Annotated in this window: 37 protein-coding genes and 1 tRNA gene; 13 read left to right on the forward strand and 25 right to left on the reverse strand. The window is 63.2% G+C overall.

Going from position 1 to position 43195, the window contains the following annotated elements; all coding sequences use genetic code 11:
* The coding region (locus O7A61_RS12930; RefSeq protein WP_337130117.1) for an NAD(P)(+) transhydrogenase (Re/Si-specific) subunit beta at window positions 1-1172 on the forward strand (1172 nt) is incomplete at its 5' end.
* A gap of 74 nt (window positions 1173-1246) precedes the next feature.
* On the opposite strand, the gene O7A61_RS12935 is transcribed toward O7A61_RS12930, so the two are convergent.
* The 4 genes from O7A61_RS12935 to O7A61_RS12950 form a co-directional block, all read right to left on the reverse strand.
* Window positions 1247-2167, reverse strand: coding sequence for a hypothetical protein (locus O7A61_RS12935; RefSeq protein ID WP_337130118.1), 921 nt, complete (start codon window positions 2165-2167; stop codon window positions 1247-1249).
* A gap of 215 nt (window positions 2168-2382) precedes the next feature.
* On the reverse strand, window positions 2383-4854 hold the full coding sequence (gene gyrB / locus O7A61_RS12940; RefSeq protein WP_027142821.1) for a DNA topoisomerase (ATP-hydrolyzing) subunit B: 2472 nt from the start codon (window positions 4852-4854) through the stop codon (window positions 2383-2385).
* Between the two features lie 145 nt (window positions 4855-4999).
* Window positions 5000-7630 carry a caspase family protein gene (locus O7A61_RS12945; protein ID WP_337130119.1) on the reverse strand — a complete coding sequence of 877 codons (2631 nt, stop codon included), beginning with the start codon at window positions 7628-7630 and terminating at the stop codon, window positions 5000-5002.
* 81 nt (window positions 7631-7711) lie between these two features.
* Window positions 7712-8281, reverse strand: coding sequence for an NADPH-dependent FMN reductase (locus tag O7A61_RS12950; RefSeq protein ID WP_337130120.1), 570 nt, complete (start codon window positions 8279-8281; stop codon window positions 7712-7714).
* A gap of 210 nt (window positions 8282-8491) precedes the next feature.
* Here O7A61_RS12950 and O7A61_RS12955 point away from each other — a divergent pair, with 210 nt between their 5' ends.
* Window positions 8492-9865: a cytochrome P450 gene (locus tag O7A61_RS12955; RefSeq protein WP_337130121.1), complete on the forward strand. Its 1374-nt coding sequence runs from the start codon at window positions 8492-8494 to the stop codon at window positions 9863-9865.
* Window positions 9866-9884: 19 nt separating this feature from the next.
* On the opposite strand, the gene O7A61_RS12960 is transcribed toward O7A61_RS12955, so the two are convergent.
* The 6 genes from O7A61_RS12960 to O7A61_RS12985 form a co-directional block, all read right to left on the reverse strand.
* A complete protein-coding gene (locus O7A61_RS12960) occupies window positions 9885-10862 on the reverse strand; it encodes a complex I NDUFA9 subunit family protein (protein ID WP_337130122.1) in 978 nt (325 codons plus the stop codon).
* 420 nt (window positions 10863-11282) lie between these two features.
* Window positions 11283-12284: an Ldh family oxidoreductase gene (locus tag O7A61_RS12965; protein ID WP_027142826.1), complete on the reverse strand. Its 1002-nt coding sequence runs from the start codon at window positions 12282-12284 to the stop codon at window positions 11283-11285.
* A gap of 88 nt (window positions 12285-12372) precedes the next feature.
* Complete coding sequence (locus O7A61_RS12970) at window positions 12373-13182, reverse strand: ABC transporter permease (RefSeq protein ID WP_140768575.1); 810 nt, start codon at window positions 13180-13182, stop codon at window positions 12373-12375.
* Window positions 13182-13847 (reverse strand): ABC transporter permease, encoded by a 666-nt coding sequence (locus tag O7A61_RS12975; RefSeq protein ID WP_140506889.1) that lies wholly within the window; start codon window positions 13845-13847, stop codon window positions 13182-13184. The genes O7A61_RS12970 and O7A61_RS12975 overlap by 1 nt, the downstream gene beginning before the upstream one ends.
* Window positions 13848-14053: 206 nt before the next feature.
* A complete protein-coding gene (locus O7A61_RS12980) occupies window positions 14054-14851 on the reverse strand; it encodes a transporter substrate-binding domain-containing protein (protein WP_140716408.1) in 798 nt (265 codons plus the stop codon).
* Between the two features lie 56 nt (window positions 14852-14907).
* Complete coding sequence (locus O7A61_RS12985; protein ID WP_051442619.1) at window positions 14908-15723, reverse strand: ABC transporter ATP-binding protein; 816 nt, start codon at window positions 15721-15723, stop codon at window positions 14908-14910.
* Window positions 15724-15936: 213 nt separating this feature from the next.
* Between O7A61_RS12985 and O7A61_RS12990 the strand changes: the two genes are divergently transcribed.
* The 4 genes from O7A61_RS12990 (at window position 15937) to O7A61_RS13005 (ending at window position 20071) form a co-directional block, all read left to right on the forward strand.
* Window positions 15937-16809 carry a dimethylarginine dimethylaminohydrolase family protein gene (locus O7A61_RS12990; protein ID WP_337104522.1) on the forward strand — a complete coding sequence of 291 codons (873 nt, stop codon included), beginning with the start codon at window positions 15937-15939 and terminating at the stop codon, window positions 16807-16809.
* Window positions 16779-17444, forward strand: coding sequence for a TetR family transcriptional regulator C-terminal domain-containing protein (locus O7A61_RS12995; protein WP_442921066.1), 666 nt, complete (start codon window positions 16779-16781; stop codon window positions 17442-17444). Before O7A61_RS12990 ends, O7A61_RS12995 begins: the two co-directional genes overlap by 31 nt.
* 102 nt (window positions 17445-17546) lie before the next feature.
* The gene (locus O7A61_RS13000) at window positions 17547-19127 is read left to right on the forward strand and encodes a 5-guanidino-2-oxopentanoate decarboxylase (protein WP_337130125.1); all 1581 of its coding nucleotides are present in this window, start codon (window positions 17547-17549) and stop codon (window positions 19125-19127) included.
* 236 nt (window positions 19128-19363) lie between these two features.
* Complete coding sequence (locus O7A61_RS13005; RefSeq protein WP_027142833.1) at window positions 19364-20071, forward strand: SDR family NAD(P)-dependent oxidoreductase; 708 nt, start codon at window positions 19364-19366, stop codon at window positions 20069-20071.
* A gap of 184 nt (window positions 20072-20255) precedes the next feature.
* Here O7A61_RS13005 and rpsA read toward each other — a convergent pair whose 3' ends face one another.
* The 3 genes from rpsA to aroA form a co-directional block, all read right to left on the reverse strand.
* The gene (gene rpsA / locus O7A61_RS13010) at window positions 20256-21953 is read right to left on the reverse strand and encodes a 30S ribosomal protein S1 (RefSeq protein ID WP_008872513.1); all 1698 of its coding nucleotides are present in this window, start codon (window positions 21951-21953) and stop codon (window positions 20256-20258) included.
* Between the two features lie 203 nt (window positions 21954-22156).
* Window positions 22157-22807: a (d)CMP kinase gene (cmk, locus tag O7A61_RS13015; RefSeq protein ID WP_337130126.1), complete on the reverse strand. Its 651-nt coding sequence runs from the start codon at window positions 22805-22807 to the stop codon at window positions 22157-22159.
* Window positions 22808-23051: 244 nt separating this feature from the next.
* Complete coding sequence (aroA, locus tag O7A61_RS13020) at window positions 23052-24410, reverse strand: 3-phosphoshikimate 1-carboxyvinyltransferase (protein ID WP_140746102.1); 1359 nt, start codon at window positions 24408-24410, stop codon at window positions 23052-23054.
* A 206-nt stretch (window positions 24411-24616) separates the two neighbouring features.
* Here aroA and O7A61_RS13025 point away from each other — a divergent pair, with 206 nt between their 5' ends.
* Window positions 24617-25006: a TIGR02300 family protein gene (locus tag O7A61_RS13025; protein ID WP_337130127.1), complete on the forward strand. Its 390-nt coding sequence runs from the start codon at window positions 24617-24619 to the stop codon at window positions 25004-25006.
* A 172-nt stretch (window positions 25007-25178) separates the two neighbouring features.
* Window positions 25179-25254 (forward strand) — tRNA-Ala (locus O7A61_RS13030).
* Window positions 25255-25412: 158 nt separating this feature from the next.
* Here O7A61_RS13030 and O7A61_RS13035 read toward each other — a convergent pair.
* Genes O7A61_RS13035 through O7A61_RS13050 form a run of 4 tightly spaced genes read right to left on the reverse strand, consistent with a single transcriptional unit; the run spans window position 25413 to window position 27710 of the window.
* Window positions 25413-25640, reverse strand: coding sequence for a hypothetical protein (locus O7A61_RS13035; RefSeq protein ID WP_337130128.1), 228 nt, complete (start codon window positions 25638-25640; stop codon window positions 25413-25415).
* Window positions 25641-25647: 7 nt separating this feature from the next.
* On the reverse strand, window positions 25648-25941 hold the full coding sequence (locus O7A61_RS13040; protein ID WP_337130130.1) for a hypothetical protein: 294 nt from the start codon (window positions 25939-25941) through the stop codon (window positions 25648-25650).
* Window positions 25942-25977: 36 nt separating this feature from the next.
* The gene (locus O7A61_RS13045; protein ID WP_337130132.1) at window positions 25978-26697 is read right to left on the reverse strand and encodes a Crp/Fnr family transcriptional regulator; all 720 of its coding nucleotides are present in this window, start codon (window positions 26695-26697) and stop codon (window positions 25978-25980) included.
* Window positions 26643-27710, reverse strand: coding sequence for a GntR family transcriptional regulator (locus tag O7A61_RS13050; RefSeq protein ID WP_337130134.1), 1068 nt, complete (start codon window positions 27708-27710; stop codon window positions 26643-26645). The genes O7A61_RS13045 and O7A61_RS13050 overlap by 55 nt, the downstream gene beginning before the upstream one ends.
* Before the next feature lie 356 nt (window positions 27711-28066).
* Between O7A61_RS13050 and O7A61_RS13055 the strand changes: the two genes are divergently transcribed.
* Window positions 28067-28552 carry a hypothetical protein gene (locus O7A61_RS13055; RefSeq protein WP_337130135.1) on the forward strand — a complete coding sequence of 162 codons (486 nt, stop codon included), beginning with the start codon at window positions 28067-28069 and terminating at the stop codon, window positions 28550-28552.
* 73 nt (window positions 28553-28625) lie between these two features.
* Here the strand turns inward: O7A61_RS13055 and O7A61_RS13060 are convergent, their stop codons facing one another.
* Window positions 28626-29285: a TetR/AcrR family transcriptional regulator gene (locus O7A61_RS13060; RefSeq protein ID WP_337130136.1), complete on the reverse strand. Its 660-nt coding sequence runs from the start codon at window positions 29283-29285 to the stop codon at window positions 28626-28628.
* Between the two features lie 274 nt (window positions 29286-29559).
* Here O7A61_RS13060 and O7A61_RS13065 point away from each other — a divergent pair, with 274 nt between their 5' ends.
* Window positions 29560-30999 (forward strand): aldehyde dehydrogenase family protein, encoded by a 1440-nt coding sequence (locus O7A61_RS13065; RefSeq protein ID WP_337104505.1) that lies wholly within the window; start codon window positions 29560-29562, stop codon window positions 30997-30999.
* 64 nt (window positions 31000-31063) lie between these two features.
* Complete coding sequence (locus O7A61_RS13070) at window positions 31064-31639, forward strand: DUF1349 domain-containing protein (RefSeq protein WP_337130138.1); 576 nt, start codon at window positions 31064-31066, stop codon at window positions 31637-31639.
* Window positions 31640-31981: 342 nt separating this feature from the next.
* On the opposite strand, the gene O7A61_RS13075 is transcribed toward O7A61_RS13070, so the two are convergent.
* From O7A61_RS13075 to O7A61_RS13085, 3 genes are all read right to left on the reverse strand, one after another.
* Complete coding sequence (locus O7A61_RS13075; RefSeq protein ID WP_337130139.1) at window positions 31982-33511, reverse strand: mercuric reductase; 1530 nt, start codon at window positions 33509-33511, stop codon at window positions 31982-31984.
* A complete protein-coding gene (locus O7A61_RS13080) occupies window positions 33501-34841 on the reverse strand; it encodes a glucoamylase family protein (RefSeq protein ID WP_337130141.1) in 1341 nt (446 codons plus the stop codon). The genes O7A61_RS13075 and O7A61_RS13080 overlap by 11 nt, the downstream gene beginning before the upstream one ends.
* Before the next feature lie 228 nt (window positions 34842-35069).
* A complete protein-coding gene (locus tag O7A61_RS13085; protein WP_027142850.1) occupies window positions 35070-35822 on the reverse strand; it encodes an SDR family NAD(P)-dependent oxidoreductase in 753 nt (250 codons plus the stop codon).
* Window positions 35823-36145: 323 nt separating this feature from the next.
* Here O7A61_RS13085 and O7A61_RS13090 point away from each other — a divergent pair, with 323 nt between their 5' ends.
* The gene (locus O7A61_RS13090) at window positions 36146-37444 is read left to right on the forward strand and encodes an O-antigen ligase family protein (protein WP_337130143.1); all 1299 of its coding nucleotides are present in this window, start codon (window positions 36146-36148) and stop codon (window positions 37442-37444) included.
* A gap of 323 nt (window positions 37445-37767) precedes the next feature.
* Here the strand turns inward: O7A61_RS13090 and O7A61_RS13095 are convergent, their stop codons facing one another.
* Both O7A61_RS13095 and O7A61_RS13100 read right to left on the reverse strand, forming a co-directional pair.
* The gene (locus O7A61_RS13095) at window positions 37768-39024 is read right to left on the reverse strand and encodes a polysaccharide biosynthesis/export family protein (protein ID WP_181165857.1); all 1257 of its coding nucleotides are present in this window, start codon (window positions 39022-39024) and stop codon (window positions 37768-37770) included.
* Between the two features lie 85 nt (window positions 39025-39109).
* Window positions 39110-39787, reverse strand: a complete 678-nt coding sequence (locus tag O7A61_RS13100; RefSeq protein ID WP_337130145.1) for a sugar transferase — start codon at window positions 39785-39787, stop codon at window positions 39110-39112.
* Between the two features lie 600 nt (window positions 39788-40387).
* Between O7A61_RS13100 and O7A61_RS13105 the strand changes: the two genes are divergently transcribed.
* Window positions 40388-40663: an exopolysaccharide production repressor exox gene (locus tag O7A61_RS13105; protein ID WP_337104499.1), complete on the forward strand. Its 276-nt coding sequence runs from the start codon at window positions 40388-40390 to the stop codon at window positions 40661-40663.
* A 23-nt stretch (window positions 40664-40686) separates the two neighbouring features.
* Here the strand turns inward: O7A61_RS13105 and O7A61_RS13110 are convergent, their stop codons facing one another.
* Window positions 40687-42531: an ABC transporter ATP-binding protein gene (locus O7A61_RS13110; protein ID WP_337130146.1), complete on the reverse strand. Its 1845-nt coding sequence runs from the start codon at window positions 42529-42531 to the stop codon at window positions 40687-40689.
* Window positions 42524-43195, reverse strand: a 672-nt coding sequence (locus O7A61_RS13115; RefSeq protein ID WP_337130148.1) for a serine kinase, incomplete at its 5' end; no start/stop codon positions are given. The genes O7A61_RS13110 and O7A61_RS13115, both read right to left, overlap by 8 nt.

Below are 43195 nucleotides of genomic sequence, written 5' to 3' on the forward strand. Positions count from 1 at the left end.
CCGCGCGCCGCATTGCCATGACCTCGATGCCGCAGCTGGTCGCCGCTTTCCACAGCCTCGTCGGTCTCGCCGCCGTCATGGTCGCGGCCGCGGCCATCTACGCGCCCGAAAGCTTCGGCATCGGCACTATGGGCGACATCCATGCCCAGGCCCTGATCGAGATGAGCCTGGGCGTCGCCATCGGCGCCGTCACCTTCACCGGCTCGGTCATCGCCTTCCTGAAGCTCGACGGCCGCATGTCGGGCAAGCCGATCATGATCGGCGGCCGTCATTTCATCAATGCCGCGCTTGGCATCGCCCTGATCGTGCTGATCGTGCTCCTGGTCGCCACCGAATCGAAGCTCGTCTTCTGGCTGATCGTCGCCGCATCGCTGGTGCTCGGCGTGCTCCTGATCATTCCGATCGGCGGCGCCGACATGCCGGTCGTCGTGTCGATGCTGAATTCCTACTCGGGCTGGGCGGCAGCCGCGCTTGGCTTCACGCTCGGCAATCTGGCGCTCATCATCACCGGCGCGCTGGTCGGCTCGTCGGGCGCGATCCTGTCCTACATCATGTGCAAGGGCATGAACCGAAGCTTCATTTCGGTCATCCTCGGTGGCTTCGGCGGCGAAACGGCGGCTGCCGCCGATGACGGCATCGAGCGCACCGTCAAGCAGGGTTCGGCCGACGACGCCGCCTATCTGATGATGAACGCGCAGAAGGTCATCATCGTGCCGGGTTACGGCATGGCGGTCGCCCAGGCGCAGCACGCGCTGCGCGAAATGGCCGACAAGCTCAAGGCCAATGGCGTCGACGTCAAATACGCCATTCATCCCGTGGCAGGTCGCATGCCCGGGCACATGAACGTGCTCCTCGCCGAAGCCAACGTGCCTTACGACGAAGTGTTCGAGCTCGAGGACATCAACTCGGAGTTTGCCCAGGCCGACGTCGCCTATGTCATCGGCGCCAACGACGTCACCAACCCGTCCGCGCGTGATGACAAGAGCAGTCCGATCTACGGCATGCCGATCCTCGACGTCGACAAGGCGCGCACCTGCCTGTTCGTCAAGCGCTCGCTCGGTTCCGGCTATGCCGGCATCGACAACACGCTGTTCTACAAGGACGGCACCATGATGCTACTCGGCGACGCCAAGAAGATGACTGAGGAAATCGTCAAGGCCATGGATCACTGACCGGGCGGCCTTGACCGTCGAATAGAAAGAGCCCGGTCGATGCCGGGCTCTGTGATTCTGGCGTGATGCTGCCTTCAACCGTTGGTCAGGAAGACCGCTTCCTCTTCATCGCGCTGCCGGCCGCCGAGCGCGGCGGCCGCACTGGCGATGAAGGCGCCGATGACCAGCGACAAGGCGCCGAGGAGCGCAAAGGTGGCGCTTGCCTTCCTTGCCGTGTCGGCCGCCTGTTTTGCCTTGACCTTCGCGTCCTGCGCCTTCGCCAGCACCGTGTCGACACGCGTCTTGGCGTCTGCCTCGGAAAGACCGGTTCGCGCGGCGACCAAATGGGCAAGATAGGTCTTGTCTTCCGCGGGGACCTCGCCGGCGACAGCACCGGCGATCAGGATGCGCGAGGCCTGCCCGGCCGCGGCCGCTTCGTCGCCTGGATTGGCGGTCGCGAGCTTGGCCGGATCGGCCGGGCGGAACAGCGAATCCACCAGATAGGATGTCGCATTATCGGCCGAGGTGGCGCTGGCATTGGCGGAGGCACCGGCCGACGCACCCATGGCGGCTCCCGAGGCCACGGTGGACACGGCCTGGACGCCTGAACCAATCGCGGCGGAAAGCGCCGAGCCGAGCACGCCGACGACCAGCAAGGTGGCCAATGCCCAGGCGAGGAAGCCGTGCGCGGTGTCGCGGAAATAGACCTCGTCGGTGTGGATGCCGACCCATTTGGTGCGCAACCGGCCCGCGAGGTAGCCGCCGACGCCGGACGACAGCCATTGCACGATGATAAGCCAGATGGCGGTCGATACCGCGAAAGTGGTGGCCGATGCACCGGAACCCGACCATGGCGAGACCATGCTCAATCCAAGGCCCGAGCCGAGCAGCATGAGGATGAACGTCAGCGTCGAGGCCGCGAAGGCGCCGGCAATGATCGGTCCCCAGCTGACGGCGGTGGAGGACGATTCCGTTGAAGCTGATACGTCTACAGCCGATAGGGTGGCGGACTGCATAGCGGCCCCCTATCGCATGAAAAGCATGAGAAGAATGATGATCGGAATCGGAACTCCGAGCAACCAGAGTAGAATGCCGCGTCCCATGAAAGCCTCCTGCAAGAAATTGTGATCGACACTGTCACAATGTCTCTGAAGGCCTTCTGTTCCGGCAGGTCCTCATTATTGGCGCGCGCCCGAGCTACGCCAATGTACCGAAAAGGCTGGGCGAAACCTCAAATGTCCAGATTGGCGACCGACAGTGCGTTGTCCTGGATGAATTCGCGTCGTGGCTCCACCTCGTCGCCCATCAGCCGCGAGAACAGGCTGTCGGCATCGGTCGCGTCGTTGACCTTGACCTGCAGCAGCGAGCGCACATTCGGGTCGAGCGTGGTCTCCCAGAGCTGCTCGGCATTCATCTCGCCGAGACCCTTGTAGCGCTGCATGGTCAGTCCCTTGCGGCCGGTCGCGAAGACCGCGTTGAGCAGCGCCAGCGGTCCCGACACGGTTTCGGACACCTCCTTGCGGCGCAGCACCGGCGGCGCCCCGTAGACCTCGCTGAGGCGCTGCGCGTAGCGGTCGAGCTGGCGTGCGTCGGCGGAATTGATCAGTGCCATGTCGAGATGGGCATATTCCTTGACGCTGCGCACGGTTCGTTCGAAGACATAGCCGCCGATGCCCTCGTTCGAGGTCGACATGCGGCCGGTCCAGCCGCGCTCGGTGTCTTCGGCAATGATGTCGAGGCGTTGCGCGATCCGCTCCGCCATCGCGTTGGCGCGACCGAGATCGGCGAAGACATCGGGATTGAGCCCGCCGGCGATCGCCGCCTGCTCGACGACATTGCGGTTGTAGCGGGTGTGCAAGCCGTTGATGAGCTGGCGCACAGCCAGCGCATCGGCAACGGCGCCGTGCAGATCCTGTCCGGTCCGCACTTCCCCTGAGCCAAGCGTAAGGGAAGCCTCCTCCAACCCTGAAACGATCAGGAATTCTTCGAAGGCGCTCTCATTCTTGATGTATTGCGAGCTCTTGCCGCGGGTCACCTTATAGAGCGGCGGCTGGGCGATGTAGAGATGGCCACGCTCGATCAGCTCCGGCATCTGCCGGAAGAAGAAGGTGAGCAGCAGGGTCCTGATATGGGCGCCGTCGACGTCAGCGTCGGTCATCAGGATGATCTTGTGATAACGCAGCTTGTCGGCGTTGAATTCGTCCTTGCCGATCGAGGTGCCGAGCGCGGTGATCAGTGTGCCGATCATGTCGGACGAGAGCATTCGGTCGAAGCGGGCCCGCTCGACATTGAGGATCTTGCCGCGCAGGGGAAGGATCGCCTGGTTCTGGCGCGAGCGGCCGCCCTTGGCGGAGCCGCCGGCCGAGTCGCCCTCGACGATGAAGATTTCGGACTTCGCCGGGTCGCGTTCCTGGCAGTCGGCCAGCTTGCCCGGCAGCGAGGTGACGCCGAGCGAGGTCTTGCGGGTGATGTCGCGCGCCTTGCGTGCGGCTTCGCGCGCCGCCGCGGCCTGGATCACCTTGTCGACGACAACCTTGCCCTCGCTCGGATGCTCCTCGAGCCACGTGCCGAGCGCTTCGTTGACCAGCCCCTCGACCACGGGACGGACTTCCGACGAGACCAGCTTGTCCTTGGTCTGCGACGAGAATTTCGGATCGGGAACCTTGACCGACAGCACCGCCGTCAGGCCTTCGCGGCAATCGTCGCCGATCAGCGAGACCTTTTCCTTCTTGGTGAGGCCCGAGGATTCGCCATAACCGGTGATCTGGCGGGTCAGCGCGCCGCGAAAACCGGCCAGATGTGTGCCGCCATCGCGCTGCGGGATGTTGTTGGTGAAGGCCAGCACATTCTCGTGGTAGCTGTCGTTCCACCACATCGCCACTTCGACGGTGATGCCGTCACGCTCGGCCCTGATGGAAATCGGCTTCTCGATCAGCGGTTTCTTGACCCGGTCGAGATATTTGACGAACTCTTCGAGGCCCCCGTCATAGTGCAGTTCATGCCTCACGACGTCGGCATGACGGGCGTCTGTCAGCACGATGCGCACGCCGGAGTTCAGGAAGGCGAGCTCGCGCAGCCGGTGCTCCAGCGTGCCGAAATCGAACTCGACCATGGTGAAGGTCTCGGCGGACGGAAAGAAGGTGATCTCACTACCGCTGCGGCCCTCATTGGTGCCCGGGCGCTTGTTCTGTTCGTAGCTGCCGGTCGCCTTCAGCGGCGCGTCGGCATCGCCATGGGTAAAGCTCATTTCGAAGATCTGGCCGTTGCGGCGGATCTTGAGCTTCAGCCAGGCCGATAGCGCGTTGACCACCGAGACGCCGACGCCATGCAGGCCGCCAGACACCTTATAGGAGTTCTGGTCGAATTTTCCGCCGGCATGCAGCTGCGTCATGATCACTTCGGCCGCCGAAATGCCCTCACTGGGGTGAATGTCGGTCGGAATGCCACGGCCATTGTCGATAACCGTCACCGAGCCATCGGGGTTGAGCGTCACCGAAACCAGGTCGGCATGGCCCGCCAGCGCCTCGTCGATGGCGTTGTCGACCACCTCGTAGACCATGTGATGCAGGCCCGAGCCGTCATCGGTGTCGCCGATATACATGCCCGGCCGCTTGCGGACAGCATCCAACCCCTTCAAAACCTTGATGGAATCGGCGCCGTATTCGGCTTCAGCGCCGTTGGTGTTCTCGGTCTGGTCGCTCATGAAAACCTATTGTCTAGATGCCGTTTTTGCAGCGCGAAAAATTGACCCCGAATCGCGCCTCTGAGATCGATTAGATATAGGCGCTAAAGGCGGTTTTTCCAAGGTTTGCAGGCATTTCCGGCGCAAATCCCGAGCCGGCAGCCGGCTATTCTTTTCGGGCGTTGATTTTGGCGAGAAGGCCGCGCAAATATTTGATCGTGGATTTGTCCCTGGGCGCCAGCCGGCCCGTGCGGTCGAGCTCCAGCGTCAGGTTCAGCGCCTTGGTCAGCACCGCCTTCGGATCCTTGGCCACATACGCATAGTTGATGTAAGCCTGCACCAGATCAAATTGCCAAACCGCATTGTTCGGATCGGACTGAGCCAGTTGCTGGCGGATGCCAAGGCTGGCTTCGAAGGCCCTCTTGGAGCCCTCGAAGTGGCGCTGCTTGGTCTCCAGCATGCCGATTTCAGACAGAGTGATCGACAGGTCGCGTTGCCAGTCGGAATTGCCTGGGTCGAGCTGGGCCAGCCGGTCGGCAATGGCAAGACTGTCCTGGTAGTTTTGCAGCGCCTCGCTGACATTGCCCTGCGCATCAAGCACACCGGCAACCTTTTCCAGACAGACCGACAGGTCGCGCTGCCAGCCGGTGTTGCCGGGGTCGCTCCGGGCAAGGTCACGCGCTACGGCCAGCGCTTTCTGATAGGAGACCAGTGCTGCCGGCCAGTTCTCCTGGTCGTTGAGCGCGTTGCCGATCTTGGCGTAACTGATCGACAGGTCGCGCTTCAAGTCGGTATCGTTAGGGTCGCGGCGCACCAGGCTCCCGGCGATCGCCTGGCTCTTGTTGTAGGCCACAAGCGCACCGGCGGCGTCGCCTCGCTCGCGCAGCACGTCGCCGATCCTCTCGTGGCTGACAGAGACAGCCCGCTGGCGCTCAAGGTCGTCGGGTTTGTTCTCGGCCAGCGCCAGCCGGAGTCTCAGGCTCTCTTCAAAGGCGGTCTGGGCGCTGTTCAACTGGCCGGCGGTACGGGCAAGGTCGCCGATTTCGTCATAGGTTATGGTCAGGTCGCGCAGCAGATAAGCGCTGTTCGGCTCGGCGTCGGCCAATTTCTGCTTGATCGACAGGCTTTGTTGATAGGCCTGGGCCGCCGCACCCACATCGCCTTGCGTCGCCAGCACGTTGCCGATCTTGTCATTGGCCATGGCAAGATCACCGAGCCAGTCTTTCTTGCCCGGCACGCTTGCGGTCAGCTCCTGCAGCATGCCCCTGGCCGCCTCATAGTTTTCGAGCGAGTTTGGCAGGTCGCCTTGCGCCATCTCTATGTTGGCGAGCTTGATGTGGCTGATGGCGAGATCGCGTTTGACGCTGGGATCGGTTTCCCGAAGCGACCGCTGCTCGAGGTTGGCCAACAGGGCGGTGAAGGCCCGGCCGGCCGCCTCGACATTGCCGACCGTCGTATAGAGCAGACCGAGCTCGTCCAGCGTGCTGCTCTGGCGGTCGGCTTGTTCCAGGCTGAGCGGGGTCTGCCCGGCCTCGCCATACAGCGACAGCACCGTTTCATAGCCCTTGATGGCCGCCGCATAATCGAGGTCGGCGCGCGCCGTGCCCGCCGACAGGAACAGCGTCGCGGCCTGCGACAGCGTTCGATCGACGAAATTCACCTTCAGCGCCTTGCGCGACACTTCGTCGATGCCGACCGCCTCGGCCAACTTCGCCTGCGCGGTGCCGAAGGCACCCAGGGCCAGCTGCTCCTCGGCCTGACGGCGCAGGTCCGTCACACGCGGATCGTCGGCAGCCAGCGTCTTCATCTCGGCGCGCACCTTGACGAAGGCGTCCGCCGCCTCGCGCAGCCGGGCATTCAGGCTCTCCGCCGATAGATGGCTGGTGTCGGCGCTGATCAACGCCCCATAGAGCGGCGCCAGCGGCATGTCGGCGTCGCTGGCGATCCGCTCGACCTCGCCCCGCATCTCCGGCGTCACGTCGGCCATGGCCAGCAGCAGCCTTTCGCGCTCCGGCAATTGCTCCTTGGCGGCAGCGGCGAAAAACAGCTTCGGCAGGCCGCTCTCGACATAGGGTAGTTGCTTGCCGCGCGACAGGTCGTAGACCTCCTGCTGCACCAGCGTCAGCACCGAGCGAATCTCGAGCCCGTCGGTGCCGAGATATTTGGTCAACGCCGTGGTGAAGGGTGAGTTCTGGCCGGCGCCATCGGCGGCCGTCTCGCCGGGTGCGGCCGAGAACGCGAACAGGATGTTTTCCGCCCGCCCGATGCGGCCAAGACCCGGTTTTACGCTGTCGGCGACATCCTTGGCCAGCGAGGTCGCGCCACGACCGGTGCCGCTGCTCCCCGAGAACGGATCGCTGCGGCAGGCATCGAGCACGATCAGCCCGACTTTCGCGGTGGCGGCGACCGCGTCGCGCACCTCTTCCAGCGGCAGGCTGGTCTTGTCCAGCGCATCGAGCGAAGACGCGTCGGCATCGACCGGCAGCAGCCGGTTGTCGCCCGATATTTCGACGCCATGGCCTGAGAAATACACCAGCGCCACGTCCGCGCCCTTGGCGTCTTCGCTGAAATCGTCGAGCGCGCGGCGCATGCGCCTGAGGTCGCGGTTGGTTTCGAGCACCACCTCGAAACCAAGTTTCTTCAGCGCCGCCTCCATCGCCTCGCCGTCATGGACGGCGTTGGCAAGCGGCCGGACCAGCCGGTAGTCGTCATCGGCCATGACCAATGCCACGCGCCGCTCCGCCACCGCCGCGGCGGTGGTCGCAAGCATCAGCAGCAAGGCAAACAGCAAACGCAAGTCGAACCGCCCCCGGCTCAGTCATTTGCCGACCATTCCACCTCTTTATGGCGCGAGCAAGCCGCGCTGAGAGCGGCTCTCTCAGGCAGCGCGCATTGGTTTCAACGCCTCGCTCCAGCGCAACAGTTCGTCCAGCATGGTCTTGGTTCCGCCCCGCACCTGCTCGTTGGCATCGAAGGCGCCATTCTCGTCGAGCAGTTTCTGGTACAGCGGCAGCGCGACACCTTCCGGGATAGGCATGATCCCGACCGCGGTCAGCAGCGGTTTCAGCGCCTGCGCCGCGCGCAGGCCGCCGGAAACACCGCCATAGCTGAAGATGGCGGCTGGCTTGTATCTCCATTCGCGGGCGAGATAGTCGACCGCGTTGACGATCGCGGGCGCCACGAAATAATTGTATTCCGGCGCCACGAAGACTAAGGCGTCTGCAGCGTCGATCGCCTTCGACCAGACCTTGGTGTGGTCGTTTTGATAATTGCCGAGCCTTGGATGATAGGGTTCGTCCAGCACCGGCAGGCCGAACGCGGCGATGTCGGTCAGCACCGGCTCGAATTGTCCGTGCTCGCGCGCGAACGTCTCCAGCCACTCGGCGAAAACCGAGCCGGCGCGGCCGGGCCGCGTGCTGCCGATGATGATGTTCAACTGGTGCTTCAAGGCAGGCTCCTTTGTCAGGCGGTATCCGTTGGTGACCGTCACTACGGCAGAGCGTTCCAGCGGACAAGGTCGGAGCCCTGACGGAACGGTCACGATCGGATGAACGGACCGTCTGCCCTGCGTTCCTGAAGTCAGGGTCCGCTCTGCCGTTTGGCCACATGGACGCCCGGTGTGCCAGCCACTACATTGATGGGAACAGCGGAGCACTCCATGGATACTCAGCCCGCCCCCTTCGTTCCTCCCGCCCCGAAGCCGCGCACGTCGCCGCCTTCGACGCTGGAGATGATCCGCATCGTCTATCGCAACCCGCTCGAACTCTGGGGCGAGCCGACCTACAACGAACCCTGGATTTCGGCCAAGGGCGCCGGCGGGCCGCTGGTCATCGCTAATGATCCCGCCCTGATCCGCCATGTGCTGGTCGACAACGCCAAAAACTACAAGATGGCGACGGTGCGCCAGAAGATCCTGAGGCCGATCCTGCGCGATGGCCTGCTGACCGCCGAGGGCGAGGTGTGGAAGCGGTCGCGCAAGGCGATGGCGCCGGTGTTCACACCGCGCCACATTTTCGGCTTTGCCCAGCCGATGTTGAAACGCACGCTGGAGTTCGTCACCCGTTACGAGGCGGGCGGCACGTCCGATATCGCCCATGACATGACGCTGCTCACCTACGACATCCTGGCCGAGACGCTGTTTTCCGGCGAGATCGCAGGCGAGCCGGGCAGTTTCGAAAACGAGATCGACCGCCTGTTCGAGACCATGGGCCGCGTCGACCCGCTCGACCTGTTGCGTGCGCCCGACTGGCTGCCACGGCTGACCCGCATCCGCGGCCGCAAGACGATGGCCTATTTCCGCAAGATCGTGACCGACACGGTCAAGATGCGCGAAGAGAAGTTCAGGCGCGACCCCGATGCCGTGCCCCAGGATTTCCTGACGCTGCTGCTCAAGGCCGAAGGCCCCGACGGACTGACACGCCCGGAAGTCGAGGACAACATCATCACCTTCATCGGTGCCGGCCACGAGACCACGGCGCGCGCGCTCGGATGGACGCTTTATTGCCTGGCCGAATCGCCCTGGGAGCGCGACCGCGTCGAACAGGAGATCGACCAAGTGCTGGCGCGCGAGCCCAATCCGACGAAGTGGCTCGACGCCATGCCGCTGACACGCGCCGCCTTCGACGAGGCGCTTCGGCTCTACCCGCCGGCGCCATCGATCAACCGCGAGCCGATCGTGCCGGAAATGTGGAGGGACCTTTATATTCCCAAGCACGCCGCCGTGCTGGTGATGCCGTGGGTCGTCCACCGCCACAGGAAGTTGTGGGACCGGCCCGACGCTTTCCTGCCCGAACGCTTCCACCCAGGAAACCGTGAAAAGATCGACCGCTTCCAGTATCTGCCCTTCGGCGCGGGACCGCGCGTCTGCATAGGCGCCAGTTTCGCCATGCAGGAGGCGATCATCGCGCTCGCCATCCTTTTGTCACGCTTCCGCTTCGACACGACCGCTGAAACAAAACCCTGGCCGGTGCAGAAACTGACCACGCAGCCGCAAGGCGGGCTGCCGATGCGGATCACGCCTCGTCATCGTTGAGGGCTGACGCTTCTGGAGATTATACCGCGGGCTTGCGCTGCTGGAACTGGCCGGCGGCGCGGAAGCGCCAGAGATAGCTGGGCAGGATCGTCGCGATCGATTGCGGCTGGATGCCGAGCCCCGCCAGTGTCCGGTTGGCCTTGGCGGCTTCGTCCGAAACGATGTTGTGCTCGCGCAGCTGCGTCACCTGGTCCTTGGTCAGCATCGGGTTGGGCAGCAGGCCGAGGATCGAGGCTTGGATGTTGGCCACCCACCACGGCACGGGCACCAGCAGGCGCTTGCGCTCGATCACGGTGAGCATTTCCTGCATGCACTCCTTGAAGGTGAGCACGTTGGGGCCGCCAAGCTCGTAGACCTGGCCGCCATCGATCTTGCCGTCGACCGAGCGCGCAACAGCTTCAGCAACATCGCCGACATAGACCGGCTGGAATTTGGTCTGGCCGCCGCCGATCAGCGGCAGCACCGGCGAATAACGCGCCATGTTGGCGAAGCGGTTGAAGAACGCATCCTCCGGCCCGAAATTGATCGACGGCCGGAAAATGACGGCGTCCGCGATCGTCTCCAGAACGGCCTTTTCACCCAGCGCCTTGGTGCGTGCGTAGACCGATTCGGACTCCAGATTGGCGCCGAGCGCCGAAATATGGGTGAGCCCGGCGCCGACGGCGCGCGCGGCCTCGGCGACAGCGCGAGCACCGAATTCGTGCACGGCGGAGAATTTCTGACGGCCGCTCTCATGCAGGACGGCGACGAGATTGACGACGTGATCGGCGCCTTGCACGGCGCGGTCGACGGACCAGCGTACGCGCACATTGGCCTGCACCGGCTGGATTTGACCGACATTGCCGAGTGGCTGCAAATGGCCGGCAAGATCGGGCCGCCGGCAGGCGACCCTGATGCGATAACCACGCTTGGCCAGCGCCCGCACGACATGACGGCCGACAAAGCCTGACCCGCCAAAGACGACGACGAGCTTTGGGGTCTGCAGGATTTCGGTCATGACGGGCTCCGGCGCGCGTTCCAGATGGCTTGGCTGAGCCGTTTCATAGTCCGTTTTGCGCTAAAGGCAAAGGGTGACGCGTCGTCGCGTCATCGTTGTCTCTTGGGCAATTCCAGAAAAAGTGTGAAGCGGTTTCCGCGAAAGCGCATGGCACTTTCATCATGTTTTGGCGCCGCGAACGACAAACGCAGAAAACCCCGCCGAAGCGGGGTTTTCCGGGTGACGTTCGCGCCGAAAGCAGGGTCCAGCGAGGCGGCCTGACCTGAGACGGTATCAGCGTGGCGTGAAGCAAGTACGCCCGCCCCAGCCCCGAACGCATCCGACGGAAGACACCGACCGGGCAAACCCGACCCGGACAGCCATTGGTCGTCGGGACGCGCGGGAAGGTTCACCGACGCGCGGGAAATTTCGTCAGTTTCTTCAGGCCGAATAGCGCTCGGCGAATTCGGAGATGCGCTGGATCACCGCCTTGGGCGCGGTGATGCCGCGCGCCTGCGCCTTCTCGACCGCTTCGGCCCGGGCGCGGCCGGGCACATGCACGCCATAGCGTCGGCGCAGCCGGTCGAGCTGGTCTTTCATGCGCTGCTCGAAATCCGGATCGAGTAGCTTCGGCTCGACCGCAAGCACGAACAGGCCGGTTCCCGGACTGTCGGGACCGCCGCTGAACCACGGTGCGTCGAGCGACCAGTTGGCGCCCGACAGGCCCGCCGCCAGCACTTCGACCATCAGCGCGATGTTGGCGCCACGCTGGCCGCCAAAGGCAAGCATGGCGCCCTTCATGGCGGCGGCCGGGTCGGTCGTCGAATTGCCGCTTGCGTCCAGCGCCCAGCCTTCGGGAATCTTCTTGCCGTCTTCCGCCGCCTTGCGGATGTTGACGAAGGCGGTGGCGCTCGACGACTGGTCGATGACCAGCGGCGCGCCGTCGGCGGCGGGCGCGGCGAACGACATCGGATTGGTGCAATAGACCGGCTTGACCGACCCCGAGCCGGCCAGGACGGCCGGGCCGTTGGTGGCGGCGAAGGACACCAGTCCCTGCGCCGCCAGCCGGCCGGTGAAGTAGCCGAGCGCCCCGCACGTATAGGCGTTTTTCTGCGAGAAGATGGCCACGCCGAACAGTCTTGCCGCCTTGGCGAGGTCGTCGATGGTGCGGTCGAATCCGGTATGCGCCAGCCCGCGGCGTGCGTCCGAGAGATAGATGGCCAGCGCCGGCCGCGTGATCACCGGATCGGCATTGCCGTCGATGCGCCCGGCCTCGAACGCCTCGAGGTAATCGATGAAATGCGACAGCCCGACGGTGGCAAGTCCTTCCGCCTCGGCCGCGATGATGGATGCGGTGAGCGATTGCGCCGCTTCCTCATTGGCGCCGGCGCCAAGTGCCGCCATCCGGCAAAGTCCTTTTGCCTGGTCGAGACTGAGTTGCATCAGGGCTGCTCCTGAATGAGTAGGAAATAGGGAGTAGTCAGTAGGATAAAACCGGCAAGCAGCCCACTATTTCCTGTTCACTACTCGCTTACCCGATCTTGACCGGAATCCGCGCCTCGATCCGGCTGAAGGCGAAGACCAGAATGCCGGTGATCGCCATATAGATCAACGCCAGGAGCAGCAAGGGCTCGTAGGTGAGATAGGTGTCCTGCCGCACCTTGGACGAGACGGCGAAGATGTCGATCACGCTGATGGTCGCCACCAGCGGCGTCGATTTCAGCTGCAGCACGGTCTCGCCGGTCAGCGTCGGCAGCGCCCGGTAGAAGGCTTGAGGCAGCCAGATGCGGCGGAAGATCTTCCAGCGGCTCATGCCGAAGGCGCGCGCGGCTTCCAGCTGCCCCTTGGGCACGCCGGCAAAGGCGCCGCGCATCACTTCGCCTTCATAGCCGGCAAAGGACAAGGTCAGCGCCAGCACGCCGTACGGCCAGGCCTGCCTGAGATAAGGCCACATCCAGGATTCGCGGATCCATGGATATTGCGGGAACAGCGAGCCCAGCCCGTAATAGAGCAGCCATAGCTGCAGAAGCAGCGGCGTGCCGCGAATGATGGTGCAGAACACTTTCGCCGGTGCCGCGACCCAGATCGAACCGGCCGCCTGCGCCAGCCCGACGGGCAAGGCGATCATGAAGCCGAGCGTACAGGTGACGGCCAGGATCCACAGGGCACGCCAGATGCCCATCAGGCCCATTTCCCAATATTGCGGCAGCCAGTCCCAGCGCATGAAATAGGCGGCCGACGCCACGAGCCCCAACGCGATGAGGATCAGCACGATGCGATGTGGCTGCAGCCAGAGCGAAGCGCGCGCCGCCGTGTCGATGACGGCTGTTTCGCTGGTCATCAGCGTGCCTCCTTGATGGAAGGCATGCCGCGCCGCGCCCATTTCTCGGCGCGGCCAAGCAGGAAGTTCGAAACCAGCGTCACGCAGAGATAGAGCACGCCGGCGGCGAGGAAGAAAACCAGATAGGCTTTGGTGACGCCCGCCGCCTGTCGTGTCGCCAGCGTCAGTTCGAAGAAGCCGACGACGGCCAGCAGCGCGGTGTCCTTGGTGGCGATCAGCCACAGATTTGCGAGGCCCGGAATGGCGAAAGGCAGCATCGCCGGCAGCGTGATGCGCCGCAACAGAAGGCCGGGAGACATGCCGAAGGCGCGAGCGGCTTCGATCTGGCCCTGCGGAATGGCGAGGATCGCGCCGCGGATGACTTCCGTCGAATAGGCGCCCTGGACGAAGCCGAGTACGGCAATGCCGGCCACCAGCCCGCTTATATCGACACGCTGGTAACCCATCGCGGCCAGCACCTGGTTTATCAGGTCTGTACCGGCATAATAGAGCAGCAGTATCAGCACCAGTTCCGGCACGGCGCGCACCACCGTGGTGTAGACCGCGAACAGGTCGCGCACCACGGGCCCGCCGTAGAGCTTGCCATAGGCACCCCAGGTTCCAATCAGCAGGCCGACGATCGTGGCGCCGACGGCGATCTCGAGCGAATGCAAGAGCCCGAGCAAAAGGGTCCCACCCCAGCCGACGGGCGCCGGCGAGAGGAGTTCGACGATGCCGGCCGCGGAGGCCGGAAGAAAGGATTCGATCAGCGTCGCCCCCGGGATTGCTGGCTCGATCCGCCGACACCAGCGGCCGGCGGCAAGCATGCGTGGACTGGCTAGCTGGAGGACGGGGGCGTCAGCGCCCTGTCCTCCAGCCCATGCGAGGGTCGTCAGTTCGACTGCGTGGCGCCGCCGTAAATGTCAAAATCGAAGTATTTCTTCGAGATCTCGTCATATTTGCCGTTGGCGCGGATCGCCTTGATGCCGGCGTTGATCTTCTCTTTCAGATCGGTGTCTTCCTTGCGCACGCCGGCGCCGACGCCCGGTCCGAGCACTTCGTCGTCAGGGGCCACCATACCCTTGAGATCGCAGCAGGCCTTGCCCTGGTCTGTCTTGAGGAACTCCTTGAGCGCGATGGAATCGGCCTGCACCGCGTCGAGGCGGCCGGCGGCAAGGTCGTTGTTGGCTTCGTCCTGCGTCTGGTATTCCTTGATCTCGGATGCCGTGGGGCCGAAATGCTTCTTGGCGTAGACGGCATGCACCGTCGACACCTGGACGCCGAGGACTTTGCCCTTGAGATCGTCAGGCGTGGCGCCGAACTTCTGGTCCTTCGGGCCAATGATCGCGGTCGGCGTGTTGTAGTACTTGTCCGAGAAGTCGATGGTCTTCTTGCGTTCGTCGGTGATCGACATCGACGAGACGATGAGGTCGATCTTCTTGGTGGTCAGCGCCGGGATGATGCCGTCCCAGGCGACAGGGGTGATGACGCAATCGAGCTTTTCCTCGGCGCAAACGGCGTCGATGAAGTCGATCTCCCAGCCGACCCATTTGCCCGAAGCGTCGGGCGAGGTGAAGGGCGCGTATGGTTCGGCGGCGACGCCGATCTTGACCGGATCGGCTTTGGCCACGCCCATGGCGGCGACGCCGAGCAGCAGCGCCGTGGCGAATGTCTTCAGAACAGTCTTCATTTTCAGAACTCCCAGTTTGTTGTTGGTTCCCGGTTTTCTTCCGTCCCGGCCGTTCCCTAGCCGATGTTGCGGATGAACTGCTTGAGCCTTTCGGATTTGGGCGCGCCGAAGATCTGCTCCGGTGGTCCCTCCTCCTCGACCAGCCCGTTGTAGAGGTAGACGACGTGGGTCGCGACCTCGCGGGCGAATTTCATTTCGTGGGTGACCAGCACCATGGTGCGGCCTTCGCGCGCCAGATCGCCGATCACCTTCAACACTTCGCCGACCAGTTCAGGATCGAGGGCCGAGGTCGGTTCGTCGAACAGCATGACACGCGGATTAATGGCCAAGGCGCGAGCGATCGCGGCGCGCTGCTGCTGGCCACCGGAGAGATAGGCCGGGTAGACATCGCGCTTCTCGGCGAGCCCGACGCGCGCCAGCAGCTTTTCGGCCTGGGCGACAGCCTCGTCGCGCTTGACGCCCAGTACATGCACGGGCACCTCTATGACGTTTTCGATCAGCGTCATGTGGCTCCACAGGTTGAAATTCTGGAACACCATGCCGAGCTTGGAGCGGATGCGTTCGATCTGCCTGCGGTCGGCCGGAATGGTGTGGCCATGGCTGTCCGCCTTGAGCTTGATCTCCTCGCCATTGACACGGATGATGCCGCTGGTCGGATTTTCCAGGCAGTTGATGCAGCGCAGCAGCGTCGATTTACCCGAGCCCGAGCCGCCGATGATTGCGATGACCTCGCCGTCGCGCGCCGACAGCGATACGCCCTTCAGCACATGCAGTTGACCGAATTTCTTGTGCAGGTTCTCGACATGGATGGCTTCTGCGGCGCAGTCCTGCGCCTCGCCGGATGAGATCTTGGCAGCTGCCAGAGCGCTCACCAAATGACCTCCATATGGCCGCCGGCGGTTCGTCGAACGTCTATCCGGCTAATCAACATACGCTGTACTGCCCTGCTCCAGATTTCAAGCATGGACTCAACAGAGCGAGCCCGTCAATCCCGCTCATTACGGCACTTGCGGCCTTGTTGTGCAAGTGTATAAATAACCTCTCATGAAATTTTCTCGATTTTTTTCAGCTTGAAAAGGGCATCGATGAGCGCTTTCGGATCACAGTCGATGGCGGCGCCGCTGCGGCGCGTGCTGATGCGGTCGGCGGCCAACGCCATGCGCGACGCCGACAGGGCCGCCTGGCACTATGGCCCGGGATTCAACCCGGCGAAAGCAGCCTCGCAGCACGCGGTCCTTGCTGAACTGGTGGCCGCTTCAGGCGCCGAGATCGAATGGATCGAGGACAAGGCCGACGGACTTTCGGATTCGGTGTTCACGCACGACCCCTCGCTGATGACCGACCGCGGCGCGCTGATCCTGTCCATGGGTAAGCCGTTGCGCGCCAGCGAGCCTTCGCTGCATGAGGAAACCTACAGAAGACTGGGCATTCCGATCCTCGGCCGCGTCGAGGCTCCTGGCCAGGTCGAAGGTGGTGACTGTGTATGGGTCGATGCCCGCACGCTGGCGATCGGGCGCGGTGTCCGCTCCAACCAGGAAGGCATCCAGCAGGTTTCCAATCTGCTGACGCCGCTGGGCATTTCCGTCTACGGCTTCGATCTGCCGCTGTGGCAGGGCGAAGAGGCGTGCCTGCATCTGATGTCGGTGATCAGCCCGCTGGCCGACGACCTGGCGCTGGTCTATTCGCCGCTTTTACCGGCCCCGTTCTATCAGGCGCTGAAGGCGCGCGGCATCCGGCTGGTCGAAGGCGATGCCGAAGAGTTCGCCGCTTCCAATGGCCTCAGCCTGAACGTACTGCCGACCAGCCCGCTCAACGTCATTGCCGTCGCGGGCTTTCCCAGGACCAAGGCCGCGATGGAAGCCGCCGGCTGCACGGTTGAAATCTTCGACGCGGATGCGCTCTGCATCGCCTGCGAAGGCGGGCCGACATGCCTGACGCGGCCGATCCTGCGCCAATGAATGCGCGCCGTAAGTTCCGTCGCGAGGGCGAGGGGCGGCGGCGGCAGGATCTGATCGAAGCGACTCTGGACAGCGTGGCGGAACATGGCCTGCAAGGCGCCAGCCTGCGCACCATCGCATTGCGTGCCGGCGTCACCGCCGGGCTGATCGGGCACTATTTCCCGGGCAAGGAAGAATTGCTGCAGGAAGCCTATACGGCGCTGGTCAGCCGCATGACCGAGCAGGCGAAGGCGGCGTTGGTCATGGACGGCGCCTCGCCGCGCCAGCGCCTTGCGGCCTTCGTAACCGCCAATCTCAATGCGCCGATCATCGACGCGCGGGTGTTTTCGCTCTGGGCAACCTTCATCGGCCGCGCCAGTGCGGATCCTGCCCTGGCCCGTGCCCACCGCGAAGGCTACCTTGGCTTTCGCAATGAGGTGGAAGCGGTTGTGGCTGAAGTGCTCGCCGCCGAACAGCACAAGCCGGACGCAAGCGAGCTGCGCCACCATGCCATCGCGATCAATGCGATCATCGACGGGCTCTGGATAGAAGGCTGCCTGGCCGGCGAGATGTTCTCGCCCGGCGAATTGGCGGCGATTGGCATCAAGGCTGTCGAGGCCGAGCTCGGCCTCGCGCCGCTATTCCAGGAAAAGTGAGAAGCGGTTTTCCGGGAAAAGCGCGTAGCGCTCCCTCGGAATTGCGTAAGAAACAAAGAGACAGAGCGGAAACAATAATCCGCTCTAACCGGGAGAAAACCAATGACCACCATCGGCGAAGCATTGATTTCGCTACTTGAGGCCCATGGCGTCGACACCGTGTTCGGCATCCCCGGCGTCCACACGGTCGAGCTCTATCGGGGCCTGGCGAGGTCGAAGATCCGCCATGTCACGCCGCGCCACGAACAGGGCGCCGGCTTCATGGCCGACGGCTATGCCCGCGCCAGCGGCAGGCCGGGCGTCGCCTTCGTCATCACCGGGCCGGGGCTGACCAACACCATCACCGCCATGGGCCAGGCGCGCGCCGATTCGGTGCCGATGCTGGTGATTTCTGGCGTCAACGCCACCGATACGCTCGGCAAGGGGCTCGGCTTTCTGCATGAATTGCCTGACCAGCGCGGCATGATGGAGAAGGTGGCGCTGATGTCGGTACGCGTCACCGGGGCCAGCGAGTTGCCCGGTGCGCTGGCGCGGGCCTTCGCCCTGTTTTCCTCCTCGCGGCCCGGTCCTGTGCATATCGAGATCCCGACCGATGTCATGGTCAAGCCGGCGGACGGCATCGCCGCCCTGCTCAGCAATGCGGCGCCTCCGGCACCGAATGGTGCGGCAATTGCGAACGCGGCCAAGCTTATCGCCGCCGCGTGCCATCCGCTGATCCTTGCCGGCGGCGGCGCCAGGAAGGCGGAAGCCCCGCTGCGGCGCCTCGCCGAACGGCTGGGCGCTCCCGTCGTCGAGACGACCAATGCGCGCGGGCTGCTGCACCGCCATCCGCTCTGCGTACCGGCAAGTCCGAGCCTGAAGGCGGTTCGCGCGCTGATGGCCGATGCCGATCTGGTGATCGCCGCCGGCACCGAATTCGGCGCGACCGACTATGACGGCTATGGCGACGGCGGCTTTGTGCTGCCTTCAAACCTGATCCGTATCGACATCGGTGCCGACCAGCTTGCGCGGCGCCCGGTGACGGTCGCCATCCAGGCCGACTGCGCCGAGGCGATCGAGGCCCTGCTTGCGGCGATCGATCCGGCCCACAGCGCCGGTGAAGACGGCAATGGCCGGGCCGCGACGGGGCGAAAGGCCGCCTTTGCCGAGTTGAGCCCGGCCTATGCGGCGCAGGTACGTGCCGTGGAAATGATCCGCGATGCCTTGCCCGGGGCCATCATTGTCGGCGACTCGACGCAGCCGATATACGCCGCCAACCTCTACTACGACCACGACCGGCCTGGCGGCTGGTTCAATGCCGCGACCGGCTTCGGCGCGCTGGGCTATGGCCCTCCGGCGGCGATCGGCGCGGCACTCGCCATGCCCGATGCACCGGTTGTCTGCCTGACCGGCGACGGCGGCTTCCAGTTCACCTTGCCGGAGATAGCCGTAGCGCTGGATTCCGAAGCGCCTGTCATCTTCGTCGTCTGGAACAACAGGGGCTATCGCGAGATCGAGACCTCGATGCTCGATGTCGGCGTGGAACCTGTCGGCGTGTCGCCGGCCCCGCCCGATTTCTGCAAGCTGGCCGAAGCCTATGGCATTGGCGCCGAAAGGCTGGCCGACATCGACGCCTTGCCACAGGCGCTGAAGCACGCCCGGGCAACGGGACTGCCGCGCGTGATCGAAATCATGATTGTTTGAACCATCCAGGCTGGCCTTGGTCCCCCGTCCCGAAGCGGATCATTCGCCGGCTTAGTCCTGAAAGGCATGGGCTGCTTCCGGGTGGCTTCGCTATTCGACGATGTCCTGACGCATGCAAAGACGTGACGGCTGCCATGTCGAGATATCGGTTGAGTGATCGGCTGAAAGGCGCGACGCTTCGCGTCGGCGCGGCAAACCAACGACAAAAGTCATAAAAATGACAGGAGCGGTCCAGGATAATGGAAACACTTGAAGGCAGGCATATCGTTGTGACCGGTGGAACCGGCGCGCTCGGTGGGGCGGTGGTCGGCAGACTGCTGGAGCAGGGCGCGATCTGCCATGTGCCGAACGCGCACGCCGCCGCGCCTTCACATTTCCCCTTCACCGCGCATGACAATGTGAAGCTGGCGCACAATGTCGACCTGTCGGACTCCGCCAAGGTCGAAGCCTTCTATTCCCAGGTCCCCGCCTTGTGGGGATCGATCCATCTGGCGGGCGGCTTTGCCAAGGCACCGGTGGAAAAGATCGAATCGGCATCCTTTGCCGAGATGATGGACACCAACGCCCGCACCACCTTCCTGTGCAGCCGCGCGGCTATCCGCTCGATGCTGGCGTCGGGCTCTGCCGGCCGCATCGTCAATGTCACCGCGCGCGCCGGGCTCGACCCCAGGCGCGGCGCCGGGATGGTCGCCTACACGGCCAGCAAGGCGGCGGTGGCCGCCATGACGGTGGCAATGGCGGAAGAGCTCAAGGCCAATGGCATCCTGGTCAATGCCGTGGCCCCCTCGACGCTCGACACGCCGGCAAACCGCGCCGACATGCCGGATGCCGATTTCACCAAATGGGTCAGCCTCGAAGCGGCGGCTGAAGCAATCGCCTATCTCGCCTCGCCCACCAACCAGGCGATGAGCGGAACGCTGGTGCCGCTTTACGGACGCGCTTAATGCATGTCGCCCGGAAGTGTCCTCGGTTCCGGGACAACGACATGCAAAAATCAGAAGCTTACAGCCGGTCGGGCGAATCCTAGTCGCCGCGACATGCTGTAGCTGGCCTCCGACAGCATTCGTCAAAGAAAAACCCCGCCGGAGCGATCCGGCGGGGTTTTGTTTTCAAGGCTGCGAGAAGAGCTTAGCTGCCCTGCTTCTTCAGCGCGGCACCCAGGATATCGCCCAGCGAAGCGCCGGAGTCGGTCGAGCCGTACTGGGCGACCGCTTCCTTCTCTTCGGCGATTTCCAGCGCCTTGATCGAGACCTGCAGCTTGCGGGTCTTCTTGTCGAAGGCGATGACGCGGGCGTCGACCTTCTGGCCGACGGTGAAGCGCTCGGGGCGCTGCTCGTCGCGATCGCGGCTGAGATCGGAGCGCTTGATGAAGGTCTCGATGCCGCTGTCGACCAGCCGCACTTCCAGACCGCCATCCTTGACGCCGATGACTTCGCAGGTGACGACCGCGTTCTTGCGCAGTTCTCCGCTCGTCGCTGCTTCGCCGACCGTGTCCTTGGCCAGCTGCTTGATGCCGAGCGAGATGCGCTCCTTGTCGATGTCGACGTCGAGCACCTGCGCCTTGACCATGTCGCCGCGATTGTACTCTTCGATGACCTGCTCGCCCGGACGGGTCCAATCGAGATCGGAGAGGTGCACCATGCCGTCCACGTCGCCTTCGAGGCCGATGAACAGGCCGAACTCGGTCTTGTTCTTGACCTCGCCCTCGACCTGGCTGCCGACCGGATGGCTGGAGGCGAAAGCCTGCCACGGATTCTCGAGCGTTTGCTTGAGGCCGAGCGAGATGCGGCGCTTGGCCGGATCGACCTCGAGCACCACCACATCGACTTCCTGCGTCGTCGACAGGATCTTGCCGGGGTGCACGTTCTTCTTTGTCCACGACATTTCCGAAACGTGGATGAGACCCTCGATGCCCGGCTCCAGCTCGACGAACGCGCCGTAGTCGGTGATGTTGGTGACGGTGCCCTTGATCTTCTTGCCGATCGGGAACTTGGTGCCGATCTCGGACCACGGATCGCTCTCGAGCTGCTTCATGCCGAGCGAGATGCGGTGGGTTTCCTGGTTGATGCGGATGATCTGCACCTTGACCGTCTGACCGATGTTGAGGATTTCGGTCGGATGGTTGACGCGGCGCCAGGCCATGTCGGTGACGTGCAGCAGGCCATCGATGCCGCCGAGGTCGACGAACGCACCGTAGTCGGTGATGTTCTTGACGACGCCTTCGACCACCTGGCCTTCTTCGAGGTTCTGCACGATTTCCGAACGCTGTTCGGCGCGGCTCTCCTCGAGCACGGTGCGGCGCGACACCACGATGTTGCCGCGGCGGCGATCCATCTTGAGGATCTCGAAGGGCTGCGGGTTGTGCATCAGCGGGGAAACGTCGCGGATCGGGCGGATATCGACCTGGCTGCGCGGCAGGAAGGCCACGGCGCCGTCGAGGTCGACGGTGAAGCCGCCCTTGACCTGGTTGAAGATGACGCCTTCAACGCGCTCACCCTTGGTGAACTTCTCTTCGAGACGGACCCAGCTCTCTTCGCGGCGGGCCTTCTCACGCGAAAGCATCGCTTCGCCAAGCGCGTTCTCGATGCGCTCGACATAAACTTCGACGGTGTCACCGACCTTGAGGGTGGTGTCCTTGCCCTTGACGCCGAATTCCTTCAGCGGCACGCGGCCTTCGACCTTGAGGCCGACGTCGATGATGGCCATGTCCTTTTCGATCGCGGTGATCGTGCCCTTGACGACCTGACCTTCGCCGGAGTGGCCGGCGGTGAATGATTCTTCGAGCAGGCTCGCGAAATCATCGCGAGTGGGATTTGCAGCTGACATTGTTTCTCCTGGAGTGCCCCGCATCTCAAGCGGAACGGGCGCCGTGGGTTAGCGTTTCGTTGGCCTGCCGGCGTTCCGGGCTAAAAGCCCTGGGCCGCTTTTGAGCGGCAATTCCGGCGCATGAAGAATGCTGGCAGGCTGGTTCGTGCCCGATATGGGTATTTTCTTCGCCTCCGGCAATCGGAAGCAGCATGAAACCCGGATCAGGCCTTGTTTCTCTTGGCCAGCACGTCGTCGATGACAGACATGGCCGCGAGAAACGCGGCTTCTATAGCCATTTCGCTGGTATCAAGCAAGTGCGCGTCGGCGGCCGGCTTCAAGGGCGAGTCGGTTCGGCCCATGTCGCGCTCGTCGCGGCGTTGGATATCGGCAAGGATTTCGGCGAAATTGGCCGTGCCGCCGATGCTTTCGATCTCGGCCAGCCGCCGTTGTGCCCGCACTTCGGCGCTGGCCGTCACGTAGAGCTTTATGTCGGCGTCGGGGCATACGACGGTGCCGATGTCGCGGCCGTCAAGCACCGCACCCGGCGGCGTCCTGGCGAAGTCGCGCTGCTTTTCGACCAGGATGCGGCGCACGGTCGGGAAAACCGCGATCTTCGAAGCCGCTTCGCCAACCGCATGCGCCGACAGCACCGCCCGGTCGAGTTTTGCCAGGTCGACCTGGCGGGCAGCGGTCTCGGCCGCCGAGACATTGTCGAGCGGCAAACCAAGCCGTAACAGTGCGTACGCCACCGCGCGGTAAGTGAGGCCGGTGTCGAGCAGGTTCAGCCGGTAGTGGTCGGCAAGGCGCCGGGCGAGCGTCCCCTTGCCGGCGCCGGCGGGGCCGTCGATGGCGATGGTGAAGGTAGCAGTCATTGGCTGGTCACCATGATCGATTCAGTCAGAGGTAGCGATCCTTCGCGCCCCCTCTGTCCTGCCGGACATCTCCCCTACGAGGGGGGAGATCGGCCGTAATCGCGGCTTTCGCCAATTGTCGGCGTTGCAGGATTGAGCGGAGCGCCAGAGCTGCCAATCTCCCCCCTTGTGGGGGAGATGTCCGGCAGGACAGAGGGGGGCGCTGTCCCGCCAGCATCTCGGTTTGGCTCCAACCCATCAGTCGCTACCCAATCTCCGCGCCAAGTCCCTTCATCAACCCCATGAACTCCGGAAAGCTCGTCGCGATCATCGCCTGGTCGTCGATCGTCACCGGCTTCTCCGTCGCCAGTCCCATCACCAGAAAGCTCATGGCGATGCGGTGGTCGAGATGGGTCTCAACGGTCGTGTCCCGCCCGTTGGGATGACCGCCCAGACCCTTGCCGCCCGGCTTGCCGCGCACGGCAAGCGAAGCTTCGCTCTCGGTGCAGTCGACGCCGTTGAGCTTCAACCCGGTGGCCACGGCCGAGAGCCGGTCGGACTCCTTCACCCGCAGTTCTTCCAGCCCTTGCATCAGCGTCTCGCCCTCGGCGAAGCTGGCGGCAACGGCCAGCACCGGATACTCGTCGATCATCGACGGCGCCCGCTCGGGAGGCACGGTGACACCTTTCAGTTCGGAGTAGCGCACGCGCAGGTCGGCGACGTCCTCGCCGCCGGCATTGCGCGGGTTCAAGATGTCGATCTGGCCGCCCATCTCCTGCAGCGTGAGAAGCAGGCCGGTGCGGGTGGGGTTCATCAGCACATTTTCGATCGTGATGTCCGAGCCCGGCACGATCAGCGCCGCCACCAGCGGGAAACCCGCCGATGAAGGGTCGCCCGGCACCGCGATGGTCTGGCCGGTCAGCTTGCCCTGGCCTTCGATGAAGATGTGGCGCACGCCGCGCTCGTCGGTCTCGACCGACAGGTTGGCGCCAAACCCTTTCAGCATCTTTTCGGTATGGTCGCGCGTCATCACAGGTTCGATCACCGTGGTGATGCCTGGCGTGTTCAGCCCGGCCAGCAGCACCGCCGACTTCACCTGCGCCGAGGCCATCGGCACGCGGTAGGTGATCGGTGCCGCGTGCTTGGGCCCGTGAAGCGTGATCGGCATGCGGTCGCCCGGCGTGGCTTTGAGCACCTGCACGCCCATCTGGCGCAAGGGTTCAAGCACGCGCCCCATCGGCCGACCGGATAGCGAAGCATCGCCGATGAAGGTCGTCTCCATGTCATAGGTGCCGACAAGGCCCATGGTCAGCCGCGAGCCGGTGCCGGCATTGCCGAAGTCGAGCGGTCCTTCCGGCTGCAGCAGCGCGCCGTTGCCGGTACCGCGGATCACCCATTCGGCGCCGTGCTTCTCTATATGCGCGCCCATCGCCTTCATGGCCGCCCCCGTGCGCATCACGTCCTCGCCCTCGAGCAGGCCGGTGATGCGGGTTTCGCCGGAGGCGAGCCCTCCGAACATGAAGGAGCGGTGCGAGATCGACTTGTCGCCCGGCACGCGGGCCGTGCCGGAGAGGGCTGGTGACTTGCGGGCGGTGGCCGGCTTGGCAGCGGCGGCGTGAGACATGGAATTTCCCTGGACGGATGCCGGCTGACCGGCGCTTTTCATTTGTTGCGGCGGTCTCGTATCACGGCGAGGCGAAATGGTCATCCCCATGGTCGTCACTTGGCGCGAGGCCTTTCAATGCTTGGTTTTGTGACGCCGGCTTTTCGCTTTGACAGCGCTTCAAACTGTGGTTAAGGGGACCACTCTTTTATTGACGAGGCTTGGCCGTGGTAAAAACCGAACTTGGCACAAAACGCATCGACCCTGAAACGGGCCGGAAATTCTACGACCTGAACAAGGACCCGATCGTCTCGCCCTATACCGGCAAGAGCTATCCACGTTCCTATTTCGATGAAGGCAAGAGCGCCGCCGTCGAGGAGGAGGAGGAAGTAGCCGAGAAGGAAGTGGACGCCGAGGACGAAGAGGGCGTCGAGGTCGTCTCGCTCGAAGAGGCGGAAGACGATGCCAAGAGCGACGATCTTCCCGATCTCGGGGACGACGAAGATGACGTCGACCTGGGCGACGACGAGGATGACACCTTCCTCGCCGACGAAGAGGAAGAAGAAGACGACGTTTCCGACATGATCGGCGTGGGCGACGACGACGACGAGGTCTGACAAGGTCTCGAACGCGAGCCTTTGCCGGCTTTCACGGCCTGTGAAGAAAAAGCCGCCGATGAAGGCTTGATATCTGGGAAAGGCGGGGTTAGAAGCCGCCTGCACTAACGGCGCGGTCTTCCAACCCGCGCCGATCTCTCGCCGGAAACGGCGCCGGCTGACTGCCGGGAGTGGGGCCATAGCTCAGTTGGGAGAGCGCTTGAATGGCATTCAAGAGGTCGTCGGTTCGATCCCGATTGGCTCCACCAAACAGTCTCCGGGGTGTTTAAGACAACCCTTTGATTTCAAGGTATTGCTTTGAAATGTACTGATCTGGCGTGACGTCTCCAGCTTCGCGGTGACGTCTGACTTGGGTTGCGCATCCGGATGCCCATTCAACAAATCAGGGACGACCGAGCTCGAACGGTCACGGAACGTCGGCGTCGAATTCGATGGCAAATCCCGCATCGATCGCGCTTCGCGCTATGTGGTCGCCAAGTTCCCAATCCGTGAGCTCGCAAAGCGGAAACATCTTTCTCACGGCGCGGATAATTTCCGATAGCGAAACGCTGGGGCTGTCAACATTGTCGATCAGGTAGCGGACAATGGCCTGGCGAACGTTCGGGGAAACAGTCCTCTGCGCCAGCGCGGACATCTCCGGCCTACGAATGGAGACGCGGTGCTGAGCCGTCTGGCTCGGCTGCGTCGAAAGCGACGGGCACCATGTGAGCGATGCAGGCCGCCGCCAGCATTTCCTCCAATTCGTGATCGGTGGCCTTGCATGCCGGCATAAGTGTTCGGATGGCGCGGATTGCTTGTGCAATGGAGAGAAAGCGGGCCTTGCCCCTGGAAAGGACATAGGCTTCGGCCGCTCCTTCCACCGTGATGGTGTGAAACGTGTTGGTCATCAAGAATGCCTCCCTGAAATCCAAGCCAATGCTACTTTCGACCAACATGTGGCGGTCTTCAAGGCTCTGTCCGATTCCGGACAGTCAGCCGGCGATTCCGAAGTGACGCTGCTCCTCCTCGCCATATGCGCCGTCCGTGAGTTTTATCATTCCGGTGCGGTCGACGATCGTGATCTCGCCACGCTTGGCGTGGACCAGCCCTCGGTATTCAAGCATCTGGAGAGCCGTGGTGACGCCGGGGCGTCGGGAACCAAGCATGGTCGCCAGAAGTTCATGCGTCAGGTAGATTTTGTCTCCTTCGATGAGGTCGTCGACCATGAGCAACCAGCGGGCCAGCCGTTCCTCGATTTTCGATTGGCTGTTGACCAGCGCCGTGCGGGATGACTGGATCAGGAACGCGTGGGCGTGCCGAAGCAGTGACGGCTGAAGGGTCTGGCTTTCGGCAATCGCAATGCGAAGATGTTCAGCCGGCAGACACCAAGCAATGCTGGCGAGTTGAATGTAAGTTTCGTTGGGAGACCGGTCCTGGCCGAGAACGACCGCAACACCGGTCATGCCATGGCGGCCGATGATGCCGACTTCGCTTTGCCGCCCTCCGGTCATGGTGGCGACCACCGATGCGATACCGGTCTCGGGGAAATAGACGTGCTCGATCGGCTGATATGCGATCTCCAGCCGGGCTTTGATGGCCAGTTCGACGTGATGCATCGATGGCCGTAAAAGCGCGAAATCCTCAGGCGTGAGGGTATTCAAAACATGGTTGCGAAAAGTGGATTGAAGCATAGCTCTTCTCCCGACGGGCAAGAGCGCATCCCTCTCACTGTCGGCTGCATCCGGACTAAAGGGCGGCCGATGCTTGAGTCTACGCTCCATATGCGGGCTTGGCAAACGATTGCGCCCGCGTCGGGCGAGGCCAGCCCAAGACCATTCTTCCTGCGACGGAACGCCATTCTTTCTCGACGGAACGAAGGAGCGGCTTTGGGCCCCGTCCCATCACCACTCGGCGAAGGAGCCCTCCTTGTGGCGCCAGATCGGGTTGCGCCAGCGGTGGCCTTCCTGGCTCGCTCCTTGCCCTTGATGTCCCACAGCGCCTGGTCGATGCCGGCAATGGCGCTCATCAGGATCGTGCCCGGTCGCGGGTTTTCAGCCGAGAAGGTCGGCGGCGACTTCGAGCGTGTTGCGGAACGACGTCTCGAGATGGTTTTCCATCGCCTGTGCCGCGCCTCGGCATCGTGTCGCTTCAGGGCGTCGAGAATGGCTTCGTGCTGCTCGATCGTCTGTTCGCCATAGCCGGGCTTTGGAATGGCGAGGTAACGGCCGCGGTCCATCTGCGCCTTCGAGATGTCGACCGCCCGCCAGATCATCGGCAGGCCGCAGATTTCGGCAATAGTGCGATGGAAGACATCGTCGAGCTGGATCGCGGTCGCGTATCTGCCGCGCGATATGGCAAGCTTGTGCGCCGCCATATTGTCCTCCAGCAGTTCGGCGGACGCCGGCGTGAGCTTGACGGCCGCGCGCCTGGCGCTCTCCATCTCCAGGGCCCGGCGGATGACATAGGCTTCCTCGAGATCGGCGCGGCTGATCGGCGCGACATAGGTGCCGGTCTGCGCCAGGATATTGACCAGGCCTTCGTCGCTGATGCGCTTGACCGCTTCCCGCACCGGCGTGCGCGAGACGCCGAGCGCCTCCGCGATAGCCACCTCGTTGATCACTTCCCCCGGCTTCATCTGTCCGACGACGATCAGGTTGCGGATCTTCTGATAGATCTGATCGCGGAGCGGCAGCGCCCGATTGAGGGTCGAAGGGTCCAGGTCCATGGCAAATCCATAGCTTCGTTCACCGGGAATGGTCAGATTATATTAGAATGTAAATCGGAATGGGAGCCTCGGTCGACGCGGACTGGCCGGCACGCTCGACGCTGGCGCAACGCCCGCACGCACACGCTGCACGCATCCGGTGCGCTGGAAATATTCGATCCTCGGCAAATATTTCCTCAACGGTGAAAATCCGCCGCTGCACGCCTGAAGCTGATTTATCACCGGCGGCCGGGACGAGCGGCACCGTCGAGCTAAGTGGCTTCGCCCCTGTCGGTTATCCCGGGTGAAAGCTTACCCGCAATTTACGACCATCGGTTACATCAGTTCCCGTCTGATTCGCCCGAGACAGGAACATCATGAGCAAAGCCCTCACATCCTTCGCATTGGTCGCGGTGCTGACCGCCTTGCTCATGGCGCTGAGCCTGGCGGTGGCAAGGCACGGTTATCCCTATGGAGCGATCGGTGTGAGACGGCTAGACGGCATCGCCGATGCCGGCACGTTCATTCCACTTGCAGCGGTCTATTTCTTCAGCGCCCTGCTGATGATGATCCTGCCGATCAGGGCAGCCAGCATTGTCCTGACCAACGCCGCGGACGCGGTCTTCTGGACCGTCATCGTGCTGTTCGCGGCCATCCTTGGCTGCCTCGTCGCCAGGTGGGCGTTCGGTCAGCGGGATGTCTTGTGGACGGTGTTGAACTGGCGCTTCCTTTTTGCGGCCGTGATCATCGGCTGCCATTTCGTCATGAACGAGTTGCGCCGCAACGTGCTGCTGCGCAGCCTGTTCTTCGTGATCTTTGCCGCCGCGACGCTGGCCTGCCTGTTCTGGTCGTTTACGCTTTGAGCATGATCAGCGCTGGCTAATTTTCGGCGGCGATGTTGCCGACATGGATGCGCAGCTTGCTTCCAGGGGATGGCTACCGGGTGCGGGGGACGGTCTTCTCGACGTAGCGCGAGAAATCCTCGATATCCTTGGGCGAGGGCTCTCGGCCGGTGAAGCTGCGCAGATAGGCGGCAACATGCGGCAGGCGGCTGCTCATCGGCTCGTTGAGTTCCAGCGAATAGTAGCCGATCTGCATGAAATAGAGCACGCGAGCGCGCACGAACGCGTCTTCCTCCTCATAGCCATGACGCAAGAACATGTCGCGTATGGCATTAACGCGTTCTTCGTCGGCCTCATCGAGCGCACGCCGGGTGGTCGGGGAGCGGCGCGCCCAGGCCCGGATCGCGAAATCCAGCCGGGGGTCGAACAGCTTTTCGTCCACCCAGCATTCGAAAATGCTCATCACCCCGCGAATGACAGTCGCGGAAGGGCGTTGGGCGCGCTCGACGATGAATCGGGTATTGGTCTGTCGCCAGTGGTCCAGCAACTGGTCGAGCAGGTCCTGGCGGCTCTTGAAATACCAATAGAAGCTCGAGCGCGAGACGTCGAGCTGCTGGCCTAGCGTCAGCACACGGACGCGTTCGACGCCATCCGAGATCAGGGTTTCAAGCGCGAGCTTCAGCCAGTCGTCCCGAGTGGCCTTGGTGTTGCCGGTGGCGCCGGCACGCTGGATCGTCGTCTCGGGTGCTGCCATCAGCACGACGCTTGACACGCCGCATCGGGCAAATCAAGGTCGTGGACATATCTGTACAGGGCAATTCAACCTTGACCCGGAGCGCTATCCACCGATGTTAGCCGGATTGGTGTCGACGCGGCACTGTCGCCGCTGCACCGAAGGCATGAGCGCGGGCCCGGGACTTTTGTCGCGGCCTTCCAGCCCAGTGCGTGCTTTCCCGCAGCGCAATTGTCTGGCAAATACCACTTCAGACAGATGCGGCCGCGCGGCCAGCAAGCAGGAAGGCAAGGACATGACAGCGTTTCGAAAGAACCTCATCGATGGCGAATGGGTCGGCGATGCCGGGTCCCGCAACATCAACCCTTCGGATACCGGCGACGTCGTCGGCGAATATGCCTCGGCGGGCGTCGAACAGGCGGGCCAGGCGATAGCGGCGGCCAAGGCGGCGTTTACGGCGTGGTCGCGCTCCGGTCCGCTGGCCCGTCATGCGGTGCTGAAAAAGGCGGCCGACGAGATCATGGCGCGCAAGGACGAACTCGGCCGCAATCTTGCGCGCGAGGAAGGCAAGACGCTGGCCGAGGGCATTGGCGAGACCATTCGCGCCGCCCAGATATTCGATTTCTTTGCCGGCGAAACATTGCGCCTGTCGGGAGAGGTGGTGCCAAGCGTGCGGCCGGGCGTCGGCGTCGAGATCACGCGCGAAGCGGTCGGCGTGGTCGGCATCATCACGCCATGGAATTTCCCCATCGCCATTCCCGCCTGGAAGATCGCTCCAGCGCTGGCTCACGGCAACACCATCGTCTTCAAGCCGGCCGAACTCGTTCCCGAGAGCGCCTGGTCCATCGTCGACATCCTGCATCGCGCCGGCCTGCCCAAGGGCGTGCTGAACCTCGTCATGGGCAAGGGCTCGGTGGTCGGCCAGGCAATGCTCGACAGCCCCGACGTCAACGCCATCTCCTTCACCGGCTCGGTGGGAACCGGCAAGCGCGTCGCCGCGGCAAGTGTCGAGCACATGCGCAAGTTTCAGCTCGAAATGGGCGGCAAGAACCCGCTGGTCGTGCTCGACGATGCCGATCTCGCGGTCGCCGTCGATTGCGCGCTGAACGGCGCCTTCTTCTCGACCGGCCAGCGCTGCACGGCCTCGTCGCGTTTGATCGTCACCAACGGCATCCACGACCGTTTCGTCGACGCGCTCAAGGAGCGCATGGAAAAGCTGGTGATCGGCGATGCGCTCGACGCGCAGACCCAGATCGGCCCGGTTGTCGACGCGACCCAGCTCAAGCAGGACGAGGACTATATCGCCATCGGTGTCCGGGAAGGCGCCACGCTCGCCTTCGGCGGCGAGCGGCTCGACCGCAAGACGCCGGGTTTCTATCTCAAGCCGGCGCTGCTGACCGAGGCCACCAATGCCATGCGCAGTTCGCGCGAGGAGATTTTCGGCCCCGTCGCCAGCGTCATCCGTGTCCAGGACTATGACGAGGCGCTTGCCGTCGCCAACGACACGCCGTTCGGCCTGACCTCGGGCATCTGCACCACGAGCCTCAAGCACGCCACGCATTTCAAGCGCAACTCCGAAGCCGGCATGGTGATGGTCAACCTGCCGACGGCGGGTGTGGACTTCCACGTTCCCTTCGGCGGGCGCAAGGGCTCGAGCTTCGGCCCGCGCGAACAGGGCCGCTACGCCATGGAGTTCTACACCACGGTAAAGACCGCTTATACGTTCGCGGGATGAGTTGGCGCGCCGGCTGACCGGCCGGCGAGCCGTTACCTCACCAGAAACCGGACCGGTGCAAGCGATGACGTTGCAGGACCTGACCTGGCTCAACCCGCCGCCGCACCACGCCGTCGAAGGTGATGGCGTGCGTGTGCGCACCGGCAAGGAGACCGATTTCTGGCGCGAGACCTTCTATGGTTTCTGGCGCGACAACGGCCACTTCCTGTCTCGGCGGGTCGAGGGCGACTTCACCGCCGAGGTCACCGTCAAGGGCGACTACAAGGTGCTTTACGACCAGGCCGGGCTGATGGTCCGGCTGAGCGAAACACACTGGATCAAGGCCGGCATCGAATACACCGACGGCCTTGCCTATGTCTCCGTCGTTGTCACCAACGACACCTCGGACTGGTCGCTGGTGGCCATCGCCGCTGGCCCGGACGGCGTCAGGATCCGCCTGACCCGCCACGGCGAAGCGATCCGTGTCCAGTATCTCGACGCTTCCGACGGTCATTGGAAGCCGGTGCGGCTCGCCTATTTCCCGATCTCGAAGATGGTCGATGTCGGCATGATGTGCTGTTCGCCGCAGCGTGAAGGTTTCGAGGTCACGTTCTCCGGATTTTCGGTCGGCCCACCGATTGCGCGGGACCTGCACGACTGACGCCCGCAAACTATCTGGAGCCTCTGCGCGAGGAGCTTCGGCGGGCGGCCGCCCCACAACGGGACGTGTAGGATTTCCAGCTTGGGCAGGCCGACCGGCCGGATGCCGAGGTCGTTGGCAAGGAGGCGCCACGAATCGAGCAGCATCCGGTCGTTCCTTTCGGGATTTTCGACGAGCTCCACACCAGGCAATCCGGCAGCGTCCGCACGGTGGCCTCGGGGATCGTCGGATAGACGCTGTCGGTCGCGGCTTCGGCGGCAGTACGTTGGGAATTCCATTAAGCGACATCGATCGGCACCTTGTGCCGAAAGACCGATCAGCTTGTCGCAGTGGTTCTTGGGGTTATCGCCTGGACCATGCCAGCCAGCGCGCCGCCAGGCGCCTGCGCAAGGAGGTGAACCGTGTCCGCCTGTAGGCGTCGCCCGCCATCTTGATGCCTTGCGTCTGTGTCGGGAAAGGATGGATGACATCGGCCAACGCATGCAATCCCATGCCCGATCGGATGGCGAGGGTCACCGTGTTGATCATCTCGCCGGCATGGCTGGCGACGACCGTCGCCCCCAGGATGCGGTCGGATCCCTCCCTGACGTGGATCTTGACGAACCCTTCTTCCTCGCCGTCCATCACGGCACGGGCGACGTCGTGCATCAGCACGGTGTAGGTCTTGACCGGAATGCCGTTGCCGCGCGCCTCCAGGGGGTAGAGACCGACATGGGCGATCTCCGGATCGGTATAGGTGCACCAGGGAACGACGAGTTCGCTGAGCCTTTCGCGGCCGCGAAACAAGGCATTGCGCACCACAATGCGCGCCGTTGCCTCGGCAGTGTGGGTGAACTTGTAGTCGAGGCAGACGTCGCCCGCCGCGTAGATGTGCGGGCTGCTGGTTCGCAGATAATCATCCACCTTGATGCCGCTGGCATCATACGCCACGCCAGCCTCTTCGAGGTCGAGACCCGCGACATTGGGTGAACGGCCGACGCCGGTGATGATCTCGTCCACCGAAATCGTCGTCGTGTCGCCATCCCGCATCAGGTCGGCGAACTTGTTTGCCCCTTCCCTGCGCACCGCCACCACTTCGGTGTTCAGGCACACCTCCACCCCCTCGCGCGCCAGCGCATCCGAAAGGATCTGCGCGGCGTCGCGTTCCTCGCCGGGCAGGAACATCGGATCGCTCTGCGCCAGGATGACTTTCGCGCCGAGCAGGCAGAAGGCCTGCGCCGTCTCGCAGCCAAGCGGCCCACCACCGATGACGAGGAGCCGCGGCGGGCATTGCGTAAGGTCGAACATCGTCTCGTTGCTGAGATAACCGGCTTCGACCAGTCCCGGAATGGCAGGGAAGGCCGGATGCGCGCCTGTCGCAATCAGCGCCTTCTTGAAATGCAGCGTGCTGTCCGCGACCGTGACCGTATCGCGTCCGGCAAATCGCGCCTCGCCGAAATAAAGATCGATTCCCTCCGAAACCAGGCTCGCGGCAGAATCGGCACGGCTGATCCGCTGCCGGATCTGCCGCATCCGTGTCATTGCCCGTTGAAAATCGACACGAAGATGGTCCGGCGGGTCGCCGCCAAAACTCTCGGCATCGCGTATGTCGGCATAAAGCCTGGCTGTGCGGATGATCGACTTCGACGGAATGCTACCGACATTGACGCAGGCGCCGCCGATCAGCCCACGCTCGATCAGCGCGACCTTCGCTCCAAGGCTCGCCGCGTCACGCGCGGCGGTCAACCCTGCCGGCCCGGCGCCGATGACGACGAGATTGTAGGGGCCGTTCGGGATCGGGTTCTTCCAGTGCGGGGGATGCGCGCCCCTGATCAGTTCGACGTCGTTGCGGTCGACGGGGAAGGCGGCGGCTCTCGTCGGTTCACCTGACATCGCGCCCCCCGGTTGCCGGCCGCGACAGCCACCCGCCGGTGAAGCCGGCCTTGCCCAAGCCGCGACGGATATGGGGATTGGAGCGCATGAGCTCCCAGATCAGGCCGGAACGGTGGTTTTCGATCATCATCACCGCAATACCCTGGTCCAGTCCGTAATGGCCTTCCGACACCCAGCCGTTGCGGCCGAATTTTCGCCGGTTGGCCAATGTCGGGTTGAAACCACTCGGCAGCCGGAAATTGTCGATCACGTCCGGGTAACGATCGACGAGGTGGCGTAGCGCCGCCAGGCAGATATCCGGCGCGAAAGGCAGCGACGCCGGATAGGACCATGGCGCGATCGTACCGTCATCCGGACCGAAAGGCGCGCCGCGTGCCGCATAACCGGAAAACCGGTGGCGCCGTCGCTCCACGCTGGCGCGGAAGCCGCCTGGTCCGTCGCCTGCCGAAAGGCCCCACAGGTTCTCGCCATAGCCGTCAAAGCCGTAAGGATTGTGCCGGGCGTAATCGCGGTGAAGGTGTGTCGAGCGGCGGCTGTTTTCGAAATAGTCCGAATTCTTCTCGCGCATGAAAGCGTCGCGGATGCCGGCGAAATCGATCCAGGCATGTGAGAACTGGTGCATGAACAGCGGCCCGCCATAGAGCACGTCGTGGCCGTAGATGTTTTCCCATTGATAGGTCGCCGTCCAGGCCTCGTAGCTGCCGTCGGAACTCGGGTGGTCCGGTGAGGCCATGGACAGCACATAGAGGATCGTCGCCTCGTTGTAGCCTTCCCAGCCATAGTGCAGAAAGCCGCTCCTGGCCTTCCAGCCCTGGCGGAGCGTCGGGCTGCTGCCTTGCGCCCATCGCCAGTCGACGCGCCTGTAGAGCGCCTCGGCCAGTTGGCGGATTTCGGCCTCATCGCCATTGTCCCCGGAAAAATAGGCGCCCGCCACCAGCATGCCGGCGATCAGCAAGGCGGTGTCGACCATCGACAGCTCGCAGCGCCAGACGCGCAAACCAGTCCGCATGTCGAGGAAGTGGTAGTAAAAACCCTTGTGGCCGGTGACGTCGTGGCCACTGCCTTGCGTGCTGGTCTGGAAGAAGCGTAGCGCCGCAAGGGTCAGCCTGGCAGCCGCGTCGCGCGCTATCCAGCCACGTTCGACGCCGATCGGATAGCAGGACAGGGCGAAACCGACGACGGCGATGCTGCACGGTGAATTGGGCCGCGACGTGTCGGCGACCAGCCCGTTGTCGGGGTTCACATTCTCCAGGAAATAGCCGAAGGCGGCGCGTTGATAGCGGTCCAGAAGCTCGTCATCGGCCAGCGCGGCGGGATCTGCTCTAAGCAAACGATGCAAACTCCAACATGATGATCGCGGCTCCCGTTGATCGCACGCCACCGGCACGGTGGCCGGGGGCCTCGCACCTGCCGGGCTCTCTCGTCGTGTCATGGCATTTCCCTGTTATGGCACGTTCATTGAGACGTCAGCTACCATAAGCCTGTCCAGCTCCAGTCGTTGCTTCGTCACGCGGAGTTGTAGTTGGCTCGCGCCAACTCGGAACTGCCTCGATACGGCTCAATAAGTGGCGCGGCCGCCCGAAACGTCAAACACGGCGGCCGTGGTGAACGAGCATTCCTCCGAGGCGATCCATGAGATCAGCGCCGCCACCTCCTCGACCTCGCCGAAGCGAGCCATCGGTATCTTGGACAGCATGAAGTCGATGTGCTCCTGGCTCATCTGCTTGAAGATCGCTGTGCGCACGGCGGCCGGCGTCACGCAATTGACCGTCACCTTGGTCTTGGCGAGCTCCTTGCCGAGCGACTTGGTCAGGCCGATCACCGCCGCCTTCGACGTGCTGTAGGCGGAAGCGTTGGGATTGCCTTCCTTGCCGGCGATCGAGGCAATGTTGACGATGCGGCCATAGTTGCGCTCGAGCATGTGCGGCACCAACGCCTTGTTGCAGTAGAAGACGCCGTTGAGGTTGATGTCGATGACCCTTTGCCAGTCCTCGGCCGAATAGGACCAGGTCGTCATATTCGGCCCGGTGATGGCGGCGCTGGTGACCAGTATGTCGACGCCGCCGAGGGCTTCGATAGTCGATTGTGCGGCAGCTTCCACACTTGCCGCATCCGCAACGTCCATCATCACCCCATGCAGGCCGGGAATAACGGCTTTCGCCTGTTCGATCTGTGCGGGATCGCGATCCCAGACACTGACGCGCCCGCCTTCGTCGACGATCCTCTGCGCGACCGCCAGGCCGATGCCCGAGGCGCCGCCGGTAATCACCGCCGCGCGGCCGGCGAAGCGTCCAGCGAAATTCATCGGCATGTGATCCCCTCCCTGTCCATCCTGGCTGAAAGCCGATCTATGTGATGGCCTTTCCACTCGAGACTGTGAGGGTACCGCCAGCCGAGTTCAAGTCGGTATGCGGTCGGATCGTCTGGGCCAACACCGGCCGGATTATGGGGTGTGATCTCTCGGCGATCGCCGCGCTGTAAGACAAGGTGACCGGATTTGCCATTGAGCATGGGGTGCGATAGGTTATATTGCACTGCACAATGGAGACGCCGTTTCTTGCACGCCCTTGTTTGCGGATATGCCGGCTGGTTTGCGACCTGCCGGTCCCGGGTCGTGTCGACGGGACCCTTTAGATGAAAATTCCCAAATCCCTGATCGTCGACCCCGAAAAGAATTCGGTCTATGGCAGCTTTGCCGTTGCCGTCTCGATCTGGGCGTTCTCCTATTCCGTCATTTTCGGCCAGGTGCTGATCCTGGCCTATTATGCCGTCTGGCTTCCGCTCATCCTGGTCGACTACCGCCGGTTCCTGCGGCAACTGTCCAGTGCCTGGCTGCCGCTGCTCTTCGTGGCCTATGTCTGCTTCTCCGTGTTCTGGTCGCAGGCGCCCGGCGTCACCGCCAGAACGGCGGTCCAGTACTTTTCGCATATCGCCTGCGCCTACGTCGCGGCGCGCACCGTCAGCGTGCGCACCCTGACGATAGGCGCCCTGGTCGGCATATTCTTCGTCCTGATCTATTCTCTGAAGGTCGGTGGCTATTCCGAGGACGTGCTCGACGGCACCTATAATTTCGTCGGCGCCTTCGCTTCCAAGAACCAGATCGGTTTTGTCGGCTCGCTCGGCATCTATTTCTCCGTCGTGTTCCTTGCTTTTCTGCGGCGTGGCCGGCTGAGTTTCATGCTGACCGTGCCGGTCGTGCTGTTGTCGGCCTATGTGCTGGTCGTCTCGCATTCCGCCACCTCGATGGCCTCGATACCGGCCGTCCTGGCGCTTATTGCGCTTCTTGCGATGAGCAAGCTTTTGTCGCGGCGTTATCGCCGGGTGATCTTCCTGATCGGCGCCGGCATGATCGTCGTGGTGGCTATTGTCGCCCTCAATCTCGGGCTCATGGATTTCGTGCTTGGCATCTTCGGCAAGGATTCGACGCTCACAGGGCGGACCTATCTGTGGGAGCAGGGCTGGGACGCCGCGCAGCGCTCGCCGATTCTCGGCGTCGGCTATGCCGCCTATTGGGTGCAGGGTTTTGCCGAGCCCGAGCGGCTTTGGAACGAATTCTACATCGCCAGCCGTACCGGCTTCCACTTCCACAACACCTATGTCGAGGCCCTTGTCGAACTCGGCTTCACCGGGGCGGTGCTGATATCGCTGATCTTGCTGCGCACGCTCTATGGCCACGTCGCAGCGGTGATCTTCAAGAGGTGGCAAGCCGAATCGGTGGTTCTCTTCGGCGTGATGGTATTGCTGCTCATCCGTTCCTTCGTCGAGGTCGAGACCCTCAACCCTTACATCATGGGCTCCTTCCTGATGTATTTCAGCTACTTCAAGCTGGCGCGGCTGCCTGTTACCCGCACGCGATGGTCCCCCGCCATCGAGCCGGCGAATGCGAAGGGCGGAGAGGCAACCTGGCCTCACCGTCCCGCGGCGGCCGAGTAACGATGAGGGTCCGCTAGAGCCGTTCCAGGAAAAGTGCGTAGCGGTTTTCCGTCCGGCGCTAATGCATGTCGAGCAAAAGTGACCTCGGTTTTTGCGACAACGGCATGCATCAAGCAACAGCCTAGGTAAAGCTGGAGCGGGTCAGAGCCATTCCAGGACAGGAACGTGAGACGGTTCTCCACCCGGTGTCGCGTCAACAGCCGTTCTGGTTTCCCGGTGTAGGAAATCCTGCCAGCAAAAACCTCCGCCCGGCAGGCCAGGCGGAGGTTCAAAGTCTTTGCGTTATGGATCGAACGCGACGGGCCGCGCGAACTTCCGCTTTCCTACTGGCTGGCCAGCGGTGCCAGCTTGATCTTGATCACATCGCCAGGCAGCACCGGTGTGTCTTCCTTGGCGGCGATTTCGCTGGTCTTGCCGTCGACATTGCGCACCAGCGAATAGAGCAAGCTAGGCTGCTGGTCGTTGGTGATGGCGGCCGTCGTCGCCGGATCCGTGGCCTGGGTTATCAGGCCTTTTTGCATATTCACCTTCAGCGCGGCCTCGTTCAGGTCGGCTTCGGTCTGCTGCCGGTCGACGGCAAGCTTCGAGCTCAAGGTGTTCTGGGCGTCGATGGCGTCCTGCGTCGCCTTGCTGATAGCCTGCTTGGCGGTGAGGATGGCCGTCTCATAATCCAGGATCTTGCCCTGGAGGTCGGTAACGGACTGCTGAGAATCCAGAAGTCTCGAATTGGCGACCAGGCCCTTCTGGGCAAGCGGACCGATGCTGGTCAGCTGTTGCTGCGCCAGGTCGACCTGCTTCTGCTGGTTGACGATCTTCTTCTGCAGCGATTCGATTTCGGCCTGCAGCACACCCTTGAGATCGTCCAGCGCCTCGAGCTTCAGCTTCAGCGCCTTCTGGTCGGCGGTCAGGATCGTCATCTCGTCGTTGACGATGGTCGGCAGCCGCGGATCGCCCTCGACCTCCTTCGGCGCTTCGAAGCTCGTCTTGCCAGCCATATCGGCGTCGATGCGGGCGCGCTTGACGATCAGTCGCACGCGCAGGTCGTCGGAGATATCGAAATTGCCCTTGGCTGTGACCAGGTCCTTGCCGAGCTGGGGACCGTAGTCGGCGTTGCGCCTGATGCCGCCGGCGACGCTGATCGCCTTCAGCACCGTAAGGTCGGGCACATAGGGAAATTGGCCGGGGTTCTGCACTTCGCCCGAAATGTAAAACGGCCGGAATTGTGCCATTTCGACCGAGGCTTCGGGCTTGTCCGACAACGCGAGCTTATGCTGCAGCGCCTCGCCGATCGCCGCGGCGATCTCCGCCGTGGTCTTGCCGGCCGCCGGCAGTTCGCCGACGAAAGGCACCGACAATGTGCCGGCCGGACCGACCGTGTATTGGCCATTGACCGACGACCAGTCGCGGAACGCGCTTTCGACGGTCTGCCATTCGGCAATGCGGATGGTGAGCTTGTCCTGGGAACCCAGACGGTAATCGTCGGCGGCGGCCAGCTGGGGGAAAGCGAGCGACATCGCAAGGCACGTCGCCACGAGCCGCGAGCGGCCGGAAAATGGGCCGCTGCCAAAGGCTTCCAACATGTCTATCTTCAACTGAACATTCCGATCCGTTTTAGCCCCATCGCCCGATGAGCTTGCCGCCGGATGCCTGGGTCAGACCGGCCGATCAATAAGAGCCGCGTGACATCCAGACGGCCGGTACGGTCCTGATGATGATGCGAACGTCCTCGAACAGCGACCAGTTCTCGACATAGTGGCGATCGAACGCGACGCGGCTGTCATAGGAAACGTCGTTGCGGCCGCTGACCTGCCACAGGCCGGTCAGGCCGGGCCGGGACTTCAGATAATAGACGGCCGCGCTGCCGTAGATTTCCAGTTCGTCACGGACCACCGGGCGAGGCCCGACCAGGCTCATGTCGCCCTGGAGGATGTTGATGATCTGCGGCAACTCATCGAGGCTGAGCTTGCGCAGGACCGCTCCGACGCGGGTGACGCGTGGGTCGTTCTTCAGCTTGCGGGTCGCTATCCATTCCGCATTGGCCTCTGGATTGGTCGCAAGATAGGCAGTCAGCACCTTGTCGCCGTTCGGAACCATGGTGCGGAACTTGAGGCAGGAGAACAGCCGTCCGCCGCGCCCGATTCGGCGGTGACCGTAGAAAATCGACCCGCCATCGGAGAACTTGACGAGCAACGCTATCATGATGAACAGGGGGCTGAGCGCGATCAGCCCAGCCAGCGAGCCAGCGATGTCGAAGCTCCGCTTGATGAGGCCGCCGATCGGCGGCGGAAAGTCGGTGTTGGCCTGCGAAAAGTCCGCCGTGGCCGACTTGGCAATATCCCTCATACGGAAACTCCATGCGTTGAACGAATGGTTTACCGCACGATACCAAAAAAATGCTGCAGCGCAACACACAATTTCCAACCCTCTTGAAATAGTCGCGTCATGAATTGACTAAATAATAAGCTCGCCCTGCACAAATTTCGAAATCTTTAGCACATTTGTGACAATAAATGGGCAAGGATAAAAAAATCAGGACATTTTTGAGGCGATTCCTAGGCGACGCGTTCTCGGGGCGAGGGTCCGGAGCATGTCAGTGCTTTAGGAAGATGCGATATTCGAAACTATTCACCTAAAATACTGCTTAATATTATAGATTGTACTCGCAGCTTATGGTGGCTGCAGGTTGAGTGAATTGCGATCGTGTGCGTTGCAGCATGGCAGAGTCGAAGGCGTAAGCTCAATCAAAAATATGTGCGGTTGCCCTTGCCGCCTTCTGCTCGCCTTAATAGAATTGCAAATTATACCTGTCATAGTGACGACAGGTTGAAAGGCCGGAAGCAACCGGTCGGCAGCGGGTGACTCAACAAGCCCGCATGACAAGGGACGGCGCTCGGGTGGGGCTATCGTTGGATATGACCCGAGCCGGTTTATGGGCTATTGGGTATGTCGCTTCCAAAATTCATCGTTGGGATGCTGTTCGCGCTCGCGATCGTCGTTGCCTGGTCCTGGCTAGGTGGGGCTTCGCTTGGCACGACACTGATGCGCATCATCATCTGCGCCGTGGTCATCCAGGCCGGTTATTTCGCGGTTGTTTATGCCATGATCGCCAGTAGCGCGCCGACACCAGCCGACAGGCTGCGCGAAGCCGAGAGAAAGCAGAACTCCCCCGAAGTGCCCAAGGGCGAGAAGCTTGGCAGCGCCCGGCGGGGCCTGCATTAGATCCCACGGGGATATCACCGTCCTCAAGCCACATCGGCGGGTTCAGTCTCCGACTGTTCTCCCGACAGCATCCGGGACAGCCGGCTCCCTGGCTTCGCCTTCAGCCGCTGATATTGCCCGACTTCCACGACACGGCCTCCTTCCATTGCCACCACCCAGTCGGCGAAGGCGATCATCGATGGCCGGTGCGCGATGGTCAGGATCGTCATCGCGCCGCGCAGGCCGTCGATCGACCGGGCGATAAGCGACTGGTTCTGCCAGTCGAGCGCGCTTGTTGCCTCATCCAGGATGAGCAGCGAGGGTTTGCGCAGCAGCGCGCGCGCCAGCGCGATGCGCTGACGCTCGCCGCCCGAGAGGCGTACGCCGCGGTCGCCGACCACCGTCTCCAGTCCCCGGTCGAGCCGTTCGACGAATTCGCCGGCGTGCGCGGCGCGCAGTGCCGTCCACAATTCGTCGTTGCCGGCCTGCGGGGCGGCAAGCCGCAGGTTCGCCGCGATCGTGTCATGCAGCAGGAACACGTCCTGCGGCACATAGGCAACCCGATCGCGCCAGCGGCGGCGATTGCCGGCATCGATCTCGACGCCATCGACGAGGATCTTGCCGGCGGTCGGCTCGAGCAGCCCGAGCAGCATGTCGGCGATCGTGCTCTTGCCTGATCCGGACGGGCCGATCAGAGCGGTGACCTTGCCGGCCGGGAGGCCGAAGGTGATGTCGCTCACCACCGCCTTGCCGGCGCCGTCGTCATAGGCGAAGGAGACATCACGAATGTTCAGCCCCGTATCGAGCGACAGCTTGCGGGCTTCCCTGGGTTCGATATGGCCCGGTTCGCGCTCGGCGTCGAAACGTGCCTGCAGGCTACGCATTGCTGTGTAGGCGGGCAGGTTGATCAGCAGCTGCTGGGCCTGCGTCTGCATGTCCATGAAGCGCGGCGCGATTCGCATGAAGACCAGGAGCAGCACGACGATCTCGGCCAGCGACAGGTGGAAGCGGACCAGCGCCACGTAGATGAAGACGCTCAAGCCCACGACGCTCGCCACCTGGAACACGGCGGTGCCGATCGAAGAATTGCGGACATAGGCGATGTTGTCGGCCTTCATCTTTTCGAGCGTGGCCTGCAGCTGCGCGAAATAGCTGGCCTCGACATTCAGGCTCTTGGCCACCTTGATGCCGCCGAGAAATTCCGAGACCGTGCGGTACTGATCCTGGCGATTGGTCGTCAGGATCCGGCCGAAAGCGGTGGCGCGCGAGCGGAACGGCTGCAGCGCTATGAACATCACGATGCCGATGACGACGGCAAACGCCGTCATGACCGGCGAAATGAACATGGAAATCACGAGATAGCCCGCCAGCAGCACGGCGATCTGCACCAGCATCAGCAGGGAAAAGGCCGCCCCCTGGACGCGGTCTATGTCACCGGTCAGGGCATGGTCGAGATCGGAGCCGCGCATGCGCGTGAACACGCCCCACCGCGCCCTGCCGATGCTCTCGAACAGGTTCATGCGCAAGCGGTTGATGAAATCGAAGAGCAGCCTTGCCATATAGACCGACTTGAAGCGGTTGAAGGCTGCCTGCACGGCAACAAGCCCGACAAGCACACAGAGCACCGTGGTCAGCTGCAGCGTTCCGCCTGGCACCAGCCAGCGCACAAAATCAATGTTCGGCAGCCTGACCGCGAAATCCTGGTCGGCGCGCCCGACCAGATGCAGCAGCGGCACCAGCAGCAGGATGGAGATGCCTTCCGTCAGGCTGCCGAGGATCAGGAACAACAGCGCCGTCCAGGTTCGCCGCCCGCCGATCTGGGCAATGACGGCACCGAACGCGGCGACATCGCGAAACAGCGACAGGCTGAAGACCGATGACCTACGCATCTCCAGCCAGTTCCTTCTCGATCAGCGCTACAGCCTCGCCGATCCTGTCGATGCCCGTCGGAACGTCCAGCCGGCACACGCCGACATGGTTAGCGATTGCTGAACAGTGGCGAAGATGCGTCGCCGCGAAATCCCCGGAGAGTGCGGCGCGGCCAAACCGCGTCACGTAGGAGAATTTGATGATGGCCGGCAAGGCGGCGATGTGAGGTAAGGCGGTGATCCCAGCCCTTTCGCCGCGCTCGAGGATGTAAATCCTGGCCGCCGGCACCTTGTTGCCGGAGAAGGCGCCGTGCAGGCGATGCTGCATTTTCTCGATCGCGGGATGCACTTGCGGCCGCACTTGCGCCTGCCCAAGCGAGATCGCCGCCGCGGCATCGGCGGCAAGCTTGATCTGCGGAAACCCCGGAACGATCATCGGTTGGTTCGGGTCTGCCAGGTCGATCGCCACGACGTCGTCGGTAAGCAGATCGTGTCCGGCCCGGACCAACGCGCTTGCCGTCGTCGATTTGCCGGCGCCCTTGTCGCCCATGAAGATGGCGCCCCTGCCGGTCATCGCAATGGCGCTGGCATGCAGAACCAGCAGGCCGCGCTGGTGCAGAAGCAGCGCCAGCACCGGCCCCAGCAGCGGGAAGGCAAGCAAGGCGTCGTCGACGCCGGGCGCCGG

Origin of the sequence: Mesorhizobium sp. Cs1321R2N1, from assembly GCF_037179725.1 — a bacterium.
Classification (GTDB): Bacteria; Pseudomonadota; Alphaproteobacteria; order Rhizobiales; family Rhizobiaceae; genus Mesorhizobium; species Mesorhizobium salmacidum.

Excerpts from the sequence above, each read along its gene's own strand:
- O7A61_RS12935 (WP_337130118.1), bottom strand. The coding sequence starts at position 2,167 with ATGCAGTCCGCCACCCTATCGGCTGTAGACGTATCAGCTTCAACGGAA.
- gyrB (WP_027142821.1), bottom strand. The coding sequence starts at position 4,854 with ATGAGCGACCAGACCGAGAACACCAACGGCGCTGAAGCCGAATACGGC.
- O7A61_RS12955 (WP_337130121.1), top strand. The coding sequence starts at position 8,492 with ATGGATACTCAGCCCGCCCCCTTCGTTCCTCCCGCCCCGAAGCCGCGC.
- O7A61_RS12960 (WP_337130122.1), bottom strand. The coding sequence starts at position 10,862 with ATGACCGAAATCCTGCAGACCCCAAAGCTCGTCGTCGTCTTTGGCGGG.
- O7A61_RS12965 (WP_027142826.1), bottom strand. The coding sequence starts at position 12,284 with ATGCAACTCAGTCTCGACCAGGCAAAAGGACTTTGCCGGATGGCGGCA.
- O7A61_RS12970 (WP_140768575.1), bottom strand. The coding sequence starts at position 13,182 with ATGACCAGCGAAACAGCCGTCATCGACACGGCGGCGCGCGCTTCGCTC.
- O7A61_RS12980 (WP_140716408.1), bottom strand. The coding sequence starts at position 14,851 with ATGAAGACTGTTCTGAAGACATTCGCCACGGCGCTGCTGCTCGGCGTC.
- O7A61_RS12990 (WP_337104522.1), top strand. The coding sequence starts at position 15,937 with ATGAGCGCTTTCGGATCACAGTCGATGGCGGCGCCGCTGCGGCGCGTG.
- O7A61_RS12995 (WP_442921066.1), top strand. The coding sequence starts at position 16,779 with ATGCCTGACGCGGCCGATCCTGCGCCAATGAATGCGCGCCGTAAGTTC.
- O7A61_RS13000 (WP_337130125.1), top strand. The coding sequence starts at position 17,547 with ATGACCACCATCGGCGAAGCATTGATTTCGCTACTTGAGGCCCATGGC.
- rpsA (WP_008872513.1), bottom strand. The coding sequence starts at position 21,953 with ATGTCAGCTGCAAATCCCACTCGCGATGATTTCGCGAGCCTGCTCGAA.
- cmk (WP_337130126.1), bottom strand. The coding sequence starts at position 22,807 with ATGACTGCTACCTTCACCATCGCCATCGACGGCCCCGCCGGCGCCGGC.
- aroA (WP_140746102.1), bottom strand. The coding sequence starts at position 24,410 with ATGTCTCACGCCGCCGCTGCCAAGCCGGCCACCGCCCGCAAGTCACCA.
- O7A61_RS13035 (WP_337130128.1), bottom strand. The coding sequence starts at position 25,640 with ATGTCCGCGCTGGCGCAGAGGACTGTTTCCCCGAACGTTCGCCAGGCC.
- O7A61_RS13040 (WP_337130130.1), bottom strand. The coding sequence starts at position 25,941 with ATGTTGGTCGAAAGTAGCATTGGCTTGGATTTCAGGGAGGCATTCTTG.
- O7A61_RS13050 (WP_337130134.1), bottom strand. The coding sequence starts at position 27,710 with ATGGACCTGGACCCTTCGACCCTCAATCGGGCGCTGCCGCTCCGCGAT.
- O7A61_RS13055 (WP_337130135.1), top strand. The coding sequence starts at position 28,067 with ATGAGCAAAGCCCTCACATCCTTCGCATTGGTCGCGGTGCTGACCGCC.
- O7A61_RS13060 (WP_337130136.1), bottom strand. The coding sequence starts at position 29,285 with ATGGCAGCACCCGAGACGACGATCCAGCGTGCCGGCGCCACCGGCAAC.
- O7A61_RS13065 (WP_337104505.1), top strand. The coding sequence starts at position 29,560 with ATGACAGCGTTTCGAAAGAACCTCATCGATGGCGAATGGGTCGGCGAT.
- O7A61_RS13070 (WP_337130138.1), top strand. The coding sequence starts at position 31,064 with ATGACGTTGCAGGACCTGACCTGGCTCAACCCGCCGCCGCACCACGCC.
- O7A61_RS13075 (WP_337130139.1), bottom strand. The coding sequence starts at position 33,511 with ATGTCAGGTGAACCGACGAGAGCCGCCGCCTTCCCCGTCGACCGCAAC.
- O7A61_RS13085 (WP_027142850.1), bottom strand. The coding sequence starts at position 35,822 with ATGCCGATGAATTTCGCTGGACGCTTCGCCGGCCGCGCGGCGGTGATT.
- O7A61_RS13090 (WP_337130143.1), top strand. The coding sequence starts at position 36,146 with ATGAAAATTCCCAAATCCCTGATCGTCGACCCCGAAAAGAATTCGGTC.
- O7A61_RS13095 (WP_181165857.1), bottom strand. The coding sequence starts at position 39,024 with ATGTTGGAAGCCTTTGGCAGCGGCCCATTTTCCGGCCGCTCGCGGCTC.
- O7A61_RS13100 (WP_337130145.1), bottom strand. The coding sequence starts at position 39,787 with ATGAGGGATATTGCCAAGTCGGCCACGGCGGACTTTTCGCAGGCCAAC.
- O7A61_RS13105 (WP_337104499.1), top strand. The coding sequence starts at position 40,388 with ATGTCGCTTCCAAAATTCATCGTTGGGATGCTGTTCGCGCTCGCGATC.
- O7A61_RS13110 (WP_337130146.1), bottom strand. The coding sequence starts at position 42,531 with ATGCGTAGGTCATCGGTCTTCAGCCTGTCGCTGTTTCGCGATGTCGCC.